The 43,814-nt window shown below is 63.9% G+C and carries 31 protein-coding genes and 1 riboswitch; of the genes, 16 read left to right on the top strand and 15 right to left on the bottom strand.

Annotated features, from left to right (window positions below; all coding sequences use genetic code 11):
• The 7 genes from KBA48_RS16760 to KBA48_RS16730 all read left to right on the top strand — a co-directional run.
• The coding region (locus tag KBA48_RS16760) for a TonB-dependent receptor (RefSeq protein ID WP_292908392.1) at window positions 1–214 on the top strand (214 nt) is incomplete at its 5' end.
• 14 nt (window positions 215–228) lie between these two features.
• Complete coding sequence (locus tag KBA48_RS16755; RefSeq protein WP_292908391.1) at window positions 229–1,698, top strand: hypothetical protein; 1,470 nt, start codon at window positions 229–231, stop codon at window positions 1,696–1,698.
• Entirely contained in the window at window positions 1,699–2,469 is a 771-nt protein-coding gene (locus KBA48_RS16750) for a hypothetical protein (protein WP_292908390.1), read from the top strand. It begins immediately after the preceding gene.
• Between the two features lie 172 nt (window positions 2,470–2,641).
• On the top strand, window positions 2,642–4,837 hold the full coding sequence (locus KBA48_RS16745; RefSeq protein WP_292908389.1) for a TonB-dependent receptor: 2,196 nt from the start codon (window positions 2,642–2,644) through the stop codon (window positions 4,835–4,837).
• 44 nt (window positions 4,838–4,881) lie between these two features.
• Window positions 4,882–6,066, top strand: a complete 1,185-nt coding sequence (locus tag KBA48_RS16740) for an acetyl-CoA C-acyltransferase (RefSeq protein WP_292908387.1) — start codon at window positions 4,882–4,884, stop codon at window positions 6,064–6,066.
• Window positions 6,066–9,308, top strand: coding sequence for a carboxyl transferase domain-containing protein (locus KBA48_RS16735; RefSeq protein ID WP_292908385.1), 3,243 nt, complete (start codon window positions 6,066–6,068; stop codon window positions 9,306–9,308). The genes KBA48_RS16740 and KBA48_RS16735 overlap by 1 nt, the downstream gene beginning before the upstream one ends.
• A gap of 34 nt (window positions 9,309–9,342) precedes the next feature.
• Window positions 9,343–10,482 carry an acyl-CoA dehydrogenase family protein gene (locus tag KBA48_RS16730; RefSeq protein ID WP_292908383.1) on the top strand — a complete coding sequence of 380 codons (1,140 nt, stop codon included), beginning with the start codon at window positions 9,343–9,345 and terminating at the stop codon, window positions 10,480–10,482.
• A 23-nt stretch (window positions 10,483–10,505) separates the two neighbouring features.
• Here KBA48_RS16730 and KBA48_RS16725 read toward each other — a convergent pair whose 3' ends face one another.
• The 5 genes from KBA48_RS16725 to KBA48_RS16705 all read right to left on the bottom strand — a co-directional run bounded on the left by KBA48_RS16725 (window position 10,506) and on the right by KBA48_RS16705 (window position 17,941).
• Entirely contained in the window at window positions 10,506–11,798 is a 1,293-nt protein-coding gene (locus tag KBA48_RS16725) for an MFS transporter (RefSeq protein ID WP_292908382.1), read from the bottom strand.
• Complete coding sequence (locus KBA48_RS16720) at window positions 11,795–13,345, bottom strand: serine hydrolase (protein WP_292908381.1); 1,551 nt, start codon at window positions 13,343–13,345, stop codon at window positions 11,795–11,797. Before KBA48_RS16720 ends, KBA48_RS16725 begins: the two co-directional genes overlap by 4 nt.
• A gap of 39 nt (window positions 13,346–13,384) precedes the next feature.
• The gene (locus KBA48_RS16715) at window positions 13,385–14,536 is read right to left on the bottom strand and encodes a dipeptidase (protein ID WP_292908380.1); all 1,152 of its coding nucleotides are present in this window, start codon (window positions 14,534–14,536) and stop codon (window positions 13,385–13,387) included.
• Between the two features lie 13 nt (window positions 14,537–14,549).
• Complete coding sequence (locus tag KBA48_RS16710) at window positions 14,550–16,793, bottom strand: TonB-dependent receptor (RefSeq protein WP_292908379.1); 2,244 nt, start codon at window positions 16,791–16,793, stop codon at window positions 14,550–14,552.
• Window positions 16,794–16,921: 128 nt separating this feature from the next.
• The gene (locus KBA48_RS16705) at window positions 16,922–17,941 is read right to left on the bottom strand and encodes a dipeptide epimerase (RefSeq protein ID WP_292908378.1); all 1,020 of its coding nucleotides are present in this window, start codon (window positions 17,939–17,941) and stop codon (window positions 16,922–16,924) included.
• Between the two features lie 172 nt (window positions 17,942–18,113).
• Here KBA48_RS16705 and KBA48_RS16700 point away from each other — a divergent pair, with 172 nt between their 5' ends.
• From KBA48_RS16700 to KBA48_RS16690, 3 genes are all read left to right on the top strand, one after another.
• A complete protein-coding gene (locus tag KBA48_RS16700; RefSeq protein ID WP_292908376.1) occupies window positions 18,114–18,749 on the top strand; it encodes a helix-turn-helix domain-containing protein in 636 nt (211 codons plus the stop codon).
• 100 nt (window positions 18,750–18,849) lie between these two features.
• Window positions 18,850–18,956, top strand: a riboswitch (SAM-I-IV-variant riboswitch).
• A 53-nt stretch (window positions 18,957–19,009) separates the two neighbouring features.
• Complete coding sequence (locus tag KBA48_RS16695; protein WP_292908374.1) at window positions 19,010–20,062, top strand: low specificity L-threonine aldolase; 1,053 nt, start codon at window positions 19,010–19,012, stop codon at window positions 20,060–20,062.
• Window positions 20,063–20,378: 316 nt separating this feature from the next.
• Entirely contained in the window at window positions 20,379–21,536 is a 1,158-nt protein-coding gene (locus KBA48_RS16690) for an FAD-binding oxidoreductase (RefSeq protein WP_292908372.1), read from the top strand.
• Window positions 21,537–21,585: 49 nt separating this feature from the next.
• On the opposite strand, the gene KBA48_RS16685 is transcribed toward KBA48_RS16690, so the two are convergent.
• Window positions 21,586–23,565 (bottom strand): serine hydrolase, encoded by a 1,980-nt coding sequence (locus KBA48_RS16685; RefSeq protein WP_292908370.1) that lies wholly within the window; start codon window positions 23,563–23,565, stop codon window positions 21,586–21,588.
• A gap of 49 nt (window positions 23,566–23,614) precedes the next feature.
• Window positions 23,615–24,958 carry an MFS transporter gene (locus tag KBA48_RS16680; protein ID WP_292908368.1) on the bottom strand — a complete coding sequence of 448 codons (1,344 nt, stop codon included), beginning with the start codon at window positions 24,956–24,958 and terminating at the stop codon, window positions 23,615–23,617.
• Window positions 24,959–25,378: 420 nt separating this feature from the next.
• On the opposite strand from KBA48_RS16680, the gene KBA48_RS16675 reads away from it, so the two are divergent.
• Window positions 25,379–25,930 carry a hypothetical protein gene (locus tag KBA48_RS16675; protein WP_292908366.1) on the top strand — a complete coding sequence of 184 codons (552 nt, stop codon included), beginning with the start codon at window positions 25,379–25,381 and terminating at the stop codon, window positions 25,928–25,930.
• Between the two features lie 33 nt (window positions 25,931–25,963).
• Here the strand turns inward: KBA48_RS16675 and KBA48_RS16670 are convergent, their stop codons facing one another.
• The 3 genes from KBA48_RS16670 to KBA48_RS16660 all read right to left on the bottom strand — a co-directional run bounded on the left by KBA48_RS16670 (window position 25,964) and on the right by KBA48_RS16660 (window position 29,501).
• A complete protein-coding gene (locus tag KBA48_RS16670; protein ID WP_292908364.1) occupies window positions 25,964–26,767 on the bottom strand; it encodes a B12-binding domain-containing protein in 804 nt (267 codons plus the stop codon).
• A gap of 244 nt (window positions 26,768–27,011) precedes the next feature.
• Window positions 27,012–28,919 (bottom strand): 1-deoxy-D-xylulose-5-phosphate synthase, encoded by a 1,908-nt coding sequence (locus KBA48_RS16665; RefSeq protein ID WP_292908362.1) that lies wholly within the window; start codon window positions 28,917–28,919, stop codon window positions 27,012–27,014.
• A gap of 192 nt (window positions 28,920–29,111) precedes the next feature.
• Window positions 29,112–29,501: a cytochrome c family protein gene (locus KBA48_RS16660; RefSeq protein ID WP_292908360.1), complete on the bottom strand. Its 390-nt coding sequence runs from the start codon at window positions 29,499–29,501 to the stop codon at window positions 29,112–29,114.
• Between the two features lie 158 nt (window positions 29,502–29,659).
• On the opposite strand from KBA48_RS16660, the gene KBA48_RS16655 reads away from it, so the two are divergent.
• The gene (locus tag KBA48_RS16655) at window positions 29,660–30,106 is read left to right on the top strand and encodes a TspO/MBR family protein (protein ID WP_292908358.1); all 447 of its coding nucleotides are present in this window, start codon (window positions 29,660–29,662) and stop codon (window positions 30,104–30,106) included.
• Window positions 30,107–30,356: 250 nt separating this feature from the next.
• Here KBA48_RS16655 and KBA48_RS16650 read toward each other — a convergent pair whose 3' ends face one another.
• The 5 genes from KBA48_RS16650 to KBA48_RS16630 form a co-directional block, all read right to left on the bottom strand.
• Window positions 30,357–31,622, bottom strand: coding sequence for a geranylgeranyl diphosphate reductase (locus tag KBA48_RS16650; RefSeq protein WP_292908356.1), 1,266 nt, complete (start codon window positions 31,620–31,622; stop codon window positions 30,357–30,359).
• A 3-nt stretch (window positions 31,623–31,625) separates the two neighbouring features.
• Window positions 31,626–33,011 carry a BCD family MFS transporter gene (locus KBA48_RS16645; RefSeq protein ID WP_292908354.1) on the bottom strand — a complete coding sequence of 462 codons (1,386 nt, stop codon included), beginning with the start codon at window positions 33,009–33,011 and terminating at the stop codon, window positions 31,626–31,628.
• 10 nt (window positions 33,012–33,021) lie between these two features.
• Complete coding sequence (gene chlG / locus KBA48_RS16640; protein ID WP_292908352.1) at window positions 33,022–33,942, bottom strand: chlorophyll synthase ChlG; 921 nt, start codon at window positions 33,940–33,942, stop codon at window positions 33,022–33,024.
• A 138-nt stretch (window positions 33,943–34,080) separates the two neighbouring features.
• Window positions 34,081–35,517, bottom strand: a complete 1,437-nt coding sequence (gene ppsR / locus KBA48_RS16635; RefSeq protein WP_292908350.1) for a transcriptional regulator PpsR — start codon at window positions 35,515–35,517, stop codon at window positions 34,081–34,083.
• Complete coding sequence (locus KBA48_RS16630) at window positions 35,514–36,296, bottom strand: cobalamin-binding protein (RefSeq protein WP_292908348.1); 783 nt, start codon at window positions 36,294–36,296, stop codon at window positions 35,514–35,516. The genes ppsR and KBA48_RS16630 overlap by 4 nt, the downstream gene beginning before the upstream one ends.
• Window positions 36,297–36,689: 393 nt before the next feature.
• Between KBA48_RS16630 and bchF the strand changes: the two genes are divergently transcribed.
• The 4 genes from bchF to KBA48_RS16610 all read left to right on the top strand — a co-directional run.
• The gene (gene bchF, locus KBA48_RS16625; RefSeq protein ID WP_292908346.1) at window positions 36,690–37,229 is read left to right on the top strand and encodes a 2-vinyl bacteriochlorophyllide hydratase; all 540 of its coding nucleotides are present in this window, start codon (window positions 36,690–36,692) and stop codon (window positions 37,227–37,229) included.
• The gene (locus tag KBA48_RS16620; protein ID WP_292908344.1) at window positions 37,229–38,545 is read left to right on the top strand and encodes a ferredoxin:protochlorophyllide reductase (ATP-dependent) subunit N; all 1,317 of its coding nucleotides are present in this window, start codon (window positions 37,229–37,231) and stop codon (window positions 38,543–38,545) included. The genes bchF and KBA48_RS16620 overlap by 1 nt, the downstream gene beginning before the upstream one ends.
• Window positions 38,542–40,095, top strand: a complete 1,554-nt coding sequence (gene bchB, locus KBA48_RS16615) for a ferredoxin:protochlorophyllide reductase (ATP-dependent) subunit B (protein WP_292908342.1) — start codon at window positions 38,542–38,544, stop codon at window positions 40,093–40,095. Before KBA48_RS16620 ends, bchB begins: the two co-directional genes overlap by 4 nt.
• A partial coding sequence (locus KBA48_RS16610; RefSeq protein WP_292908340.1) for a magnesium chelatase subunit H occupies window positions 40,067–43,814 on the top strand: 3,748 nt, incomplete at its 3' end. The genes bchB and KBA48_RS16610, both read left to right, overlap by 29 nt.

Here is a 43,814-nt window from a genome sequence, read left to right as displayed (position 1 = left end):
CCCCAGCGCCGTCACCACCCTGCCGGCGCGCGACGTGATCGATGCCCGCCTGTCCATCGATCCCACCGACAGCGTCCGCCTGGAACTGTTCGTCACCAACCTGTTTGACGAGACCTATATCGCCAGCCAGCTTCAGAACTCCTCATCGGCCGATGGCGGCATCATCTATGGTGCCCGCCGCCAGTATGGCGGCCGCCTGACCTACCGGTTCTGAGGCGGAGGAAAGGAATGAAGCGGTCCTTCGTTTCCGCCCTGGCCTTGGCGGCGGCATTCACGCTGCCGGCGGGGGCTACATGGTGGTCGCCGGGTGACGGCACGCCGTTCCCGGCCCGGTATGATGACGCCGACGCGGACGGTGTCACGCGCATCCTTCTGGATGGCGGGCCGATGGAAACGAAGGGCCATCCCTTCTTTGAGGCGAAGGGCAAATATGGCCGCGCCTGCGTCACCTGCCACCAGCCCTCGGACGGGATGAGCCTGTCGGCCGAAACCGCCCGGATAAGATGGCAGGAGACGGGGGGCAAGGACCCGTTATTCGCGGCCATCGACGGGGCCAACTGCCCCGATCTGGCACAGGGGGAGCGCGCGTCGCATTCCCTGCTGCTGGATTACGGGCTGTTCCGTATCGCCCGGCCCTGGCCCCCGGTCGATCATGACGGACAGAAGATCGAACCCGATTTCACGCTGGAGGTCGTGCGCGACCCGACTGGGTGCAACGCATCGAAGGTCTGGGGTCTGGCCGCGCCCGACCCGCAGGTTTCCGTCTTCCGCCGGCCCCGTCCGGTGGCGAATTTTAAGTATATCCTGGCCATGGGCTTCGCGGTCGATCCCAAGGTGGGCAAGCCGCTGCCCATCGATCCCGAAACGGGGAAGATGGTCAGCGGCAATCTGATGGCCGACCGCCGTGTTCTTTCCCTGGAAGCGCAGATGCGCGACGCGGCCCATTCCCACATGGGTTTCGACGCGCTGACGGCCGACGACATCAACCGTATCCGCGATTTCGAGGATCGTCTCTTCGTGGCCCGGCAGCATGACCGGGTGGGCGGCGATCTGGACGCCATGGGCGCACGCGGCGGCCCCGAAACCCTGGCACGGTCTGAACCCGGCCGCCTGGGCAGCCAGGGAACGGCGGTGTTCAGCGAATTCGCGGCGTGGGAGAAGATACCCGCCGATGCCGTCATCACCCCCGAACAGCGCGCGTATCGGGAATCCGTGGCGCGTGGCGCGCGGGTGTTCCGGGAAAGGATGTTCCTGATCACCGACAGCGCGGGCATCAACTCACCGGTCGGGTTCGGCAATCCCGTCCGCAATTCCTGCGTCTTCTGCCATAATATGAGCCAGATGGGTATGGATGTGGCCCCCGGTCAGGTCGATCTGGGCACCACCACCATGCCCTTTGCCGACCCGCAGCCGCACCTGCCTTTGTTCCGCATCACCTGCAAGGGGCCGCCGCATCCCCATTACGGCCGCGTGATCCATACCCATGATCCGGGCTACGCCCTGACCACGGGCCGGTGCGAGGATGTGGGCAAGATCACGCTGCAGACCCTGCGCGGCCTGACGGGCAGGGCGCCTTATTTCGCCAGCGGGTCCGCCCGCGACCTGCGCGCCGTGATCGACTATTACGACCGGCGCTACAATATCGGCTACACGGAGCAGGAAAAGCGCGATCTGGTCAATCTGATGGGGGCGCTGTAAATGCGGCGGATGATGACGGCGCTGCTGGCGCTCCTGTCCTTCAACAGTGTCGCACAGGCGGCTGACGCCGTGCGTTTTATCAGTTGCCCGATCTATCGCGACACGGATGCGGGCCGTAAATCCGGCTGCTGGCTGGCGGAGGAGCGGGAGACGGGGCGGCGCTTCGACATCACCCAGTCGGCCACCAAGCCCGACTGGTCGATGGCCGTACTGGTAGAAGGGCGCATCGCGGAAAAGCAGGATAATGCCTGTGGCGCCACGGTGCTGGAACCTGTCCGGGTGTCGGTGCTGCCGGATCAGGCCTGCACCCGCGCCATGATCCCGGCCGAAGGATTTCCGGGCCGGCGTTTCGTGCTGCCGCCCCGCAATATCCGCCCGATCCATGCGCCCGACCCGGCCCCGCCGCCGTCCTATACGGCCCGGCTGTTCCTCATTCCCTTCGATTACGGCCGCGATTTCGTGGTCTATCAGCAAAGCGACTGGATGCTGGTGAACGCCGCCGCCTATGCGCGGGCGGCGGGGGGCAGGGTGCTGGTGACCGGCTATGCGGAGACGGAACCGCTGCGCGTATCCGGGCAAAGCCTGTCGGAACCCGCCAGCCTTGCCAAAAGCCGGGCGGAGATGGCGCGGCTGTGGCTGGTCAGCCTGGGTGTACCGGCGGATCGCGTTCATCTGGACTGGAAGCCGAACCCGGCCCCCCTGGCCGATCCCGCCTTCGACGGGTTGACCGAAACCTCCCGCCGGCGTGTGGATATCAGGATCGAACCCTGATCCCCCCGCCGTCGGTGCAAGGCCGGTGCCGGGTACCCGGCCGGTCTGCGGCGGCGGCCTCCCTGCCTTGCCACAATCGAAAAACGGGTTCCCTGAAAACCGGCCGGACGATTTCGCTTTCCAGTCCCTAAAATATGAGTATGATCTCATTTTCAATAAAAGGGAGGGGGCCATGTTGTACCGGGGGTGGCTTTGGGGTGCGGTCTCAGTGCTGGCACTGGGCGGCAGCGGGGCGTGGGCGCAAACGGCGGAAGATCCCTCCGCCGCGGGCACTCTGGTGCTGGAAGAGATTGTGGTGACCGCGCGCAAGACGACGGAGCGTCTGCAGGACACGCCGATTTCCATAACCGCGCTGGACCGGGATGCGCTGGAACGCCGGGGCATCGATACGCTGGCCGATGTGGCCAAGGTCACGCCGGGCCTCAATTACGGCAATTTCGGCGACCTGAAGCTGTCGCCGACCTCCCTGCGCGGCGTGGTCGGTTCGGCCGGTTCGGCGGGGGCGGACCCTGCTGTCGGCTATTATGTCGATGAGGTCTATGTGGGGCAGGGGCCGGGCGCCAACCTGGACCTGTATGACATTGCCCAGGTGGAGGTGATGCGCGGGCCGCAGGGTACGCTCTATGGCCGCAACACCATCGGCGGCGTCATTGCCATCCGGACGGAGCGGCCGGGAGATGAGGTGAAGGGGTCGGTCACTGCCGATATCGGCAATTACCAGCGCCGCCGCCTGGGTGCGTCCCTGTCCGGCCCCCTGGTCGATGGGCTGGTCAGTGCCAAGGTCGCGGTCATCCGCGATCACCGCGACGGTTACGAGGATAATCTGTTCCTGGACCGGGATGTGAATGACCACCGCACCTGGTCCGGTCGGGCACAGCTTCTGTTCACCCCGGCGCCCGACACCGAATTGCTGCTGACCGCCGACCATGCGGAGGCCGACCAGGAAACCCTGGTGTTTGAGACGTTGAAATACAATCCGGATGCCATCGCGACCCAGATGCTGCGGACCTCTGGTTTCGCGCTCAATACCGATCCGTTCGACCGCAAGGTAAATGCCAACCGGGTCAGCCGGGAAACGCTGAATGCCGATGGCTATGCCGCGAATTTCCGGACCTCGCTGCACGATATCGACATCGTCAACATCTTCTCCTACCGCCAGCATAATTATTACAGCAATACGGATACCTGCCGCTGCCAGCTCTCCTTCAGTTATGATGGCGATCCGGAGCAGGTGAAACGCCTGTCGAACGAGTTCCGGATCGGTGGCACGGCGGGGTCGTTGTCCTGGCTGACCGGCCTCTATTACTTCCGTCAGAAGGCCGACAATCAGAGCTTCATCGAGCTGGGATCGGCAACGGCCGGCCTGTTTGGCGTGCCGGCGATGGATGGTCTGGTCATCGGCTCGACGGGGCGGATGACAACCATCAGCAAGGCCGCCTTTGCCAGCGCCACCTGGACGGGCGATGATCTGGTCGATGTGACCCTGGGCGGCCGCTACACGCAGGACGAGAAGCGTATCGATTACCGGCAGGTCGATCCCTATCAGATCCTGGGTGGGTCCACCGCCATCAAGGCCGATGACGACTGGAGCCGCTTCACCCCCAACGCCAATATCCGCTTCCGTATCAGCCCGACGCTGATGACCTATCTGAGTGCGGCCAAGGGCTTCAAGAGCGGCGGCTTCAACGACGCGCTGGGCGATGCCAACGGTATCTCCTTCGGGCCGGAGAGTTTGTGGAACTATGAGGCGGGGCTGAAGACCGAATTGTTCGACCGCCGGCTGTCGCTCAACCTCGCGGCCTTCGCCATGGAGTGGGACAGTATCCAGATCACGGCGCAGAACCCGGCCACCACCTTCTATAACCCCATCATCCTGAATGCCGGCAAGGCGCATAGCCGGGGGGTGGAGGTGGAGGCGTCGGCGCGCGTCACCTCCCGGTTGCGTCTGACCGGCAACCTGTCGGTCCAGGACGCCGCCTATGACAAGGGAACCTTGCCCAATGGCAAGCCGCTGAACCATATCCCCTTCGCGCCCACCTATACCGGCCTGATCGAGGGGGAATATGCCGTGCCCACACCGGTCGGTCTGCTGACCTTCCAGGGCGAATATCAGATGCGGGGCCGGACCTACCTGACCACGAACAATGATCCCGACGGGCGGGTCGGCGCCTATGGCCTGGTCAATCTGCGTGTCGCGCTGGCATCCGATGATGATCGCTGGCGGGTGGCCCTCTATGGCCGGAACGTCTTCGACAAGACCTATATGACCCGCCTGTTCGATCTCTACGACAACACCCTGAACGGACAGAAGCTGATCACGCTGGGCGCGCCCGCCACCTACGGCGTGGAGTTCAAGGTCGCCTTCTGACGTGGAAAAGGCGCGGTATTCCACCCCGCTTCAATGGAGAAAACATGAATAAGCGCGAAGCCGTGATTGTCTCCACGGCCCGCACGCCCATCGGCCGTGCCTTCAAGGGATGTTTCAACGCCACGCCGTCGCCAACCCTGGCTGCCCATGCGATCCGGGCCGCTGTCGGTCGGGCGGGGATCGATCCGGCGGAAATCGAGGATGTGGTGGTGGGGGCGGCCCTGCAGCAGGGGTCGCAGGTCGCCATTGGCCGTAACGCGTCCTTGCGTGCGGGCCTGCCGGTATCGGTGGCGGGTCAGTCGATCGACCGCCAATGCGCTTCCGGCCTGATGGCGGTGGCCACCGCGGCCAAACAGGTGATCGTCGACGGGATGGATGTCTGTGTGGCGGCGGGGGTGGAATCCATCTCCCTGGTCCAGACCCAAGCCATGCGCGGGGACCCCGATCCCGGCCTGCTGGCCATGGTTCCCGACGCTTACATGCCGATGCTGGAAACAGCGGAGATCGTTGCCAGACGGTATGGGGTGAGCCGGGAGCGCATGGACGACTATGCCCTGCTCTCCCAGCAGCGGACCGCCCGCGCGCAGGCGGCCGGGGCGTTCGCAGCGGAGATCGTGCCGGTGACGGCGCACATGGCCGTGGTGGACAAGGCGACCGGAGAGACCAGTTTCCGGGAACTGACCGTGACCAGGGACGAAGGCAATCGTCCGGAAACGACGCTGCAGGGTCTGGCCGCCCTGAAACCGGCCATGGGGCCTGACGGAACGGTCACGGCGGGCAATGCCAGCCAGCTTTCCGATGGTGCTTCGGCCTGCGTGATCATGGATCATCGTCTGACGGAACGTCGCGGCCTGCAACCGCTGGGCCGCTATATCGGCATGGCGGTGGCGGGCACCGCACCGGACGAAATGGGGATCGGCCCGGTCTTCGCGGTGCCCAAGCTGCTGGCCCGGCACGGTCTGGCGATGGGCGACATCGGCCTGTGGGAACTGAACGAAGCGTTTGCGGTACAGGTGATCTATTGCGCCGCCAGGCTGGGCATCCCGCCGGACATCCTGAATGTGAATGGCGGCGGCATTTCCATCGGCCATCCCTATGGCATGTCCGGTGCCCGCATGGTCGGTCATGCCCTGATCGAAGGGCGGCGCCGGGGGGTGCGGTATGTGGTCGTGACCATGTGCGTGGGGGGCGGCATGGGGGCCGCCGGCCTGTTCGAGGTGCTGTCCTGATGCGCGCGCCGGAGACGGGTTCACCGCAACGGATCCTGGTGGCCAACCGGGGCGAGATTGCCATCCGGATCGTGCGCGCCGCCAGGGCGCAAAGCCACGCCAGCCTGTGTATCCATGCGGAGGATGAGGCCGACGCCCTGCATCGCCATTATGCCTATGACAGCCGACCCCTGCGGGGCAGCGGTCCCGCCGCCTATCTGGATCAGTCCGGGATCATCGATATTGCTTTGGTCACGGGATGCACGGCGGTTCATCCCGGCTATGGCTTTTTGAGCGAGAATGCCGCGTTCGCGCGGGCCTGTGCGGCGCGGGGATTGATCTTCATTGGGCCGTCGGCGGAAACGCTGGACCTGTTCGGCGACAAGATCGCGGCGCGGGCGCTGGCGCAACGGCTGGGCGTGCCGGTGGCCGCCGGCACCAGCGGTGCCACCACGCTGGAGGAAGCGCGCAGCTTCGCGGCGACCCATGGCGCGGTGATGCTGAAAGCGGTTGCGGGCGGTGGCGGCCGGGGCATGCGTGTGGTCCGCGACCTTGAGGATCTGGAGGCCGCCTATGAACGCTGTGCATCGGAAGCCCTGAAGGCCTTTGGGAACGGCGATCTCTATGTCGAAAAGCTGCTGCCGGCCGCGCGCCATATCGAGGTGCAACTGGTTGGCGACGGCAGCGGTCTTGTCAGCCACCTGTGGGAACGCGACTGTTCCATCCAGCGGCGACACCAGAAACTGGTGGAGATCGCGCCGGCCCCGCTGCTGGACACAAGCTTGCGTCAGCGGCTGATTGATGCGGCCCTGACGCTGGGCCGGCACGTCGCCTATAAGGGCGTCGGCACCGTGGAATTCCTGGTGGCCGGCCAGGATTTCTGGTTCATCGAGGCCAATCCCCGCCTGCAGGTGGAGCATACGATCACCGAGGAGATCACCGGTGTCGATCTGGTGCAGACCCAGATGGCCATCGCCTTCGGTGCGTCGCTGGCCGATCTGGACCTGACCGAGCCGCCGCCGGTACGGGGAACTGCCATCCAGGCGCGGGTCAATCTGGAGGTGATGTTGCCCGACGGCAGCGCTGTGCCCCGCGCGGGACGGCTGCTGGCCTATGAACCGCCGTCAGGACCCCATGTCCGTGTCGACGGGATGGGTTGCCGGGATTATGTGACCAGCACGCGCTATGACCCGCTGCTGGCCAAGCTGATCGTGCGTGATCGCTCTTTCACGGGCGCGGCGAAAGCCACGGCCCAGGCCTTGCGGGAGTTCAAGGTGGAGGGGGTGGAGACGAACATTCCGTTCATCACCGCCATCCTGAGCCACGACACCTTTCTGTCCGGGCGGTTCGATACGGGCTTCATCGCCGCGCACCTGGACGATTTGTTGTCCATGGCCGGTTCTGCCGCCGTTCCCGACCGTGCGGAAGCAGAGCCGGACCTGGATGACACAGGTACGGTTGCCCTGCGCGCGCCCATGACCGGGACCATCATCCAGCTCTCGGTGGCTGCCGGCGACCGCGTGCACAAGGGGCAGGGGTTGCTGGTGGTGGAGGCCATGAAGATGGAACATCCGCTGTCCGCCCCCTGCGCCGGGACCATCGCCGCCGTGAAGGCGGTGCCGCACGGACAGGTGGCAGAGGGCGCTGTTCTGATCCTGCTGTGCCCCGATGCGGGGGACGGTGATGCCGGGCCGGGCCTGCCCCCGGACGGGGAGGATTGGCAGGCGGAGATCGCGGAGATCGGCCGCCGTCACGCCATCGCCCGTGACATGGGCGGACCCGATAAGGTCGCGCGCCAGCGGAATGCCGGCAAGCTGACGGCCCGTGAGCGGATTGAGCGGTTCGCTGATCCCGGCAGCTTTTCGGAGATCGGGGCGCTGACCGCCCTCACCAGCTATGACGGGGAAGGACACCTGCGCACCATCCACCCCGCCAATTTTATCGCCGGGACTGGGCGCGCCGATGGGCGGAAGCTGGTGCTCGGGGTCGATGATTTCACCCTGCGTGCTGGGTCCGGCGACGCCGCCATTCATGAGAAGCAGGTCTTTATCGAACATTATGCCGGTGAAATGCGCCTGCCGCTGGTGCGGCTGCTGGACGGGGCCAGCGGTGGCGGCAGTGTCACCATGGCGCTGGAACAGGGGTTCCATTACCTGCCCGTCAATCCCGGCTGGGACGCGGTGGTGGAGAACCTGTCACTGATCCCCGTGGTCGCAGCCTGCTTGGGGCCGACGGTGGGGTTGGGGGCGGCGCGGCTGGCCATGTCGCATTTTTCCGTCATGATCGAAGGGCTGGGGCAGGTCTTCACGGCCGGGCCGCCCATCGTCCGATCCGCCACACGGGAGGATCTGACAAAAGAGGAGCTGGGCGGTGCGACGGTGCATGCCGATAATGGTCTGGTCGAACGGATCGTGCCGGACGAACAGGCCGCCTTCGACAGTATCCGGCGCTTCCTGTCCTACCTGCCGTCCAGTGTGTTTGAACCGCCGCCCTGCCTGACACCGCAGGACCCTTGTGATCGGCGCGACGCGTCGCTGGCCGCCGCGATCCCGCGCAATGACCGCCGGCCCTACAGGATAGAGCCCATCTTGCGGGCGATCTTCGACGACGGATCGCTGTTCCGGTTTGCCGGATATGGTGGGGCGACTGTCACGGCGCTGGCGCGGCTGGATGGTTGCCCCGTGGGCGTGCTGGCCACCGATCCGGAGAAGGGCGCGACCATGACGGCGCAGGGTGCCATGGCCATCACGCGACTGGTCGATCTGTGCGAGACGTTCCACCTGCCTATCGTCAGCCTGACCGATCAGGCGGGTATGTCGATCGGGTTGGCGGCAGAACGGGCCGGCACCATCCGCTTCGGCGCGCGGGCCATCGCTTCCATCTATCAGGCGACTGTCCCGCAGGCCGAGATCATCCTGCGCCGGGTGTTCGGCGTAGGCGGTGCCGGCATCGTCAACCGCCACCGGGCCGGGCGAAGCTGGGCCTGGCCATCGGCGCGGTGGGGATCGATCCCGCAGCAGGGCGGCATTGAGGCGGCGTTTCGTGCCGAACTGGACCGTGCCCCCGACCGCGCGGCCGCCATTGCTGCCATCGAACGCCGGCTGGAAGCCATCGCCTCGCCCTTGCGCACGGCCGAAAGGTTTGGCGTGCAGGACATCATCGACCCCAGGCAGACACGGCCCCTGCTCTGCGACTGGGTGCGGGACGCCTATCGCCTGCTGCCCGAAAGGCTGGGCCGCCCCTGTTTTGGAACACGGCCATAGAAGCCGAAACGCACAAGGACAGACCATGGAAAGAATGGCGATTTTTAATGAGGATCATGAAAGCTTCCGCACCACGGTACGGCGCTTCTGCGAGGAACGGGTGGCGCCCAACCAGGAGGCCTGGGCAGACGAACACCGGGTTCCGCCTGAGATCTGGCGGGAGGCAGGGGGGCTGGGCCTGCTCTGCGCCTGGTTGCCGGAGGAATATGGCGGAACCGGCACCGATATCCGCTTTGATCTGGTGGTGTGCGAGGAACTGGCGCGGATCGGTGCGACTGGTCCCGGCTTTCCGCTGCATTCCCTGATCGTCGCCCCCTATATCGCGGAGTTCGGCGGCGATGCCCTGAAACAGCGCCTTCTGCCGGCGATGGCGCGCGGGGAGAAGATCGGCGCCATCGCCATGACGGAGCCGGGTGCCGGTTCCGATCTGGCCGGTATCCGCACCATGGCGGTTCCCTATGGTGATGGCTGGCGGATCAATGGTCAGAAGACCTTCATCACCAACGGGCACAATGCCGATATCATCATCGTCGCCTGCATCACCGATCCGGGCAAGGGCGCGCACGGCATCTCCCTGATCATCGTGGAAAGCGGCACGCCCGGCTTCTCGCGCGGGCGCAATCTGCGCAAGATGGGTCAGCATGCGCAGGACACGGCCGAACTGTTCTTCGATGACGTCATCGTGCCGGGGGACAATCTGCTGGGGGAGGCGGGCAAGGGCTTCATCTATATGATGGAAGGCCTGCCACAGGAACGGCTGGTCGCCACCCTGCTCTGCCAGGGCCGGGCAGAGGCCGCCCTGGCCACGACCATCGCCTATACTGCGGATCGCCGGGCCTTCGGCAAACGTATCATCGACTTCCAGAACACACGCTTCAAGCTGGCGGAAATGCAGGCGCAGATCATGGCCGGGCGGGCCTTCTGCGATCAGTTGGTGATGGCGTGCCTGTCAAAACGGCTGAGCGCGGTGGATGCGGCGGCCGGCAAGCTCTGGCATTCGGAAATGCTGGGCCGCGTCGTCGATGAATGCGTCCAGTTGCATGGCGGCTACGGCTATATGATGGAATATCCCATCACCCGCGCCTATGTCGATGCCCGCATCGAACGCATCTATGGCGGCACGTCGGAGATCATGAAGGAAGTGATCGCGCGGGATATCGTGAAACACCTGTGAAGGGAGGGCGTGGCGCCCCCCCTTCATGCCGCGGCACCTGTGCGTCGGAAGAAGCGGATCGCCTGATAGAAGAACAGGGCGCCGCCGATGGCACAGGGCACGCACAGGGCGGCGATGGCGATACCCAGCCGGCTCTCACCGCCCAGCGTGGAACTGACCAGGGCGATCAGCGGCGGTGCCGTGGCGCTGGCGAAGATGGCGGTCAGCAAGGTGTTGGTGCCCAGCGCCAGGCCCCGCACCTCGTTGGGGATGTTGAGCGTGATGGCGATGACGCCGAGGGTGGCGACCACCGCGCCGGCAAAGATATGGGCCGTCAGCATCACCGCGAATAACGGCACACCGGGCGCCATGCCGAACAGCGACAAGGGGGCGATGGCCAGTGCCGCCACCACGGCCGGAACCAGCACGCCGGCCCGCCCGCCATGACGTTGGCCCAGCTTGCCCAGCCAGCCGCTGCCGCCCGCCCCGGCGATACCGCCGATCAGCAGCACCGCGCTCAGCCAGCCGGCGAACTGTCCCGGTGTCAGGTGATAGTTGCGGATCAGCATGGGTGTGGCCCAGACCGATGCCGCCTGGATCGTCACCTGGCTCAGCAGCAGGGCGATGATCAGGGGCAGCAGGAAGCCGCGATATTGCCACAGCTCACGAAACGCGACCGAGGTCTTGCCGCTCTGATCATGCTGTTCCTGGCGTGCCGGTTCACGCACCGGGGCCAGCAGCAGCAGGATGGCCCCACCCAGGATGGCGGCGGCCAGATAGAGCAGGCGCCAGGGCGGCAGCCCGAACAGCAGGCCGGGATCGGCGGTGTGCCAGCCGCTCAGGACGTCAAAGGCCAGACCGCCGGCCAGGATGCCGATGCCCTGTCCCGCCGCCTGTCCCACCACCAGCAGACTGGTGGCCACCGATCGCCGTTCCGGCGGATAAAGGTCGGCGGCCAGCGAGAAGGCGGCAGGGACCAGCAGGGCAGCGTTGGCGCCCAGGATGACGCGCCCCACCACCAGCGACAGGAAGTTCGGCGCCAGGCCGGTGATGACCATGGCGATGATCCAGGACACCAGACCCCAGAACAGCAGCCGCATGCGCACCGTCCGGTCGATCAGCCGGCCGCAGGGGATGGACGCGATGCCCAGCGCCAGACCAAAGGCGGTACCCTGCAGCAGCCCGACCTCCAGATCGGTCAGGGACATGTCGCGCTTCATCGGCTCGATCAGCAGCGCCGTCAGCGTGATGTCCATGGTCAGGAAAAAGCTGAGGATCGACAGGGCCAGCAGGGCATAGCCGGCGCGGGCCGGTGACGGGAAACCGGTATGGCTCATTTAAGACGCTCGAAACGCAGACGCAGGGTGCGGCCGGTGGTGAGAAGGAAACCGGTGCCGTCGATTTCAAGCGTGGCGGCCAGCGGTAGCGGCCCGGCCCCGCGCGCCTCCCACAAATCCGGTGCCACCGGGGCCAGCTTATAGAGGAAGGACCCGATGGCGTTGCGCAGGGTCAGGTGCGGAGCTTCATCACCATCGCGGATGCTGGCGCTGATCCCGGCGGCGGCACTGACATAATCGCCCAGGATGGCGGCGGCATCCTGTCCTTGCCCCGGGGTGACGCGCCGAAGCACCTCCTGCTGCCCGAATTCCGTCAGTTCCAGCGACCCGCCGTCATCGACGGGGCGCAGGCGCATGTCGGTGGGCACGATGGGCAGGCTGAGCCAGCCCTCCGCATCGCGTCTGGCCGGCAGGGTCATGCCGCCCAGGCGGATTGCCTGCTTGCCCTCGTTCGCCACCAGGGTCAGCTTGCGGCCGGTGTCGCGGTTATAATAGTCGCCGGCCACAGGTTCGGCCGCCACATCCTCCGGCACGGGCGGCAGGCCGGGCAGGCAGCGGTCGATGATGTCGTCGATCAGCTTGTACAGTTCCAGGCTGTTGCGGCCGTTGGACATGACGATGATATCAAGCTCGTGCCCCAGCACCTTGATCATCTGGCTGGAACCCCCGACGACCGCGCCCGCGTGATGTACCGTGTCCAACCCGCGATGCGGGGTCATGCTGAGGCCCAGGCCATAGCCATGGGTGGCGTGCGGGGTGCGCATCGCGGCCCATGTCGCCGCACTGCCCACCAGTGGCGCGCTCATATGCTTCAGCCAGAGCAGCATGTCGTTGACGGTGGAGACGATGCCGCCCTCTCCCCCAATGGGGGAGCCGAAGACGCCGCGCATGTAACCGCCGCTGGGGCTGGGCACATGCAACGTGGCGCTGTTGGGCACCAGATCGGTGTCCAGTGCCCGCACCATCGTGTCATGCATGCCCACGGGTTCGAAGATCCGCTCGCGCAGGAAGCTGGCGAAATCCCGCCCGCCCAGCCGTGTCACGATCTCCGCCAACAGGATATAGCCGCCATTATTGTAGCTCCAGCTTGCGCCGGGCGCGAAATTGACGCTGTCCAGCGCCGCTAGCATCTTGAACTGGAAATTGGCGGGGGTGGTCATGCCGGGACCGGCCGTATGCAGCAGAAGGTCCAGGCTGTCGCGCATGCCGCTGGTATGGGCCATCAACTGCCGCACCGTCATAGTGTCGGCCCAGGCCGGCAGTTCCGGCAGGTGGCGGCGCACGCGGTCATCAATGGACAGTCTGCCTTCCTCCGCCAGCAGCATGACGGCCAGCACGCAGAAATGCTTGCTGGTGGAGCCGATGCGCATGCGGATGGTGGGCGACAGGGTGACTGGCAGCTCGATGCTGGCCATGCCGACACCGCGCCGGTAGACAGGTCGGCCCTTCAGCGCCACGCCCACCGCGAAGCCGGGGGCATTGGTGGTGTCATAGGGTGCCAGAAGCGCGTCGAGCGCCGCAGGCTCGATCCGGGCCTGGACTGTCATCTGTCTCTCCTGATGGTCGTGTCTTTTAAGAAAGGCGCGTCATCCGGCTTCGGACAGGACACGCAGCAGATTGCCGCTCCACATCTTCTCCAGATCGCCTTCGGAGAAGCCAGCTTCCAGGAGCCGTTCGGTGACGCGGGGCAGGGCGGTCACGTCGCGCAATCCCTCCACACCGCCGCCGCCATCCCAGTCGGCACCAAAACAGACATGGTCAACACCGGCCACGGCGATGGTGTGCAGCAAGGCCGCCATATAATCCTCAAAACCCGCCCTCCACATGGGGGCGGCGTCTTCCAGCGCGTTCCAGCGCCGGGCCAGATCCACCTGTTCGGTCACCGACAGGTCGCCGATATGCCCCATGGTCCGGAACAGGCCTGCGCGTTCCGATGCCATATGCATGGCCGACAGATAGATGGTGGTGAAGCCGATGACCCCACCCCGGGCGGCCAGCGCCCGGATGCGATCATCATCCAGATTGCGGGGGTGGTCGTAGAAGCCGCGCGTGCCGGAATGGGACAGCACCAGCGGTGACCTGGAAAGTTCCAGCATCCGGTCGAAGGCGGCATCGGATGCGTGGCTGGCGTCGATCACCATGCCCAGCCGGTTCATCTCCGTCACCCAATCCTCGCCCAGCGCGCTGAGGCCGTTCCAGCGGGGCGTGTCGGTGGAACTGTCGGCCAACTGGTTGGCGCGCACATGCACCGGCCCCGCCATCCGCACCCCGTGGGCGTGGAATTCGGCCAGAAGGCCCAGATCCTCCCCGATCGGGTAAGAATTCTCGATGCTGCGGAACGCCACCATCCTGCCTTCGCCGTTCAGGCGGTGGGCGTCGGCCGCTGTCACGGCTGGCCCGATCCGGTCGGAAAAGCGGGCCAGGGTTTCGTCGATTTCCCGCGAACGCTGGCGGGCCGAGGCCAGGGCCGCTCCATAGGCCTCTTCCGTCAATGGTCCCTGTGCGGTGTAGATGACAAAGAAGCCGCCGGACAGGTTGCCTTGCATGCGCGGCATGTCGAGCTGGGCGACATCATCCGCCAGATCATGGCGTTCATCGAAATGCCAGCCGGCCCGTGCGAAATGGATCGGCGTGTCGAGATGGGCGTCCAGCGTCAGCAAGCGGCGATGGAGGTCGATGGCGTGGGACATGCTGTCTCCTGCGGCGTGGATGTCGATCTTGTGGGTAGGGACCGACATCCACAACCCCGCGTCAATAGCTTGCGGAGATGGTAAGCCCAAAGCTCAGCGGACGGATGATGCCGGTGGCCAGGGCCCCACCCGGATTGACCGGCCCCCCATTGGCCGTGACCGAGCCGGTGGAGGTGCGACCCTTGCTGTTGCCGATATTCTTCGCATAGGCGTCCAGGGCGAAGTTGCCGAAATCGAGTCCGGCGCGCAGATCAATGACCTGATAGGACGGCAATTGCCGCTGTTGGCCGTTGGCAGCGCGATAGGTGGCGTCGTAACTGGCATATTGCTTGGACAGGAAACGCACCGATCCGCCGACCGACGCGGTGATATCCCCCGTCAGGTCCCAGTTGTAATCGCCGTTCAGGGCCGCGCTGAGTTTCGGGGTGAAGGGCAGGCGGTCGCCATTCAGCCCGCCGATAACCGGCGTCGTGTCATCGCGCAGCTTGGCGTTGGTATAGGCGGCGTTGGCCGACAGCTCCAGGCCGCGCACGGGCCGGAAGGTCACCGAACCTTCGGCGCCGTCGCTCTTGGCCTTTCCGCCATTGATGTTGATGCCGTACTCGTCCACGACGGCGATCAACTGAATGTCACGCCAGTCCAGGTGGAAGACCGACAATTCGGCGCTGACCGTGCCGTCCTCGGACTGTACCTTGGTCCCGGCCTCGTAGCTGATCAGCGTGTCACTATCGAATTGGCGCAGCGCGTCCGCGGGAGCGCTGGGCGGCAGCGGGTTGGGTCCACCCGGACGATACCCCTTGGCGACACGAAGATAGATCGATGCGTTGTCCGATAGTTTGAATTTCGGTGCCGCGGAGAAGGTGAAGACATTTTCCGACGATCGGATGTCGGGATACACGGATGTGCCTCCCGCCAGAACACCATCGGTCATCTGGCTGGCCGATTGCCGATTGTGACTGTAGCGGGCGCCGAAATCGACGTCGAACTGCTCATCCAGATGCACGGTGGCATTGGCGAAGCCGGCGAATTCCTCGTACTTGGACGGCAATTGCACGTCGGCCAGCAGCGGCAGGCTGGTGATCGGGTCAAGCGTGCCGGGCCGCACGGCGAAATAGCCCTGCCGTATCAGCGCCTTCTCATGCACATAATAACCGCCGACCAGCCATTCGAACGGCCCCGGCTGCGAGGAGGTCAGGCGCAGTTCCTGGGTGAATTTTTCGACATTGGTGTCCTGGCCCAGGTAGATTTCGTTGGGCGTGCCGAAGACGCCGTTGATCAGGCCCGACAGGTTGTAGCTGAGGTCGGTGCGGCTTTTCTGCTTCTGCGAGGAGAAACTGGTGGAGGAGAGGATATCGGCGAAGCCCGCCTCATACTTGGCCGTACCGTTATAGACGCGATATTTGATATCGCGAAAGGCCGGCACGAATTGCGAGAAGGTGGGGCGGCCATAGAGCATGGCGATGCTGTCGGGATCGCTCTCCACCGTGCTGGGCGCGTCCGATTTGATATCCTGCAACAGGGCGGTGAGACGCAGGGAGAAGCCGTTGGCCGGCGCATAAAGGGCCGACACGCGGCCGCCATAGCTCTGGCTGTCGTTGATGTTGCTTTCCCGATCCGACCCGGCCGTGCCGATGCTGTCGATGAAGCCGCCTGTCTTGCGATAATAGCCCGACGCTCTTACGGCCAGATCGTCGCTCACCGGCACATTGACCAGCGTATTGCCGGAATAGGACAGGTCGCCGCCCTTTGCCGTTTCCACACCGACGCGTGACCGGCTCTCCACCGCCTTGGTGTCGGGTTCGTTGGTGATGTATTTCAGCACGCCGCCCAGCGAACTGGCGCCATAAAGCGTGCCCTGGGGGCCACGCAGCACTTCCACCCGCGCGATGTCGAACGTGTCGAAATCGCCGGCCAGAATGGCGCCATTGGCCAGGCCGGTGGAGGAGCCGAACGGTGTTTCGTCCATATAGACCGACACGGTCGACGCCACGCCGCCGGTATTGACACCGCGCATCACCAGACGGCCCTGGCCGGGCGTGTCCTGGGCGATCTGCAGGCCGGGCACCAGCTTCAGATAGTCCTGGATGGTGTTGGCCTGCTGTTTCTCCAGCGTGGCGCCGGAGACCACCGAGACCGACTGCGGCACGTCGATCAGCGTCTGACGGCGCTTCTGCGCCGTGACGATGATCTCCTCCAGCAGGATGCCGGAAGAGGAGGAAGAAGCCGGCTGGCTTTGCGCCATGGCCGGTACCGTGACGACCATCATGCCGGTGGCCAGCAGCAGCGTATTACGAAGCGTCCCCATGAAGCTCTCCTGTTCTGATCCGTGACCCAGGCCTTTTGGCTTGTTTGGGTCGATGCCATCCTGTTTAGAACATTATTTTCCAATTTTACTATGTGTCAAAGATTTTTCCGATTCTCAGTGAAAGTTGGTCATTCAGTGGCTGCCATCGCCGCTGTACGCGTGCCCCAGACCTCTGCGCCGACATGGATATGGCCGTCGTGATAGACGGCGCCGGGGGTACGGTCGCGGGCCAGGAAGATGGGCGAGTCGAGATCGACGATGTCGCAGAGCTGGCCCAGCACGAAGGCCGGCGCCATGGCCAGACTGGTGCCCACCATATTGCCGACCATGACGCCCAGGCCCAGTTCCCTGGCCCGCGCCGCCATCAGCAGGCCTTCGGTCAGGCCGCCGCACTTATCCAGCTTGATGTTGATGATATCGAAACGGCCGACTGCACCGGAGACATCGGACAGCGACACGATGCTTTCATCCCCGGCGACGGGAATGGGGGAACGGTAGCCCTCCAGGTCCGCGTCACGGGTGCGGGCCAGCGGCTGCTCCAGCAACGCCACGCCAGCGGCACCTAAGGCGGCGACCAGCGGATCCAACTGCTCTGCCTTGAAACCCTGGTTGCCATCGACGCTCAGCCAGGCGTCGGGTCGTGCGGCATGGATCGCCTGGACGCGGGCAATGTCGAGGGGGAGATCGCCGGTCAGCTTGATCTTGATGGCCTTGGCGTCGGCATAATCCCTGGCCCCCTTGGCCATGACTTCCGGCGTATCAGCGCCCAGCGTGAAGGTGGTGCGCACCGGCCTGGGTTCTTCCAGTCCGGCCAGAAGCCAGACCGGCCGGTCGCTGCGCGCCGCTTCCAGTTCCCAAAGGGCGCAATCCACGGCGTTGCGCGCACCACCGGGGGGCAGGATCTGGCGCAACTCCTCGCGCGTCACCCCGGCCTCGATGGCGGCGCGGGCCCCCGCGAGCTGTTCCTGCATATGCGCGACATCGTCGCCCAGAAAGAAAACGCCGCCACCTTCGCCACGGCCCTGATACGTGCCGTCGGACAGGGTCACGACGATGACGTCGGCATGTTCGAATACATAGCCGGAGATGCGGAAGGGTTGGGCCAGACGCAACCGTTCGGTCGCGACCGTCATGTTCAGTCGTGCCATTACTCAATCACCACATGTTCGGGGTGCCGCCGCTGCGGCGGCCCTTGTTTCCTGATTGCCGGATTGCCCTGACGGCCGGTTGGCAATAGAATTGCCTGGCGAACTCGCCATGTTTGTCCTGATTAGGACAATATGATCCTGATTAGAAAATTCGTCAATGGAGTAGCAGCACTTGTCCTCCGCTCTTCCCACCCTCGGCGCCTTGCTGCGCGGCCTGCGCGCCCGTAATGGCTGGACCCTCAAGGAAATGAGCGAGAAATGTGGGATACCGGTCTCCACCTTGTCGAAGGTGGAACATGACCGGTTGACCCTGACTTATGACAAGCTGCAGCAATTGAGCCGGCGGCTAGGCGTCCGCATGTCGGAACTGTTCGCGGAACCGGAGAACGATCCCTCACCCGCTGCCGTGACGGCGCGACGCAGCTTCGGTGATCTGGACCGCGCCGTCCGGGTCGAAACCGACAATTATGATTACTATTACCTCTGCACAGAGTTGCGCCGGAAGCGCATGATCCCGGTCCTGACCAAAATCAGGGCCAAAACATCCAAACAATTCGGCCAGCTTGTCCACCATTCAGGTGAAGAGTTTATCTTTGTCCTGAAGGGGCGCGTGGTGGTCAACACGGAATTCTATGATCCGGTCGTGCTGGAGACAGGTCAGTCCATTTATATCGACAGCACGATGGGTCACGCCTATCTGGTCGCCGAAGGGTGTGAGGAGGCAGAGGTGCTGGGCGTGATGTCCAGCGCGGATGAGGAATTGATGCAGTCGCTTCTCTCCCTGCATGATGAGCGGCTGGTTTCGTAAACAGTGATCCTGATCAGGACTCCAATTCTCCATTTTGACCGCATGCCTGATTGGAGAATTTCGCAACTTGTCAATCCGGAGATGCCCGGCTAAGCACCTTTCCATGCATCGAGAGTCGGGCCGACGCCCGACACCAACCTGCTCCCGGGCAAGGTGGTGCCTCCGTCAAGGAGGGATGTGGCCGGACCGGCAAAAAACGGGAAGCCCACGCGCGTCGTCACGTCACTCGAAGGCAGAACAAGCCGGAAAGGACGTCGGACATGCAACAATTTCCCCAGCAATTCGCCAGCGACAATTATGCCGGCATCTGTCCCCAAGCCTGGGCCGCGATGGAAGCGGCCAATCAGGGCCATGTTCCCGCCTATGGCGATGATGTATGGACCGACCGGGCGGCCGATGCCTTTCGCAGCCTGTTCGGCACCGATTGCGAAGTCTTTTTCGCCTTCAACGGCACAGCGGCCAATTCGTTAGCGTTGGCCGCACTCTGCCAGTCCTATCACAGCGTCATCTGCTCCTCCTCCGCCCATGTGGAGACGGATGAATGCGGGGCGCCGGAGTTTTTCTCCAACGGGTCAAAGCTTCTGGTGGCGCCTGCGCCGGACGGCAAGCTGACGCCCGATGCTGTGCGGGCGCTGGCCACGGGACGGTCGGATATCCACTTCCCCAAGCCGCGCGCCGTCACCATCACCCAGCCCACGGAGACGGGGCTGGTCTATTCCATCGCAGAGATCAAGGCCATCGCCCAGGTCTGCCGTGAGTTGGGCCTGCGCCTGCACATGGATGGCGCCCGCTTTGCCAATGCCTGTGCGGCCCTGGATTGTTCACCGGCCGATATCACCTGGAAGGCCGGGGTGGATGTGCTGTGTTTCGGCGGCACCAAGAACGGCATGGCTGTGGGGGAGGCGATCCTGTTCTTCAACCGCGATCTGGCGCTGGATTTCGATTGGCGTTGCAAGCAGGCGGGGCAGTTGGCCTCCAAGATGCGCTTCCTGGCAGCTCCCTGGGTCGGTGTGCTGGAAAGCGGTGCCTGGCTGGACAATGCGCACCACGCCAATGATTGCGCTGCCCGGCTGGCGGCGGCGGTCGTCGGGTTGGATGGTGTGGCGCTGGCCTATCCGGTGCAGGCCAACGCCGTGTTTCTGACGGCACCCGCGCCGGTGCTGGAGGGGCTGCGCCAACGCGGCTGGCGCTTCTACACTTTCATCGGCGGTGCCGCCCGCTTCATGTTTGCCTGGGACGCGGACCCGGCGCGGGTGACGGCGCTGATCGCGGATTTGCGGGCGGTGGCAGGCAGGGCGGTCTGTCTGGTGTGAACACCGGCGGGCGGCGCGCTTCTTTCGGCTTGGCCGCCGCCAAGGCCTTATTGTCCACCCTGGGCAGGGCGGAAAAGCACTCTGCCAAGGCGATTGGAATTAGCGCTTCGGAAAAATGAAAAAGTGCCACGGGGCAGGGGGCAACAAAAATCCCTGCCCCGTCGCGGGTTGGTGGCCATGGAGACGGGATACAGATAGGACAGCATTTCAGGGCGCCCATACCATCGGTCAAGATTTTTGATATATGTCATGATACGAAAAATCTTTGACTTATATGACATCATTTCCCACCATGGCCATAATGGGAGGTGACCTCATGCAGTCATTTGAAATCGTGATCGTCGGTGCCGGGATTGCCGGTGCCTCCATCGCGGCGGCCTTGGTTGATGCCGGCGTCAAGGGCGACCGCATGCTTCTGGCCGAGCGGGAGGATTTTCCCGGCTACCACACGACCGGCCGCTCGGCGGCACTCTATAGTGCTCTTTACGGCAACGGTACCGTCTGTGCCCTGACGGCGGCCAGCCGCGCCTTCTATCTGTCACCGCCGCCGGGTTTCGCCGACCATCCGCTGCTGACCCCGCGCGGTTGCCTCTATATCGCCGGGGATGGGGCGCTGGGCGAACTGGACGAGCTGGAGGTGAATGCACGGCGCGTGGGCGCGCGCACCACACGCATGTCCCCGCTTGCGGCACGGGAAATGGTGCCGGTGCTGCGTGATGGATCGCTGTCCGCCGCGCTGTGGGAGGAGGATGCCATGGATATCGACGTCCATGGCCTGCATCAGGGCTATCTGCGTCAGGCGCGGTTGGCCGGCGTGGTGCTGTCTACCGGTGCGGAACTGCGCGTGGCCGTGCGCGACGGCGATGGTTGGGTCCTGACGTTCGGCGATGAGACGGTACGGGCGGCGACCCTGGTCAATGCCGCCGGTGCCTGGGCGGATGAGGTGGCGCGCATCGCCGGTGTCCCCACGGTCGGGCTGATGCCGCTGCGCCGCACCGCCATCATGCTGGACCCGCCTGCCGGGACCGATGTGCAGCGCTGGCCGGCGGTGGTCGATGCCGGGGGCGCCTTCTATTTCAAGCCCGATGCCGGAATGCTGCTGGCGTCGCCCGCCGATGAGACACCGTCGCCGCCTTGCGATGCCCAGGCCGATGAATGGGACATCGCCGTTTGTGTGGAGCGGGTGCAGGCAGCGGCGGAACTGCCCGTGCGTCGCATCTCGCGCAGTTGGGCCGGCCTGCGCAGCTTTGTTGCCGATCGCAGCCCCGTGGTGGGACGGCCCGCCACGCATCCGGACTTCTTCTGGTTCGCTGGACAGGGCGGCTACGGTTTCCAGATGGGGCCGGCCCTGGCCCGGACCGGTGCCTCGCTGTTGCTGAAGGGCCAGGTGCCGGCCCCGCTGGCCGCGCAGGGGGTGGACAGCGCCACCCTGTCGCCCGACCGGTGTGCGTTGCAGACGCACAGGGCGGCATAAGGAAACCCCGGCCTGATCAGGCCGGGATTCGCCCGGGTGGTCGGCAATATCAGTAGTTCAGGCTGACGCTAACCAGATGGAAGGTTGCGATAAACCAGAGCACCATCAGGAAAATCGCCGCCATCAGCAGCGACCGGATGCGTGCCCACCAGCCGGCCGGCTCCCGCCACAGGCGCCAGGCCTGCCAGGCGGCCGGCAGCAGACCCAGTGCGGCCAGCAGTGCCGAGAACTGCAACAGCCGCAGCAGCCAGTCGATGGAGCCCTCCATCAGCGGCGTGATAGCCATCGTCATCACGGCGGTCATGCCGCCCAGCGACACAACTGCCATCAGGCTGGCCGCGCGCACCAGCCGGTCCGCCAGCAACGGGCGGCCGGACAGGGGATGCGGGCGGCCGTAATGGCGGCGCACCAGCGCCGCCACCGGCCACCACAGGGCGGTGAACAGGGCCACGACCAGCGTGATGCCCAGGGCCGGCAGGACCCACCCGATGTTCGTTGATGCCGGCACGCGTTCGAACACGAAGATGGCGGGGTAATCGTCGGTGGTGATGGTGGTGACGCGACCGGACGCATCGGTCTTCGTATGCATCAGGCTGTCGCTGCCCACCTCCTGCCAGCGATCGGGGGCAATCTCACGCCAGCGCTTGGGCTTGCCCGCAAAATCCTGGAACAGCGCGAAGGAGGCGGTGCCATCCTCGTTGGTGACCAGATCGCCCTGGCTGAACAGATAGGTCAGGCTGAGCATGGTGCTGTCCACCCGGCGGGAGGATTGGAAGGTCCCTCCCACCGGCACGGCGCGCTTCACTGTTTCGGCCGGCGGCGCGGGCGCGCGCTCGCGGGCGGGGAAGTACCGATCGGCGAAAAGGGCGATCAATTCGTCGCGCATCGGCCCGGTGGATGCACCATCGCCGGAACTGTTCATGGCGATGTGCAGACCCACTCCCTCGTCCAGCCACAGCGCCAGATCGCTATGGAACAGGGTCGTGTCACCGCCATGGCCCATGATGCGATAGCCGTTGCGGTTCTGTTCATAAAAGCCCAGGCCCATGGCCAGTTTCTGACCCGGCAATGGCCGGTAATGCGGCTTTTGCATCTGGGCCAGGGTCTCCGGCTTCAGGATGCGGCCGTTCGGCCCCTCGCCGCCCTTCAGCATGGCGATCATGAAGCGGCCCATATCCGCACCGGTGGCCGACAAGGACCCCGCCGGTGCAGGCTTGATGATCTCGAACGGCTTGGCCGGGTCGCGGGAGGATTCGTAACCCTTGGCCATCAGCGGCACCAGTGTGGCCGGCAGCGGCTGCGCCATGCTGGAACGGGTCATGCCGGCCGGCGCCAGAATGTGGCGATCGATATAGTCGGCGAAGGGTTCCCCGCTCAATCGCTGCACGATGTAGCCCGCCAGCGCCGTGGCATAGTTGGAATAGGCGACGGTTGTCCCGGGCTTGAAGATGCGCGCCGGGATATGGCTGGCCAGCAATGTGCCCAGGTCGGCGGGGGGACCGCCAAACGCGATCAGGTCCCTGACCTTCTCCTCGAACCCGGCCGTATGGGTCATGAGATGGCGGATGGTGATCGGTTCGGCAAAGGTTGCCGGAATTTTGAAGTCCAGATACTGGTTGACGTCAGTATCCAGGTCCAGGCGCCCTGCCTCCACCTGCTGCATCACGGCGGTCCAGGTGAACAGCTTGGAGATGGAGCCCTGCCGGAACAGGTGCTTGTCGGGGTCCACCGGCTCGTTCGTTTCCCGATCGGCGACGCCGTAGCCTTTCTTCAGCAGGATCTGGCCGTCCTTGACGACGGTGACCACCGCACCGGCAATGTCGCCGCGCTTCAGGGCATAGGGCAGGAAACCGTCGACCAGCGTTTCCACGTCGGCTGCCGTCAGCGGATGGCTGGTGACGGGTGCATCCTCCGCCGGGCTGGTGATGACGGGGGTGGGGTTCGGCACCTGGGCCAGGGCGGGCGCCACGGGCAGGACCAGAGCCAGGGTGAGGGCGAGCGGCCCCCAGATCTGCTTATGCTGTTTCATCTCGTTTCCCAGTGCGGTCGTTTATGGTGGAATGCTTTTCCCCGTTTCTTCAAACATTTGCGCGGTCGGCCAGCGCCTCCCGCGTGCGTCGGTAATGCGGCTTGGCCCGCCAGAGCGCTGCGGCGGCCAGCGCCAGCAGCGGCATGCAGGTCAGCAGGATGGACCAGCCCACGGCATTCGGATCGCCAAAGACATGGTCGGTGGTCAGCGCCACCAGCGTCGGCCCCATGCCAAGCCCGATGGCGGTAAAGAGGAAGGCCTGGATCGCCGTGGTCATGCCGCGCAGTTCGGATGGCACCAGATCCAGGATGGCGGCGATGCCGGTACTGGCGCCCACCGCCAGCAGGAAGGCGAACATCCCGAACAGCACCAGCAGCAGGGTGATGGACCCGCTTGCCGGGAACAGCAGGCAGGGGACCGCCAGCGTCGTGGCCAGGGTGGCGATGACCAGCTTGCCACCGGCCACCCCGCGCTGTTCCAGGAAATCGGCCAGGATGCCACCCGACACGGTGCCGAGACCGGCGACCCCGATCAGGATGCCGCCCAGCGCCGCACCGGTTTCCGCAGCGCTATAGCCATAGACACGCATCAGCAGCGACGGTGTCCAGCTATTGGTGCCGTAATCCACAAGCTGGGTCAGGGTCAGCCCGCCCAGCAGCAGGACGAAGGTGGCGCGGTGGTTGCCCATATAGCGCAGCAGCGGCCCTATGCCGGTTGCATCCTTGCCACCCAGGCTTTCCCGTCGCTGCGGCTCCCGGATGGGCAGCACCAGGGCCGCCATCACCGCACCGGCCAGACCCAGGGTCACCAGCACCGCCCGCCATGGCGGCAGGTCACCCATGAAGGGCACGCCGCTCAGCGCGCCACTGGCGTAAATCTCGATCAGCAGGCCGCCGGTCAGGGTGGCCGTGCCGCCGCCCATCACCATGCCGGCCAGGAAGATGCCCACGGCTGTCCCGCGCCGGTGAGCGGGGAACAGGTCCGGGATCATCGACAGGGCGGCGGGCGCCAGGGCCGCTTCCCCGATACCCACCAGCACGCGGGCGGCGAACAACTGGCCATAGCTTTGCGCCAGACCGCAGAGCAGCGTCGCGAAACTCCAGACCAGGACGCCGGCCAGGATCAGGTTGCGCCGTCCGTGCCGGTCGGCATGGCGACCCATCGGCAGGCCCGCGATGGAATAGATCACGGCAAAGGCCGCCCCCTGCAGGAAGCTGACCTGTGTATCGCTGATCGCCATTTCCGCCCGGATCGGGCCGACCAGCAGGTTCAGGATCAGGCGGTCCGTATAGGATAACATCGCGGCAAGGGCGAAGACGCCGATGGCGTACCATGCCTGCGGGCTGGTCCCCGCTTCGGCCCGATGGGGCGGGAGATCAGTGGCGACACCCATGGCAGCCCTCCAGAATGAAGAATATTTTTCTTATAAGAAAAATTTAGCACATTGGATACCAATTTATCAAATCAGGATGTCGATAATCTCCTTGGGGATGGTTTCGTCCATCTGTTAGGTGTCCGCGGCGTGGGCTGTCGATCCGGTCGGTGAGGGCTATCTCTCCATATCGACCATGTGGGCGGGCCGGGAACGTTCACCGCTTGCTGTTGGGCGATAAAGGTAAAGGAGGGATTAACCCTCTGCATTAGGCCGGTGATGGGCTGATAGGCCGAAGGTGTGTTCGGCCCCGGGCAATATTCCGTTGGCGCTAAGGGGGCAGTAGTCAGGAAGTTTTCTTGCCGTTTCCTCGGTTTGCCGCCCTGATAGCAGGTGACGGGCCACGGCCCACCCGGAACCGACCCAAGGGAGGCGAGGATCATGCATGCTTCATTCATCAAGACCATTGATCGCTTGCGCCGCGATGCCATTGATGCCGAGTTGCCGTCATTGCGGCGGCATGCCGAGGCGATGTCCGACAATCGGGCATCCGCCGATGTCTATGTCGCGGCGGTGACGGATATCCTGTCGACGGACCTGTCGGCGCTGCCGGCGGCATCCAGCGCCAAGGTCGGTCTGTTCAAGTTATACACCCGGCTCTATGCCCATCTTTTCAATGCGGAGCAGCGTGCGGAGGCCCGGGCCCGGCAGGTGCTGCTTCTGGTCATGATGGAAGGTTTTTCCAATGGAGAGGCCGCTGAAATCCTGGACCTGTCCATGGCCCAGGTGATCGCCATCCTGAAGTCCGCAGGGTGTACAACACCCGAACTCAACCGAACCAGGGCTGCTGGCAATCGCGGTGCGGTCCGGCGCGTCGTCCGGTCTGTCCGGGTGTCGCCGCCTGCCAACGCCGGGGATTATGCGAGCAATCCGACGATCACCCGCCGGGGTGGGGCCACCGCCAGCCTTTCCGTTCCCCGCAGCGGGACGTGATTGCGTTCGTCGCCGTATGCCTGGCCGATCGGACTATGCGTGACTTGCGAGTTGCATGACGTCGAGGGCTGAACGGGTGACGAAGTCGGCACCAATGCGTTGGAAGGCCATCGGTGCCGCGATGACGGCGGGACCACCAACGGCAATTTTTATCTGCCGATTCTTCGGGATGGCATGAACCCGGCGCACCACCTCCGAGCAGGTCCTTGCCTCGTCGATGCGGCTAACGGAAATACCGAGAAGGTCATAGGGCTTGCTGGACAGCCGCGTGTACAGATCCTCATCCACCTCAAGGTCGCTGCCACCATCGACCACCCAGCCCATGTCACGAAAACAGGAAGCGACGATCGAGACGCCGAGGGTGTGCTGGGCACCATGGGTACGGGCGAGCAGGATACGCCGTTGGGTGTTCAGATTGACCGTCGATACCGCCCCGGCGTGGGACACATGATTGACGATCATGCTCAGTCGCGTTGAGGCGACGGCGATCTGCATGAAGTCGGCTTCGTCCGTACACCACTGATTGCCAAGCTGCGTGGCGACAGGCGCGAACAGGTGAACGGCAAGCGTTCTGACGGGAATAGAGGCGCGCACCAGTTCTTCGATGATGCTGCGGTGCTTGCGTGGGTCCGGGGCGATCAGACAATTCAACAAACTGGTGCGATAGGCGATCGCCTGATCCACCCCCGGCATCTGGCGGGCAAGGGGATGGTTCTCGGGATAGAGCATCAGATCCTCGCCACCACCCGAATTCAGGCCATGGTGGTGGGAAACGGCATCTGAATGGCTTGCGCCGACGATGCTCGACACGGAACCCCTGATCGCGCGTTCAAGCATGCGATGGTCATTGGTCCCCAGGTGGGGTTCCCCTGCTACCGATTTTGTCTGTCGCGATCTTGACTGCCTTGCGGAGTTTGGCAACCCGCCTGGCCCTTTGTTGTCTTTATTGGCCATGTCCCCCCCCCTCGGTGATTGGCCTGGGAAGTATGGCTTCCTCATGGCGCGAGATTACCCCATCCCGACGATTCTGCAATTTTTTTCATCGCCGGATTGATGCCTGTCATTGACCCGGTTGTGGCGGTTACTCGGCTGCGATGCCGCGAGCATCGGAGCCTTGCGCCTCGCCGCCGGAAAAGGGCAGGGGGGATCCGCGCGCTCTTTCAAAAAGGTCAAGGGCATCGATGACCAGCCGTTGAATATGCTCGGCATTCAGGTTGGCCGTCCTGTACATTTCTTCGGGCGATGCATGCGCCATGAAATTGTCGGGCAGCGTCATCGTCCGCAATCCGCATCGTCCATCAAGCATTCCGCGCGCCGCGAGGTGATGCAGGACGAGCGCCCCAAATCCCCCTGTCGCCCCCTCCTCTATTGTGACGAGCAGGCGGTGACGCGATACAAGATCGTCGATGAGGGCCGTATCAAGGGGCTTGGCGAAACGCGCGTCCGCCACCGTTACGGAGATGCCGTGGGCTGCCAGGGCCTGACGTGCCGCCAGGCATTGACCCAACCGTGCGCCAAAGGACAGAAGCGCGACGGTTGATCCATTTTCCACCACGCGTCCCCGACCGATCGGCAGAACCTTTCCCCGTGCCGGCAGCGGGACACCCGAACCCTCCCCGCGCGGGTATCGGAATGCGATCGGCCCCGAATCATGGGCCGCCGCGGTTGCAACCATATGGACGAGCTCTGCCTCGTCGCTGGCCGCCATCACGGTGAAACCGGGAAGATTTGCCAGATAACCGATATCGAACGAACCGGCATGGGTGGGGCCATCGGCCCCGACCAGGCCGGCCCTGTCGATGGCGAAACGTACGGGCAGTCTTTGCAGGGCCACATCGTGAACGATCTGGTCATAGGCCCGCTGCAGGAAAGTGGAGTAGATCGCGCAGAAGGGGCGCAGCCCGCTGGCGGCAAGGCCGGCGGCGAAGGTCACCGCATGTTGTTCAGCGATGCCGACATCAAAAGCCCGTTCCGGAAAGGAACGGGCGAACAGATCGATGCCGGTCCCTGCCGCCATGGCGGCCGTGATGCCGATGATGCGGCTGTCATGATGGGCCTCCGCGATCAGCGCGTTGGCAAAAACCTTGGTGAAGCTGGGCGCTCTGCTGGGAGATTTTGCCTGGGCGCCCGTGGCGATATCGAAAGGGGAAACGCCGTGAAATTTGTCCTCTGCCGTTTCGGCATGGACATACCCGGCCCCTTTCCGGGTCAGTGCATGCAGCAGGACCGGGCCGTCCGCCTCGCGTTTCAAACGGCGCAGCGTGTGCAGCAACCCCTTCAGGTCATGGCCGTCCACCGGACCATGGTATGAAAAGCCCATCTGTTCAAAAAGACTGGTCACGCCGGTTGCCGCAGCGTTGCCCGTCGCTGTGCGGGATGGCTGGGCAAGGTGATCCAAATGGGTGGACAGGGCGCCTGTTGGAGGCGAGATCGACATGGCATTGTCGTTGAGGATCACAAAAAGGCGATGGCCCAGCGCACCTGCATTGTTGATGGCCTCGAACGCCATGCCGGCGGACAATGCGCCGTCACCAATGACGCATATGACATCGCCGACATCCGCGCCCAGTTCCCGCGCCACGGCAAAACCCAATCCGGCGGAAATGGAGGTGGAGGAATGGGCGGCGCCAAACGGATCATGCGCGCTTTCGGCCCGTCTTGTGAAACCGGAAGGCCCGCCCTGTTTACGCAACTTGCGCATGGCGTCGCGCCGGCCTGTCAGCACCTTGTGGGGATAGCATTGATGCCCGACATCCCAGATCAGCTTGTCATGCGGCGTGTCGAACACGGCGTGCAAGGCGACGGTCAGTTCAACCACCCCGAGGCTTGATCCCAGGTGGCCGCCGGTTTCAGAGACGATGGAGAGCGTTTCCGACCGAAGCTCTTTTGCAAGGGTCACCAGATCGTCATCCGACAAGGTGCGAAGATTCGCGGCGTCGCGGATGCCATCCAGCAAAGGTGTCTGTGAAGATGGGGATAACTGGCCCATTGCGTATCCTCCTGCGCATGAGCATGCGCACCGCAGGTGATCCCTGCCGTCTTTCTGTATGGATGCCCTCCGCCTTTCCGGTAGGGCGCGTCAAGATTGATAGTCACGGAAACCGGCTGGAGTGTAAACTTCTATTTACACTTTTAAAGATTTTGGTGCCGACTGGTTGACCCGGCGGCACCAAAACCGTCCTCACTTGCGGGGGCTGAATTGTTTGAGATAGGCGATCACGTCGATGATCTCCTTATCCGTCTTCAAACCGGGAAAGGCCATTTTGGTGCCGGCGACCAGGGTTTTGGGATTGGGGAGATAGGCCTTCAGCAGCGTCTCGTCCCAGGTTTTGCCAACACCAAAATCAACCATTGATTTGGAGTATGTGTAGCCTGCGACTGTCCCCGGCTGGCGCCCGAATAACCCCATCAGGGACGGCCCGACCTTGGGCTTGTCATTGTCGGCATTGTGGCAGGCCATGCACTTGTTGAACACCAGTTTGCCTGCTGCCGCATCGCCGTCCTCGGCATGGGCTGTCGCAGGCAAGATGGTAAGGGCAATGAAGCAGGCGAGCGTCAGGATTCTAGACATGCTTACCTCCTATGGAGAAGTTGTGTGTTTTCCAATCGATAGAGCGGAAGCAGTCAGTTGGATCTGACCCTGTGACGGCGCGTTGATCGGAGAGATCATTGCGCAATGCGTCCATTCGTTTACTGTTTCAACTGCCCATCAGGTGGTAGGAGGATTTCGTGGCGGCTCTTATGTTCATCGGTATCGTCGTGATCGCGGCGTCCAGCGGGGCGATTTTTAAGCCTGGCGAATGGTATGACAGCCTCAGAAAACCCACCTGGACGCCGCCAAACTGGGCCTTTCCCGTCGTTTGGACGCTGCTTTACGCAGCCATCGCCTATGCCGGCTGGCGGGTTTGGACCCTCTCGGGCTGGTCCCTGCCAATGGCATTCTGGGGCGTTCAGATCATCGTCAATGCCATGTGGTCATGGATGTTTTTCGGATTACGCCGGATGCGCCTGGCATTGGCGGATGTGATCGCGCTCTGGGTATCGATCCTGGGCTTCATCCTCACCTCCTGGCCCGTCTCAGAAATTGCAGCCCTTCTTTTCCTCCCTTATCTGGCGTGGGTGACAATTGCCGCGTTCCTCAATTACTCAGTCCTGCGGCTGAACAGCCGTTCCTGAGCGCGGGCCCCGTGTCACGATGTCGAGGGCATGTGCCACAAGTGACGCCGCCAGCAGGATCAATATCCAGATAGGGTTCTCTCCGCGAAGGGCCAGCCCCAGGGCCGCGAGCAGGCAGGTCCCGGAACAGGCGTTGGCGCACAAGCTGCCAAAGCGCCGACCGGGTTCGCTGGATCGTAGAGACAGTGCCGCCGTCTCGACCCACAGCACAAGAATAGCGAACAAGCAGATCCAGCCATTCTGGAGCCCGTCAAGCAACAGTGTCATGTCTACCCGCCTGGATGCCGAGCAAGGCTTTGAGATCCTTGAAAAAGACGCGGATATGCGCCAGCGGGTCGCGCCGCACCAGCGCCTTGTTCAGATAGGATTCCCAGGTCAGGCGCTGAACATCCGGGTCGGCACACATGGCCACGAATTTTTCCCGGAACCGGTCATTGCGGTACCAGACAGCCTGCATGATGCCCAGAATGAAGAACACGCGGCCATGGGCGCGCATGAACCGCCGCCGCGCCTGCTTCAGGTCAGAGGGCTTGTTTGTTTTCAAGAAGGAATCGACGGCATCGGCGCAAAGCCGGCCGCAGAGCATCGCATAATGGATACCCTCGCCAGAGGCCGGGGCAACCGTGCCGGCCGCGTCCCCGGTCAGCAGGACATTCCGCCCATTGTCCCATCGCCGCATGGGTTTTAAGGGCAGTGGCGCGCCTTCGCGACGGATGACCCGGCAGGCGGCGAGGCCGGCCGAGTGCCGCAGCCTTTCCGTTGCACCGCGCAGATCATGCCCCTTTGCGCCTGACCCGCAACCGACAGAGGTGTGGTTGCCATGGGGAAAGACCCATCCATAAAAGTCCGGCGAAACGCGGCCATCATAGATGACGTCACAGCAGTCGGGCGTGAATGCCTGGACCTCACCCGCTGCCGGGCTTTCGATGATCTCGTGATAGGCGAAGACATAGGGGGGGCGTTTGTTGGCCGGAAACATCAGGCGGCGCACCGTGGAATTGGCCCCATCCGCACCAATGACCATCCGGGCATACATGATCACCGGCGGCGAAGCGGGGTCGGTATCTGCCGGGGCGAGGGACAGTTGCAATGTGTGGTCGGCACGCTCTTCCATCGTGACCAGTTTGCCCTTGAACAGGCGGGCACCTGCCTGTTCCGCCCGGCTGCGCAGATAGGGATCGAAGCTGGCCCGGTCCACCATCCCGACATAACCGATGTCACCGATCCGCATTTCCACCCGTCGTCCGGACGGGGCGATGATCCGGGCGGCAGTGGCGCGGGCCACCAGCATTTCCTCCGGTATGGCAAAATCCCGCAGGGTTCGCGACGGGATGGCGCCGCCACAGGGCTTGATGCGGTTGCCGGGATCAACCAGCAACACGGTGCGCCCCAACTTCACGAGACTTTCGGCCGCCATCGTGCCGCTGGGGCCGCCGCCAATGACGGCCACGTCGTAAATGTCCGGCAGCGCGGTGGCGCGATCCGCCGGGTTGGCTTGGGTCTGGGAGGTTGCCATGCTTTACTCCGCCGCCTGAATGGAGGGCGATCCGGAACGGGATACGGCCCGTGGGGCCTGCGGTCGCCCGATCCGTAGGGCCACAACCGTGGAGGCCAGGAAGAGCAGGGCCTCCAGGACGAAAACCATGCCAAAGGCGCTGCCATCATCGCCCATGGCCGCGCGGCCCATATCCAGCGCAACACTGCCCAGAAGGCCGCCAAGCCCGAAGGATATCGCCTGTGCGGCCCCCCAGACGCCCATGCGCATGCCGGCATTCCCCGTCCTGCCCCGCGTGGCCAATTGCATCATGGTGCCGATCGCGGCAACGGCGAACATCCCGTTTGCAAAGCCCAGAATGAAGATATGGGGGGGAAGTGGCCAATGGGGGGCGAGAGTTGCGGCCAGACAAAGAAGGGCCAACGCCATCGCGGAGCCGATGCACCCCGTGATGATGAAAAGTCTGGGCAGGCCGGGCACCCGGCGACTGAAGAAAAAGCCGCCAAGGCCCACGACGGCCATGCCAGTGAAAACACCGGCATGCTGCAAGCCGGAAAGCTGCGTGGACTGCCCCGGCGTCATGCCAAACAGCATGCCCGCGAAAGGTTCCAGGATCAGATCCTGGGTGGAATAGGCCAGCATCGACATTGCGATGAACAAGGTGAACAGGCGTGCCTCACCATCCTGCCAAACCTCCCGAAGGCTGTCACTGAACCGAGCCGGTGGCGCCGCGGCCGCCAGAACCGCTGTCACAACGGGCCTGCGTTCAATACCCAGTACCGACAGCCAGGCGAGACAGAACGCAACAGCACCGGTTGCGGCCGTGACCTCGACGAGGCGCATATGGGAATACGGCTCCAGCGCGATGCCGGTGACGATCGATGTCACGATGATGCCCATGATCATCATCATCCAGGTGATCGTGGCGGCCGTGGCCCGGCGTTCCGGTGCCGTTCGGGTGGCGAGCAGCGCCAGCAGCGAGGTGCCGCTGGCCCCGATCCCAATCCCGATCAGCACATAGGCGATAAACGCCACGGCTAGGCCCAGCATGGGACTGTGCGTAAATAACAGCGTCGTGGCGGAGGCAAGTGTGCCCGCGAATGCCAGCAACGCCAGCCCGATCAGAATCCAGATGGTCCGCGACCCGCCCGTATCGGACCGGTGCCCCCACAGCGGCCGCGAAATCTGCACGCCATAATGCAGCCCCACCAGCAAGCCCGGAATGACGGCGGCCAGCCCCAGTTCAACGATCATCACGCGGTTCAAAGTGGAATTGGTCAGCACCACGATCGCGCCCAATGCGGCCTGGACAAGCCCCAGACGCAGGATGTCGAACCAGCCCAACCCACCGCCCGGGGCTGTTTTCCGGGAACCTTCATGGTGGGAAACAGCCTGGGCGCCGATGTTCATGACCTTGTCCTCAACCAAGAGAGTTGGTGAGCGCCGCATTGCGCAGGCCAAAGGCAGCAACCATCATGCCGGTGACATAAAGACCGACGCCGACCGAGGAATACCAGACCGCCAGACCGATCGGATCACGCAGGAAACGGCGCATGCAGGCCAGTTGGACGGCCAGCAGAACCGCAATGGCGGCGGCGTGGTAGGGCAGGGACCAGGCGACCAGAAGGCCGGACATGGCCAGTTGCGGCAGCGCCATGACCAAGCAGGCGATCCGCGCCGCCGCCATGGCACCGTGCAGAACCGGCAGCGTGGAAATCTTCATTTCCCGGTCGCCCCGGATCGACTTGAAGTCGTTCAGGGTCAGGATTCCATGCGCGCCGATGCCATAAAGAACGGCCGCCAACAGGAGATTTGTATGGGGGACCATCCCCGTCATCGCCGTTGCCGCTGTGATCCAGGGCAGTGTTTCATAGCTTAAGCCCACGGCGCCGTTACCGACCCAGCCATTCTGCTTGAAGCGGAAGGGGGGCGCACTGTACGCCCAGGCCAGCGCCAGTCCCACCAAGGCCGCCATGAAGACAAGTGGTCCCAGCAGCGCCGCGACGGCGGCCGACAGCATGGACATCAGCAAGGCGATGTACAGACCCCATCGACCCGGCATCCGACCGGAGGGAATGACCCGGTTCGGTTCGTTTATCGCATCGACATGCCGGTCGAACCAGTCATTGACGGCCTGACTGGTGCCGCAGAGCAAGGGACCGGCCAGGATTATGCCCAGCACCGCCGCCAGCGCGGCCGTACTCAACGATTGGCCCGACGACACCACCCCGCAGGCATAGGCCCACATCGGGGGAAACCACGTAATGGGTTTCAACAGCGCGAGCACCGCCGACGGGCCCGGCCATTCACGTTGTCGTCGCTCTGTGTGGGTGATCTCCATGAAGGGATGCTATGCCCGCCCCAAGGGGAGTGTCAATCTGAATTGACACTTGTCCGGTTGACAGTCACGCGGACGGCACGTCTCGTCGCTGCGTGCCTGCACACAGCCAATGGATCGGCGGTGGAGGGAGAAGGAAGATTAATTCGAAGGACGGTAGTCTTCCAGACCGTGCCGACGCAGCTTGATGTACAGACTCTGGCGGGAAAGGCCCAACATCTCCGCCGCAGAGGCGCGGTTGTTGTTGGTCTGGTCCAGCGCTGCCTCGATACAGATTTTCTCGATCACTTCCAGCGACTCGCGGACGAGATCCTTCAACGGCACGCGACCGACCAGATTGGCGAACCCGTCGGCCTGATCGGGGGAGCCGGGGGCCGGAATCGCCCGCCGTTCAATACTGATCGGCTGCGCGACGAAGATCACCTGGGTAAGGCCGGTTTCGGGATTGCGCCGGGCGGACATCAGCACGGGGCGATCGCCGCCGAGATTGTCCGTCAAGGTCGTCGTAAAGCCCCGTACCGCCTGTTCTTCCGCCAGCCGGGAATAAAACACGTGCAGATCAAGCGAGGTTTTGGTGAACCATGTTCCCAGGCTGCGTCCGACCACCTGAGGGATGGATGGTGCCTGTGTCAGGTCGAGGAACAAGGTATTGGCGCCGACAATCTGCCCCTGATCGTTCGTCTGCACCGCCGGCTCGGGGACATCGGCGAGATCGACGGGGCGTTCGTTGCGTCTTTCCACCTGCATGGAACCGGCTTCCTGGGCGTCCCCGTTCTGCCAGGCGGAAACGATCAGGTTCGTGACGCCGTTTTCGCGGTAGGAGCGCAGGCTGAGGGAGACAGGGTCGCCCTTCACCGTCTTCAGCGTGTCCAGCCGGACGGGGCTGGCGCTGTGCCGTGCCTCACCAATCGCGTCTCCCAGCGCCTCTCTGTCCTGCTTGCGGAAAAGGTCACGGAACGGCTTGCCGACAATTCCGGTGGCCCCGCCGCCGATCAGGCCGAGTGCGGCGGCATTGGCGTCCAGAACGGTCTTGCGCTCCCCGTCGAGCATGACATGCGCAATGCTGGATACGCGGAAGGCGGTGCGATAGCGGGCTTCGGCTTCCTGAAGCTCGCGATAGTCGGCTTCCAGTTCCATCTGGGTTTCGACCAGCCTCTGCTGATCCAGCATCTGCTGCCGCAACTCGCGCCCAACGGCCAGCGTGTAGGCAAAACCCTCAGCGGAAAAGGTCGAGTAGAGTACCGGCAGGTCCGGCTTGCCCTCGCAACTATGGTTGACCTGATATCCCCTGGCCTGGCGGGCGCTGTCACGCCCCGCAAGCATGGCATCGACCTTTGGCACGGACTCGATCGTCACCAGATCCTGCAGACGCTGGCCGACGGCCTTGTCCAGGCCATAACGGCCCATGTCCGGATCGGTATAGTGGATACGGGCAATCTTCTGATCTTGATCAATCAACAAGACGATATCGGCGCCGAGGCCGACCAAAGCCACAATTGAACCGGCATCCAGCGACTTCAGCAGGCTGACTGCACTTTCGGCACCATGCATCGCGTTCTTACCGTTAGGGGGCTTCATCGTATCAGCCAATCAGGTCTGTCGGCATTGGCCATGATCTTCTGGCCAGATGCTTGTGCCTGTTGGCCGATCGCTTCCAGTTCATGAAACTTCTCTAATATCCTCGCAGCGGAATAAACACTGTCACATACGCAGTCAATCCCCAAACTCACAAGAAAATCAATGGAGTCCAGGGCGGCGACCCCGCCCACGACAATCGGGGTTCGTGAACCCGGTGTCAAAGACCTAACGGTGGTAACGATATCTTCGAATTCCTTCTTTAGGCGATGGTTGCTCCAGCCAATACAGATCATGTCCGCGCGTTTAAATGCAGAACGCATTTCCGCGCCCCGTGGTTCCTTTCCCTCCAGGACCTGACTGGTCCAACCCATTGTATCGAACAGAAGCCCGAGGATATGTTGGGCCAGTGTGTGCTGCTCACCCATCGGTGTCGTTATGACTATAAAAGGTGTCCACGCATGTGATCGCCGACTTCTGAATTCGAAAGAAAGCAGTCGAATGATTTCCTGAAGACGTGCGGTGCCGATGGTGACATCAATGAAATCGCAATCATCATCGACCCATTTCTGGCCGAGAAGGCGTGCGGCCGCCTCAATGAAAAGCACTGTGACAATATCAGGCTGATCGGGTGGTATCTCACGCCGCATGAACTCGCGCAGGGCTGGGGCGCGTATCCCCGGCCGCGTGACCTGGGCGCAGAAGGTGGCGAGAGCAGTGTCGTAGCGACGGTCATGCTCCAAACCCATTTCATACCGCATTGCCAGCTTTTCGGCCGTCATTGGCGCCACGGTCCTCTGGATGATGCGGCTGAGTTCTTCCCGTTCGCTTGATGCTAGGTACTCTCCTTGGCCCTGGCGGGCAAGCTTTACCCCACCCGCCGGCCCATCGGGCCTCAGGACTGCACGGTCACAATAGTGGCTGTTGGTGTCTGTAAATATCCTGCCCATCTGCTCGCGCGAGAACGCCCCCCTATCGACCCAGAGCCTGCGCGACGCAAGGTGCGGACGTAGTGATTGCGGCCGGCACACGAGCGAGCCATCAGAGAATGGAGGGCTTGCCGGGAGATGTAAATAAATATTTACGTCAACCTAGATTGACACTTTTGCCGTGGCGGGGATACTCTTCCTCATCTCGATGACCCCGCGACAGGCGGACGGGGAGAAGGAGAGAGCGTGATCGGTAAGATCCATCAACCGCATCCCGGCCCGGCGCTTTACACCGACGAGGAACGGCGGCGGCGTGACGCCAGCGGATGGACCCTGGTCCAGGGCATTCTGGCCCCGGTCCAGTTTCTGGTCTTTCTGGTCAGTCTGGCGCTGATCATCCGCTACCTGTCCACCGGTGACGGGTTGGCCATGGCCCAGATGTCGGTGGTGATCAAAACGCTGACGCTCTACGCCATCATGATCACCGGTTCCATCTGGGAAAAGGAAGTGTTTGGCGTCTATCTCTTCGCCCGACCCTTCTTCTGGGAAGATGTCTTCTCCATGCTGGTCCTGGCCCTGCACAGCGCCTATCTGCTGGCGCTGTGGACAGGAGCCTTGGGCTCCACTGGCCTGATGCTGCTGGCCCTGGCTGCCTACGCCACCTACATCGTCAATGCCGGACAGTTTGTCTGGAAGCTGCGTCTGGCCCGGCTGGACGCGGCACGGCGGGCGGGTGCGGCCACGGGTGGCATGGCTGCCGGCCTGTCGGCGGCGGGGAGGGTGTGATGAGCCTGCCCCAGCTTGCTTCCACCTGCAACGAGCCGACCGCCGTCGCCCAGCCCATCCGGCAGCGCGGTCAGCATGAGGTCTTCTGCGGCCTTACCTCCATCATCTGGCTGCATCGCAAGGTGCAGGACGCGTTCTTTCTGGTGGTCGGCTCTCGCACCTGCGCGCATCTGCTGCAATCAGCGGCGGGCGTGATGATCTTTTCCGAGCCGCGTTTTGCCACCGCCATCATGGAAGAGCGGGATCTGGCCGGGATGGCCGACATGCATGATGAGCTGGATAATGTCGTTGCCCGCCTGCTGGAACGGCGGCCCGACATCCGCATGCTGGTGCTGGTCGGTTCCTGCCCGTCAGAAGTGATCAAATTCGACCTGACGCGGGCGGCCACCCGGCTGAACGCCGTCCACGCGCCACGTCATCGTGTCATCGCCTATTCCGGCAGCGGGATCGAAACCACCTTCACCCAGGGGGAGGATAATTTCCTGGCCGCCCTGATCGCCGACAAGGTGGCGGCGCCGTCCGGTGGCACCCCCGCCAAGCTGGTGGTGGTCGGCTGTCTGGCCGATGTGGTGGAGGATCAGTTCGCCCGCCTGTTTGCCGAATTGGGCCTGAACGGCGTGGTGTTCCTGCCCGGCCGTGATGCCATCAAGGGTCTGGTTATGGGGCCGGATACGCGCTTCATCCTGGCCCAACCCTATCTGGGGGCCACGGCCGCCGCGCTGGAAGCGCGCGGGGCACGGCGCATCGACGCCATTTTCCCGCTGGGCGCGGAAGGGACGTCGGCCTGGCTGCGTGCCATCTGCACCGCCTTCGGGGTGGATATGGTGCGGTTCGATGCGGTGGTGGCACAGCCGCGCCGTCGCGCGGCGGAGGCCATGGCCCATTACCGGCCCTGGCTGGAAGGACGCAGCGTCTTTTTCTTCCCCGACTCCCAGATGGAACCGTCGCTGGCCCGCTTCCTGTCCCGCGAAATGGGGTCGGAATTGCTGGAGGTTGGCAGCCCCTATCTGCATCGCGAGCATGTGGCGGGGGAACTGGCCCTGTTGCCGGCGGGCGTGATCATCTCTGAAGGTCAGGATGTGGACCTGCAGATCGAACGCTGCCGCGATGCCAATCCCGATCTGATCGTCTGCGGCCTTGGCCTTGCCAACCCGTTCGAGGCAGAGGGGCGGGTCAGCAAATGGTCCATCGAATTCAGCTTCACCCCTATTCAGGGTTTTGAACAGGCTGGCGATCTGGCCGAACTGTTTGCCCGTCCCTTGATGCGCAACGCCATGCTGAGCGGCGGTGCCGAGCGTCGGGGGGCGGCGCAATGAAGCTTTCCATGTGGACCTATGAAGGCCCGCCGCATGTGGGCGCCATGCGCATCGCCGCCTCGATGCAGGGCGTTCACTATGTTCTGCACGCGCCGCAGGGCGACACCTATGCCGACCTGCTGTTCACCATGATCGAACGCCGGCAATCGCGCCCGCCCGTCACCTACACCACCTTCCAGGCCCGCGATCTTGCTGGTTCCACGGCGGATGTGTTCAAGACGGCCTGCCGTGACGCCGTGGCACGCTTCGCGCCCGATGCGTTGCTGGTTGGTGCGTCCTGTACGGCGGAACTGCTGCAGGATGATCCCGGCGGGTTGGCCCGCACGCTGGATGTGCCGATCCCGGTGGTGCCGCTGGAACTGCCTTCTTATCAGAAGAAGGAGAATTGGGGGGCTGCGGAGACCTTCTATCGTATGGTCCGCGCCTTCGTCGGCCGTGCGCCGCGCCCGGAAAACATTCCGGCCAACAGTTGCAACATCCTGGGCCCCACCTCGCTGGGTTTCCGTTGCCGCGACGATGTGACGGAGATCGTCAAGCTGCTGACCGACGAAGGGTTGGATGTGCGCGTCGTGGCCCCGCTGGGCGCCACACCGGCCGATCTGGCCCGCCTGCCCCAGGCGGCTTTCAACATCGTGCTCTATCCGGAAATCGCCGATGTTACGGCGCGCTGGCTGAAAACCGCGCATGGGATGCCGTTCACCTCCACCGTTCCCATCGGCGTGGGCGCCACAGAGCAGTTTCTGGCCGAGGTGCGGGCCCTGGCTGGCCTGCCGAAGCGGGAGAGCCCTCGCCGTGACCGCCTGACCTGGTACAGCCGGTCAATCGACAGCAACTATCTGACCAACAAGCGGGTTTTCATCTTCGGCGATGCCACCCATGCCATCGCCGCCGCCCGCATCGCGTCGGAAGAATTGGGCTTCCGCGTCTGCGGCCTTGGCACCTATATGCGCGAATTCGCCCGCGATGTGCGCGACGCTGCAGCCCGGTACGGGGTGGAGGCGCTGATCAGCGATGATCATCTGGAGGTGGAAGCCGCTATCGTCGCCGCCCGGCCCGAACTGGTGCTGGGCACCCAGATGGAACGGCACATCGCCAAGCGGCTGCGGGTGCCCTGCGCCGTTATCTCCGCGCCGACGCATGTGCAGGATTTCCCGGCCCGCTATTCCCCGCAGATGGGGTTCGAAGGGGCAAATGTCATCTTCGACAGTTGGGTCCATCCGCTGATGATGGGGCTGGAGGAACATCTGTTGCAGATGTTCCGCGACGATTTCGAATTCAATGATGGGGCCGCTGCCTCCCACCTGCATCCGCAGGCGCCCGCCGTCAAGCCGGCGGCGGACCCGGCACCGGTGGCCGCCGCCATTGCTGTTGCCTCCCCTGTCGGGGTGATCGCCACCTGGACGCTGGAGGCTGAGAGGGAACTGCAGAAGGTTCCGTTCTTTGTCCGGGGCAAGGCCCGGCGCAATACCGAACTCTTTGCCCAGGGCAAGGGGATACATCCGATCACCGTGGAGACGCTGTATGACGCGAAAGCCCATTTCGCCCGCTGACAGCACCCCGGTTCGGGTGGTGCTGGTCACGCTGGACAACCACATTGTCGCGGCGGTGGATGCCGCCCGGCTGGCGCTGACGCGGGACTTGCCGGGACTGACCCTGACCGTCCATGCCGCCACCGACTGGGCGGAGAATGCCGGTAGGCTGGCCGCCTGCCGGGCAGATATCCTGGCGGGCGACATCATCATCGTTTCCATGATCTTCGTGGAAGAACATGTGAAGGCCATCGCCGATGTGCTGGAGACCCGGCACAGCGACTGTGACGCCATGGTCTGCTGCATGTCGGCCGGCATGATCATGAAGTTCACCACCATGGGCCGCTTCCGGATGAGCGGTGAGCAAAAAGGCCCCCTGGCCCTGCTGAAGAAGCTGCGCGGGTCCAGCTCCCGTGGCGGCAAGGATAGCGGCAAGACGGCGGGAGAGCGGCAATTGGCCATGCTGCGCCGTCTGCCGCAGCTTCTGCGCTTCATCCCCGGCACGGCCCAGGATGTGCGCAATTACTTCCTGACCCTGCAATATCGCATCGCCGCTTCGGAAGAGAATGTGGCCAACATGGTGCGGTTGCTGGTCGCCAAATATGCCAAGGGTGATCGCAAGGGCCTGCAGACAAAGGTGACTGTCGGCGACCCTGTCGAGTATCCCGATGTCGGCCTGTATCACCCACGTCTGAAGCCGCGCGTCACCACGCAATTGTCCGCCCTGCCAAAGCCGGCGGCCCACAAGGGCACCATCGGTCTGCTGCTGATGCGCACCTATATCCTGTCGGGCGACACCGCCCATTACGACCGGGTGATCGCGGCGCTGGAGGGGCGAGGATACCGCGTGGTGCCGGCCTTCTGTTCCGGGCTGGACATGCGCGGCGCGATTGAGCGCTATATGGACCCGACCGACGGCGGTACGGCCATTGATGCGCTCTGTTCGCTGACCGGTTTTTCCCTGGTGGGCGGCCCCGCCTATAGCGACAGCGCCGCCGCCGCGCGCATGCTGGGCAAGCTGGACGTACCCTATCTGTCGGCCTTCGTGACGGAGTTTCAGTCCAAGGAAGGCTGGCTGAAATCGGGCCAGGGCCTGACCCCCATCGAAACCACCCTGATGGTGGCGATCCCGGAACTCGATGGCGCGACCGGCTCCATGGTTTTCGGCGGGCGCTCTGAAGGCGGGACTAAGGCCAAGGCCTGCACCTGCTCCCGGCAATTTGGCGAGTGCCCTGCCACCCGCGCCTGTATGCAGCCGGATGAGGAGCGGGTGGAACTGCTGGCCAACCGGCTGGCCGCCATGGTCGATCTGCGCCGCAAGCAGCGGCGGGAACGGCGCATCGCCGTCACACTGTTCAACTATCCGCCCAACAGCGGCAGCATCGGCACCGCCGCCTTCCTGGCCGTGTTCGAAAGCCTGCATGCCACCATGCAGCGGCTGGCCGCGGAGGGCTATGACGTCACGGTTCCCGACAGCGTCGACACGCTGCGCACCCTGCTGCTGGAGGGCAATGCGCTCTTCCACGGGACGGAGGCCAATGTCCATGCCGTGGTGACGGCGGACGATCATGTGCGCCGCGAACGCCATCTGGCTGATATCGAGGCGCAATGGGGCCCGGCACCGGGCCGTATCCTCAGCAACGGGCGCGGCATCTTTGTGCTGGGCCGGCAGTTCGGCAATCTGCTGGTCGGGCTGCAGCCTTCCTTCGGGTATGAGGGCGACCCGATGCGGCTGCTGTTCGAGGGCGGGTTTGCCCCCAACCACGCTTTTGCCGCCTATTACACCTATCTGCGGGAAACGTTCCGCGCCGATGCTGTGCTGCATTTCGGCACGCATGGCGCGCTGGAATTCATGCCCGGCAAGCAGACGGGCCTGTCGGCCACCTGCTGGCCGGACCGTATCCTGGGCGCTCTGCCCAATATCTATCTCTATGCCGCCAACAACCCGTCCGAAGGCTCCATCGCCAAGCGGCGGTCGGCAGCCACGCTCGTCTCCTACCTGACCCCGCCCATCACCCAGGCCGGACTGTATAAGGGCTTGAGCGAGTTGAAGGCCAGCCTGGACCGGTATCGCGCAACTGAACCCGACGCGGTGGCGGAACGCAGCCGCATGATGGCCTTGATCCGTGTCCAGGCCGAACAGTTGGACCTCAGCCCCGCCCCGCCCAATGCCGATGAAGCGCAGGTGGTGCAATATCTGATGCAGCAGATGATGGAGCTGGAATACGCGCTGATCCCGCACGGTCTGCATGTCGCGGGCCAGGGTATGGGTCGCGCGGAACGACTGGAACTGCTGGATCACGTTGTGGTCGGCATGGAGGATGCGGCCTTCCTGCGCACCGATACGGCCCTTACCACCGCCATCGTGGATCAGGACCGTCGGGCCATCGACATGGCCCTGCGCGGCGCGGATGAGGGCAAGCGCGCCACTGTGGCGCGGCTGTCGGCCATGAACGCCGGCCTGCTGCATAATGAGGAACTGGACGGTTTGGTCCGCGCCCTGGATGGGCGGTTCATCATGCCGTCGCCGTCGGGTGACCTGCTGCGCACGCCCGATCTGCTGCCCACGGGCCGCAACATCCATGGCTTCGACCCGTTCGGTATCCCCAGCGCCTATGCGATGCAGGATGGGGAACGGCAGGCGGCCAAGGTGCTGGAGCGTTATCGTCAGATTGACGGACGCCTGCCGGAAACGGTCGCCATCGTACTGTGGGGGACCGACAATCTGAAGAACGGCGGCGCGCCCATGGCGCAGGCCCTGGCCCTGATGGGTGCGCGTACCCGCCTGGATGCCTATAACCGGGTCTGCGGGGCCGAACTGATCCCGTTGGCGGAGCTGAAACGGCCCCGCATTGATGCCGTCATGACCCTGTCGGGCATCTTCCGCGACCTGCTGCCGATCCAGGCCAGCATGCTGGCGGAGGCCAGTTATCTGGCCGCCACGGCGGATGAGCCGGTGGAAATGAATTATATCCGCAAGCACGCGCTGGCCTATTGCGCGGCCCATGGAGGCGTGCTGGAGGCGGCGGCTTATCGCGTGTTCTCCAACGCCGAAGGGGCCTATGGCGCCAATGTGAACATGCTGATCGGCTCCTCTTCCTGGACGGATGATGAAGAGATTGCCGAAACCTACACCCAGCGCAAAAGCTTCGCGATCAACCGCAAGGGCAAGACCAGCAACCAGGTCGCCGTGCTGGACTCCATCCTCAGCGAAGTGGACATGGCCTATCAGAACCTCGACTCTGTTGAGGTCGGCGTGACCACCATCGAACATTACTTCGATACGCTGGGCGGCCTGACCAAGGCGGTCGCTCGCGCCAAGGGCGATGCCGCCCTGCCGGTCTTCATCTCCGACCAGACGCAGGGCGAAGGCAAGGTCCGCACGCTGGGCGAACAGGTGGCGCTGGAAACCCGCACCCGCACCCTGAACCCGAAATGGTTCGAGGGCATGCTGAAGCACGGGTACGAGGGGGTGCGCCATATCGAGGCGCAGGTGACCAATACGCTGGGCTGGTCGGCGACCGCCGGCGGCGTGGACCCCTGGGTCTATGAACAGATGACCGAAACCTTCGTGCTCGACCCCCAGATGCGCCAGCGTCTGTCGAGCCTGAACCCCGCCTCCACGGCCCGCGTCGCGGCCCGGTTGATGGAGGCGCATGAACGCAATTACTGGCAGCCGGACGCAGAGACCCTCAATGCCCTTCGCCGGGCAGGTGAGGAACTGGAAGACCGTCTGGAAG

Origin of the sequence: Niveispirillum sp., from assembly GCF_017996735.1 — a bacterium.
Taxonomy (GTDB): domain Bacteria; phylum Pseudomonadota; class Alphaproteobacteria; order Azospirillales; family Azospirillaceae; genus Niveispirillum.
The sequence above is the reverse complement of the archived record's forward strand: the minus strand, read 5'-3'. Positions and strand labels throughout refer to the sequence as shown.

Coding starts and splice junctions, on each gene's coding strand:
- KBA48_RS16690 (WP_292908372.1), top strand. CDS start 20,379: ATGCAGTCATTTGAAATCGTGATCGTCGGTGCCGGGATTGCCGGTGCC.
- KBA48_RS16705 (WP_292908378.1), bottom strand. CDS start 17,941: ATGGCACGACTGAACATGACGGTCGCGACCGAACGGTTGCGTCTGGCC.
- KBA48_RS16660 (WP_292908360.1), bottom strand. CDS start 29,501: ATGTCTAGAATCCTGACGCTCGCCTGCTTCATTGCCCTTACCATCTTG.
- KBA48_RS16620 (WP_292908344.1), top strand. CDS start 37,229: ATGAGCCTGCCCCAGCTTGCTTCCACCTGCAACGAGCCGACCGCCGTC.
- KBA48_RS16725 (WP_292908382.1), bottom strand. CDS start 11,798: ATGAGCCATACCGGTTTCCCGTCACCGGCCCGCGCCGGCTATGCCCTG.
- KBA48_RS16685 (WP_292908370.1), bottom strand. CDS start 23,565: ATGAAACAGCATAAGCAGATCTGGGGGCCGCTCGCCCTCACCCTGGCT.
- KBA48_RS16680 (WP_292908368.1), bottom strand. CDS start 24,958: ATGGGTGTCGCCACTGATCTCCCGCCCCATCGGGCCGAAGCGGGGACC.
- KBA48_RS16710 (WP_292908379.1), bottom strand. CDS start 16,793: ATGGGGACGCTTCGTAATACGCTGCTGCTGGCCACCGGCATGATGGTC.
- KBA48_RS16735 (WP_292908385.1), top strand. CDS start 6,066: ATGCGCGCGCCGGAGACGGGTTCACCGCAACGGATCCTGGTGGCCAAC.
- KBA48_RS16715 (WP_292908380.1), bottom strand. CDS start 14,536: ATGTCGGTCCCTACCCACAAGATCGACATCCACGCCGCAGGAGACAGC.
- KBA48_RS16730 (WP_292908383.1), top strand. CDS start 9,343: ATGGCGATTTTTAATGAGGATCATGAAAGCTTCCGCACCACGGTACGG.
- KBA48_RS16645 (WP_292908354.1), bottom strand. CDS start 33,011: ATGAACATCGGCGCCCAGGCTGTTTCCCACCATGAAGGTTCCCGGAAA.
- KBA48_RS16745 (WP_292908389.1), top strand. CDS start 2,642: ATGTTGTACCGGGGGTGGCTTTGGGGTGCGGTCTCAGTGCTGGCACTG.
- KBA48_RS16650 (WP_292908356.1), bottom strand. CDS start 31,622: ATGGCAACCTCCCAGACCCAAGCCAACCCGGCGGATCGCGCCACCGCG.
- KBA48_RS16665 (WP_292908362.1), bottom strand. CDS start 28,919: ATGGGCCAGTTATCCCCATCTTCACAGACACCTTTGCTGGATGGCATC.
- KBA48_RS16670 (WP_292908364.1), bottom strand. CDS start 26,767: ATGCTTGAACGCGCGATCAGGGGTTCCGTGTCGAGCATCGTCGGCGCA.
- KBA48_RS16750 (WP_292908390.1), top strand. CDS start 1,699: ATGCGGCGGATGATGACGGCGCTGCTGGCGCTCCTGTCCTTCAACAGT.
- chlG (WP_292908352.1), bottom strand. CDS start 33,942: ATGGAGATCACCCACACAGAGCGACGACAACGTGAATGGCCGGGCCCG.
- bchB (WP_292908342.1), top strand. CDS start 38,542: ATGAAGCTTTCCATGTGGACCTATGAAGGCCCGCCGCATGTGGGCGCC.
- KBA48_RS16740 (WP_292908387.1), top strand. CDS start 4,882: ATGAATAAGCGCGAAGCCGTGATTGTCTCCACGGCCCGCACGCCCATC.
- KBA48_RS16755 (WP_292908391.1), top strand. CDS start 229: ATGAAGCGGTCCTTCGTTTCCGCCCTGGCCTTGGCGGCGGCATTCACG.
- KBA48_RS16695 (WP_292908374.1), top strand. CDS start 19,010: ATGCAACAATTTCCCCAGCAATTCGCCAGCGACAATTATGCCGGCATC.
- KBA48_RS16675 (WP_292908366.1), top strand. CDS start 25,379: ATGCATGCTTCATTCATCAAGACCATTGATCGCTTGCGCCGCGATGCC.
- KBA48_RS16720 (WP_292908381.1), bottom strand. CDS start 13,345: ATGACAGTCCAGGCCCGGATCGAGCCTGCGGCGCTCGACGCGCTTCTG.
- KBA48_RS16630 (WP_292908348.1), bottom strand. CDS start 36,296: ATGACGGCCGAAAAGCTGGCAATGCGGTATGAAATGGGTTTGGAGCAT.
- ppsR (WP_292908350.1), bottom strand. CDS start 35,517: ATGAAGCCCCCTAACGGTAAGAACGCGATGCATGGTGCCGAAAGTGCA.